The following is a 57671-nucleotide window of genomic DNA, read 5'->3' as shown; positions in this document are numbered from 1 at the left end:
CTTGTCCAGCATTGTAAATTCTGACACGCCATGCTAAATCGACTGCTTTATCGACGTCAGCATCAGATAAGACTACGAAGGCATCTGAACCACCGAGTTCCATTGAGTTCTTCTTGAGATATTTACCAGCCGTTTGAGCAACTGATTGTCCCCCACGTTTTGAACCTGTCAAAGCTACACCTTGAACACGAGGGTCGGCGATGATGTCACTAACTTGGTCATAACTAGCAAAGAGATTCTTGAAAGTACCTTTTGGTGCTTTGGCTTCTTCAACAATCTTCTCAAAAGCAGCAGCTGAAGCTGGAGTATTTGAAGCATGTTTCAAAATCATTGGATTTCCAACCATAAAGTTAGGAGCAAATACACGCATGATTTGATAATAAGGGAAATTCCAAGGTTCAACCATCATCAAAACGCCAGTTGCTTGATGATAAACTTGAGCATCGCCAGTATTACGACTATTGATTGGTGTGGGTTTCAATAAATCGGCTCCGTTGTCAGCGAAGTAGTCAGCAATGATAGCACACAACTCTACTTCACCTTTTGATTCGTTGTAAAGTTTTCCCATGTCGATCGTAGCAATTTTTGCCAATTCATCTTCATGTTCTCTCAATAAATCAGCAATTTTATGCAAGGTAGCTGCCCGACTTGTAACGGGGTCATCGCGCCACTTTTTGTATAACGCATGTCCATTTGCCAAAGCTTCCTCAATTTCTTCAGCGGTTGCGTCAGGATAAGTTTTTACTAATTCGTTGTTATATGGATTGATAGTTTTATATGCCATAAATGCATTCCTCCTGTGGCAAATTTTCTTATGATTATTATTTTAATCAAAATGAAAGGGATTTCAAGGATTTGAACTTTCCAATTTTTAATTTGGTTAGTACCAATTATAAATTTGATGAAAATCAAACAAGTTTTTTCATATTTTATCAAAAAAGTGTAAGATTGATTTTAATATTTAATGAAGGGTGTTTTGTATATGGGTGTCTTTTTTTCTAGTATCTCCGGAATCTTAATAATCATCGGTTTGATTGCCGTCGGCTATGGTTTGAGTGCCTTAGGTTGGTTTGATGACAAGTCTACTCGTTTGATTGCCAAAATCGTTACCCAAGTGGCTCTACCTGCGTACATGATCTCGACTATCACAAAAGACTTTACTGCCAAAAAATTAATTAAATTATTGCCGGACTTAGGTGTTCCGGTACTTTCGATGACAATTTTAATTTTCATTTCTATCTTGTTAATCAAGGTACTTAAAATCGACCCCAAGCACAAAGGTCTTTTCAGTTCGATGTTTTTTAATTCCAACACTGTTTTCGTTGGTTTACCCGTCAACATGGCTTTATTCGGTGAAAAGAGCTTACCTTACGTCTTGGTTTATTACATGGCTAACACGACTTTCTTCTGGACTCTTGGAACTTACTTGATTCAAATGGATGGTGAGGTCAAAGGTCATTTCAAACTCAAGACAACACTGAAAAAAGTTTTTTCTCCACCACTATTAGGATTCATCATCGGATTGATTCTAGTCATGCTTCACATTCAATTACCAAAATTCTTGATATCTGATTTTCAATATTTAGGTGGCCTAACAATTCCGCTGTCAATGATTTTCATTGGGATTTCTATTTATAACGCTGGACTCAAAAATGTTTCCTTCCACAAAGACAATCTGGCTATCCTCTTTGGAAGATTCCTCTGTGCCCCATTGTTAATGGCTGGCTTATTCTTATTCATTCCTGCCACTCCATTAATGAAACAAGTCTTCATCGTTCAAGCAGCAATGCCCGTAATGACTAACGCTCCAGTTGTGGCAAACCTTTATCACGCTGACTCTGATTACGCAGCTATTATGGTTACCGAAACTACTCTATTGAGTTTGATTGTTGTTCCAATCATTATGACAATCATCAAATAAAAAAATAATCCTCGCTAGATTGTAAATTTAATGGTTCTTTCTTAAATTAGGTTACCGCTGAATGCCGTCGTAAGTGAAGCTTTGTGGACGCTGGAACGCACTGGGCATCCACAAAGCTGCCACTACCGACTAGATAACGTCATTTATTGTTTATTTCAAATAATTCAAAGTCAAAAATAGCATCTATTCAGATATAGTCGATTAACGACTGCCATTATCTGAATAGATGCTTATTTGTTTAACTGTATAAAGATATAAAACAACTTTCCAGGCCGGAATATTACTACTAACCTAACTTAAGAAAGAACCAATTTGATCTAAAGAGGATTTTTATTTTAAGCCTTATATTCAGCAATTCCTTTTACCAAACGTTGCATGGCATCTTCGACGTTACTCTTTGGAGTAGCCAAATTCATCCGTAAGAATTGATTCCCATTGCCACGATACTTCGTTCCTTCAGCCAAATATAAACCAGTCTTATCACGTAAGAATTGGTTAAATTCATCTGATTTGTCCGTCAACTTCGAGCAATCGATCCAAGCTAGATAGGTTGCCTGAGCTTGTAAAACTTTGATATCAGGAAGATTTTTCTTAGCAAAATCTTCAACGTATTCACGGTTCTTTTGAATGTATTGGCGAAGTTCAGTCAACCATTCATGTCCTTGTGTGTAGGCAGCAATTGATGCATCCATTGACATAATACCGGGACTATTGATGCCATCAACCGAAATTGCATGTTCAACCTTTTGACGTAATTTTGCATTAGGAATAAACAACGTTGCCGCATGCAAAATCGCCAAATTAAAAGTCTTACTTGGAGAAGCTAATGAAATACTATTCTTAGTAACTTCCGCATCCAAAGAAGCAAACGGTACATAATCATATCCTGGCATCGTGATATCACCATGAATTTCATCAGAGATAATCAAAACGTCGTGTTTATTGGCTAATTTACCAATCTTAGTCAAAGTCTCTTTGTCCCAAATGATTCCAGCTGGATTGTGAGGATTGCAGACAATCATAGCCGTAGTTTGTGGATCAGATAGCTTTTCTTCCAAATCTTTCCAATTAATACTGTATTTACCATATTGATATTCCAGTTCACTGTTGACAATGTGACGACCGTTACTAGTGATAGCGTTATAAAATGAATTGTAATTAGGCTCTTGTAGCAAGACATTATCACCTAAATCAGTCAAATGACGCAAAATTGATCCGATACTAGGCATAACGCCGTTACTAAAGACCAACCAATCTAAATCTGGCTCGAAATTATGTTCTTTTTTGTACCAGCTAGCAATTGCTCGGTAATATTCATCAGGGACGTATTGATAACCAAAAATCCCACGGTCAGCATCTTTGTGCATTGCTTCAATAATAGCTGGCGCTGTTTGAATATCCATGTCAGCTACCCACATAGGTAACTCGTGTTCCTTCACTTGCCATTTACTTGAATTAGCGTTGCGACGATCATTGATCTTATCAAAATTGAATTGCATTAATTCCACCCCTTCTTCTTTATTAATCAAATAGTATCATTATTTTGATAAATGTCGAAAGGTCAAAGGTTTTAATTAAATTTTCTGTAATCAAATTAGACAAAAGACTGTAATTTTAACTTTCAAAATGTCATAATGATACTACTAAATGTTTAGGAAGTGTCTCAATTTATGCCTTCACTCTTTCGGAAAAAAGATATCGTCAACGATTTATTACATGAACAAACTTTAAATCGAACACTTGGTGCTAAAGACCTCATCATCATGGGGGTCGGGGTCATCGTTGGGTCTGGTATCTTTATCACGCCCGGAATCATCGCTGCTAACTATGCTGGTCCTGGGGTTATTTTAACTTATTTACTGGCCGCTTTAGTTTGTATCGGTGCCGCTTTTTGTTACTCTGAATTTTCATCAACAATTCCTTTGGCAGGTAGTGCTTATACCTACTCTTATTCTGTCTATGGTGAAATCGTCGCGTGGATTGTTGGCTGGTCGTTGATTTCTGAATACTTATTTGCGGCTTCTTCTACAGCAGTCAGTTGGTCAGCTTATTTTAGGAATCTCTTAGCAGGTTTTGGTATCACTCTTCCTAAAGCCCTACAATCAGCTCCTGGAACTGCCGGAAACACTGGTGGACGCTTTGACTTAATTGCTTTTATCATCGTTTTAATTGCGACCGTTTTATTGTTACAAGGTCTAAATGAGTCGATGAAAGTAAACACCATCATGGTTTACGTTAAAATTTTCGTTATCTTGTTATTTGTTGCTGTAACGATTTTTTACGTAAAACCTAAGAACTACAATCCATTTCTTCCTTTTGGAGTTGGTGGTATCGGTCGTGGAGCCGCTGTTGCCTTCTATGCTTTTTTAGGATTTGATGTTGTATCTTCGGCAAGTGAAGAAGTTAAAAATCCCAAACGTAACATGCCAATTGGAATCATCGCTTCACTTCTAATCGTTGCTATTTTATATGGTTTGGTGTCATTAGTTCTAGTCGGTGCCGTTAATTACAAACAACTAAACGTCGCCGATCCAGTTTCCCATGCTCTAAACCTATTAAATCTCAATTGGATCTCAGGAATCGTTTCACTAGGTGCCATCATGGGTATGACAACCGTTTTGCTAGTTGTTATCTACGGTGGAACTCGTTTGATTTTTTCACTAAGTCGCGATGGCTTATTGCCTAAAAAATTCAATCATCTGAGCAAACAAGGTGTCCCTGTCAGCAGTACTTTCCTAGTTGGATTAGTCGCTGCAACTGTAGCTGCCGTTGTTCCTATCGATAAAATCACTGAATTAGTCAATATCGGAACATTACTAGCTTTTTCAGTCACCTCAGTCGGCGTTATCTTCTTGCGTCACAGTAAAAACACCAAAGGGTTGAAACCGGCATTTAGAGTACCTTTCTATCCAGTTTTCCCATTGATTTCCTTTGCCGCTTGCGTCTACTTAATGACCCAATTGCAAAGTTTCACATGGAAAATGTACGCCATCTGGACTGTGGTCGGTTTAATAATTTACTTTGGCTATAGTTTTAGACATAGTAATGAAAAGTAAAAAAGCAGGCCTTATTAACGGTCTGCTTTTTTATAATGCTTATTTAACTGAATAGTTAGGAGCTTCTTTAGTAATTGTAACGTCATGTGGATGTGATTCTCTCAATCCGGCGTTAGAAATTTGGATAAATTGAGCATCTTGTAATTCCTTCAAGTTATGAGCACCAACGTAACCCATACCTGAACGTAATCCACCAAGTAGTTGATAAATTACATCACCAACGGCACCTTTAGCTGCAACTCGACCTTCGATACCTTCGGGAACTAACTTGTTAGCTTCGTTAACTCCACTTTGGAAGTAACGATCAGATGAACCGTGTGACATGGCAGCCAAACTACCCATTCCACGATAAGTCTTGAAACGACGACCTTGATAAATTTCAAAGTCACCAGGTGCCTCGTCAGTACCAGCTAACATTGAGCCAAGCATAACGGCGTTACCACCACCAGCTAGAGCTTTGACAATGTCCCCTGAATACTTGATACCACCATCAGCAATAATAGTTTTACCATATTCATGAGCTACACTAGCAGCATCATAAACAGCAGTTAACTGAGGAACACCAACACCGGCAACGATTCTAGTTGTACAAATTGAACCCGGTCCGATACCAACTTTAACAACATCAACACCGGCATCGTAAAGTGCTCTAGTACCTTCGGCAGTAGCAACGTTACCAGCAATCAAAGTAGCTTCTGGGAATTTAGCTCTAATTTCACCGATTTTTCTAAGGACTCCAGCTGAATGACCATGAGCAGTATCGATAATAATCGCATCGGCACCAGCACTTAAAAGAGCTTCGGCACGTTCAAAAGTATCGCTAGTTACACCAACAGCTGCAGCGACTAGTAAACGACCATACTTATCTTTAGCAGCGTTAGGAAATTCCTTAACTTTTTCGATATCTTTAATTGTAACTAAACCACCTAGGCGACCGTTTTTATCGATCAAAGGAAGTTTTTCAATTCTATGTTCTTGAAGGATTTGTTCTGCTTCTTTTAAAGAAGTACCAACTGGGGCAGTAACTAATTCTTCACTAGTCATAACTGTTCCAATTTTTACAGAATAATCAGTAATGAAACGCAAATCTCTGTTAGTAATAATACCAACTAATTTTAAATCATTAGTATTGTTAACGATTGGTACACCACTGATACGATAAGTACTCATTAATTTTTCTGCTTGGGCAACTTCATCATCCGCCGTCAAATAGATTGGATCGATGATAACACCATTTTCTGAGCGCTTAACCTTTGAAACCTCGTCAGCTTGTTGTTCAATACTCATATTCTTGTGAATAACACCTAATCCACCTTGACGTGCCATTGCGATGGCCATTGGTGCTTCGGTAACTGTATCCATACTTGCACTCAAAATTGGAGTGTTTAATTTAATATTCTTAGCTAATTGAACTGATAAATCTACTTCATTTGGTAAAACGTGACTCTCCGCTGGAATTAGTAAGACGTCATCAAACGTGAATCCCTTTTTATCAAATTTTGTATCCCATGCCGACATGATTTTCCTCCTAAGTATTTGTTTTTACCTATTAAGTAGATAAAATTTATAAACATGGTAGCCGATTTTTTTCTGATAGTCAATCAAAGTTTGTGAAAGAAAAAAAGACTTATCGTCATAACGACAAGCCTTTTAATACATTTTTATTGCTATAACTTTATAATTCCATAAATTTTGTTTTCTCAAATAAAAATCAAAACTTCTTTTTTTGAGACATAATTTATATCGAATTATATCGTCCTTTTTAGAAATCATTTCATCGATGCGATGCAGTTCATGATTATTATTCCGTCTCAAATAATCAGCTGTTTCATTATCAACTGAAATCTGTGAAATCTTCTCTCGATCACGTAACGCCGTTTCACAAGCAAAGACCATTCTTTTACGAATAAAATCATTTATGAATAAAACAATAATAATGCCCGCTATAACAAATAATAGTATCCCACCATATATTTCTGTCACCACTACATTTGAAAGATTCATAATCATCAACACTTTTTATATTTTTATTTAATTAAATGATATCATGCCAATAATATGATTATCAATCAAAGCGCTTATGGCTTTTGATTTGGCTGTTTCGTATCTTCATGGTAAGATTTTTTACAAACAAATATAGTTCTTTCTTTAACTAGGTTGTTATCAAATTGCCGTCGTCCGTTCGGCTTTGTGGACGCTGGAACGTACTGGGCACAACTTTAAGCCAATTCCAGAACCGGGAACAGTCTTAAAGCTTGACCTTCACTAAACGATAAAAAAACAGAACCACTATCTAGTCCGGAATAGCAAAGCAAATTGGTTCAGTAGTGAAATTATTCTTAGCAACTTGTTGCTTAGAATAAGGCCGAGCTTGAAGACTTTGCCCGAACTTGGGCTTAGCAAAGGCTCCAAGTCGTGTCCACTACGTTCCAGCCAAATTTTCTTTGCTATGGAGGACGGAATTCTACACCAATCTAAATTAAGAAAGAACTCAAATGTTATAGGGAGATTTTTATTTATGAAGAAATTAGTTAGAGATAAAATACCGGATATTCTCGCCGATAATGCCGAATTTGAAGTTCTTTCCAATGAAGATTATCGTCTGTCTTTGCGACACAAAATCGTTGAAGAAGCTAAAGAAGTCCAAACTGCTCAAACGCGCGCCAACCTTGTTGAAGAATTAGGGGATCTTGAAGAAGTTATTCGTGCTATTTTGACTGATGCCTCAATAAATTATGAAGAAATGGACAGCTTGCGCCAAGCGAAAATCAATCAAAAGGGTAATTTTTCACAAAAATTTGTTATGATAAACAACAATGAAGAATCGTAATGTAATTATGGTTCTTCTTTTTTTATCACTGAAATACAATTTGTACAACGTGAAAAAACAGTATAATATAGTTCTATACCATTAATAGAAAGAAGAAAAAATGCAAATTTTAACTTTATTTATAGTCGCATTGGTGGCTTTGGAACATATCGGCATTGCCGGTATTGAAATGTTTGCCAAACCTGAAGTTCAAGCCAATGCTTTCGATATGCCTGTCGAATTCGTTAAAGACTCACATGCTAAAATAGCTTTAGCTAATCAGGGTATTTATAACGGCCTATTTGGCGTTTTAATGTTATTAATGATCTTATTCTTTACTGGAGCAGTTTTAAGAACCATTCTTATTTTGATGTTGCTTTACGTTATCGGCGTCGCAATTTATGGTGCCTTTACCGCTACGAAAAAAATCTTATTCTTACAAGGTTTACCAGCTTTAATAGCTCTAATTTTAGTAGCTATCTTTTATAAGTAATTTTACGCAGAATGGAAAACAATCATGAAAAAAGATTCATTACTCAAGAGTTCTCTCTGGATTTCCATCAGTGGGATTCTTTCAAGAATACTTTCGGTCGTCTATATCATTCCTTGGAATCTTTGGATCGGCCCTGTGGCTGTTGGTGCAGCGAATGCTTTGTATGGAAAAGTCTACAATATTTATAACCTTTTCTTAATCATTGCTACAGCTGGAATTCCTTCGGCTATTTCTAAAGAAGTTGCTGCTCACAATGCTTTGGGTCGCTTTGACCAAAGTGAAAAGCTCTTCAAAAAATACACTATTTATATGTCTTTAGTCGGAATCGTCTTAGCATTCATTATGTTCTTTGGAGCCAAATATGTGGCAATTGTTCTGGCTGCCGGCGATATGCGAGTTGTAACGCCAATTAAATATTTGAGTATCGCAATGTTAATTATTCCAGCTCTAGGAATTTTGCGTGGTTATATTCAAGGATATGCCTTCATTTCCTACTCAGCTTTTTCACAAGTTATTGAACAAATTGCTCGTGTAGCTTACATGCTTTATGCAACTTATACAATTATGATCTTGCAAAAAGGTAGCTACATGGCAGCTGTTAACCAGTCAACTTTAGCTTCATTTATTGGAGCAACTTTAGCATATGTATTCCTTTTGTGGATTCGTATTCGAGTTAGAAAGACCGTGACTGTTCCTGATATCAAACCAAGCGACAACGTAAAAGACAACGGTCCAGAAATCAGTTTTAGTTCAATGTTGCGTTCAGCTATTCCGTTCTTGCTAGTTGATACGATCATGACAGTTCTGCAATTATTCGACCAAACAACTTTTACTTGGATCTACGAATTGATTTTACATGCTAGTCAAAAGACAATTGATGACTTGTATGCGATGTTTGGATTCCAAGCTAACAAGTTGATCATGGTCTTGGTTTCTTTGGCAATTTCCGTTTCTGCCTCCGTTATACCAGCGTTATCCGCTATGATCACTCGTAAAACTGGTCTAAAAACCGTTCAAAAATTAATGCAAAATATCGTTCAATTCACTTTCTTCATTATTCTGCCCGCTACTTTTGGAATGATGGCTATTAGTCGTCAATTATGGACTGTTTTCGTCTTCTATGACCAAAGTATCCTCGGTTCAAAAGTTTTGATTGTATCTTGTGTTGAAGCTTTCTTCTATTGTTTATTCATGATTTTGGAAAACATTCTCCAAGTTACGCATCATGTCAGAAAATCATTAATTTACTTGGCACTTGCCTACATTATTAAAATGATTTTACAAGTTCCATTAACAGTCAGTTTAGGAGTCTACGGACCAGTTACTGCCACTGCAATTGCCTTTATCTTGATGTCATATTTTGCTTTCAGATTGATCAACAAGCAGTTCCAAATCGTCAATAAAGAATTAGGTAAGAAATTATTCCGAATTCTTCTTGATGGAGTTGTAATGTTACTGGTAGTTGCCGTTGCTAATTTCCTTATCGTCAAAGTAATTTCCGACGCTACTAAGATTGGTGCCATCATCGTTATCATCATTTGTGGCTTGATCGGTGTGGCCGTTTATGGCTTCTTAGCTTATAAAGATGGATCATTGAGTATTCTAAAAGATATTCGTGATACTAAGATTTATTAAAAAACAATTTAAAATATATTATTGGAACTCCGACAAAGCACAACTGTCTTCCGATAATATATTTTTTATTATTAATAATTTTTTACTAATAAACAATCTTATTTGACGTCAAAAATAAAAAATAGTATCGTATTACTTATTGCAAACGATTACTATTAATTGCCAAGGAGATATTTATTTTGCTAGTAGGAAGTATTGAAGCAGGCGGAACAAAATTTGTTTGTGCTGTTGGTGACGAAGACTATCGTATCAAGGATAGCGTTCACTTCCCAACAACAACACCTGAGGAAACATTAAGAAAAACAATCGATTATTTCAAACAATTCGATATCGAAGCTCTCGGTATTGCTTCATTTGGACCAATCGAACAACGTAAGAATTCACCAAAATACGGTTACATCACTTCAACACCTAAACCAGGTTGGTCAAACACTGATTTTGTTGGTGCTTTGAAGAAAGAATTAGATGTACCAATGTTTTGGACAACTGACGTAAACGGTTCTGCTTATGGCGAATACGTAATGTCAACTCTATCTAATGAAAAAATCAATTCATTGGTTTACTACACAATTGGTACTGGTGTGGGAGCTGGTGCAATTGCTGACGGTAAATTTATCGGTAATATCGGTCACCCCGAAATGGGACATACTTTCTTGAAACGTCACCCTGATGATTTAGACTTCAAAGGTATTTGCCCATTCCACGGTGATTGTCTTGAAGGTTTGGTTGCCGGACCAACATTTGATGCTCGTTTAGGTAAACCTGGTAAGGACGTTCCATTGACTGACCATGTTTGGGATATCATGGCCTACTACGTTGCTCAAGCTGCTATTCAAGTTACCTTGATTCTTCGTCCCGACAAGATCGTCTTCGGTGGCGGTGTTGTCAGTGAAACATTCTTAGACAAAGTTCGTGTTCAATTTAAAGAATTACTCAATGACTATGTTGACGTTCCAGAATTAGACAAATACATCACAATGCCAGTAGTTAAGAACAACGGTTCAGCTACACTAGGTGATTTCGCCTTGGCTATTCGTGAATTAAATGCTTTCCAAGATTAGATCATAAAAAAAATTCTCGTTAGATTAAATTTTCTAACGAGAATTTTTTTTGCTTTAATTTCTTTTTCTAAAAATAATAAACTTACTAAAAATATAGTTCAGTAAAACAACCACGACATTGGCGATAATTTTTACGATAAAGCCGTTGCCATGTAATAGAACCATTCCGATAAACATCGTACCTTGGTCAAACACCCAAGATCCACCTCTGAATAAGAAGAAAGATCCCATTTCCTGGAAGAAAGCCTTCCAAGTCTTAGTATGAGAATTAAAGACCCACAATTTATTCGTGACATAAGCAAACAGAACCGAAATTACATATGCAATTGCATTAGCAATTTGGGAATTCATGTTTAAAACGCGCCACAATAAGGCAAAAGCCACGTAATTTACTACAGTTGTTAGGACTCCGAAAAATAAGTAGGGAATCGCATCTTTATATTTACTCCACAATTCTTTTATCATTTATACATATCCTTAATGGTTTAATTTCCAATTTTTGTAGCTCAATCCTAAGAAATAAGCAATAACTTCAAAGCCAGAAATAAAAAACGTCACTGGCCAATTAGTTATAAACGCTAGATACAAGCCTAACCAAACTCCGACTAATGACAATCCGACTGAAACCATAATTAGTTTAGGTACCGTACGGACAACGTATTTAGCTGTTGCTCCCGGTAGAGTTAATAAGACGAAAACTAATAATGATCCTACGATTTGGGCGCCGATACTGACGCTCAGAGCCAAAGTTACTAAAAAGGCTATTGAGAGTAATCGAGTCTTTAAACCGGCTGCACGGGCACCAATATGGTCAAACGAATCAAAAGCGAGCGGTTTATAGAAAATAATAAAGACAAAAATGACAAATAATGCCAAAATCATCAATTGTTGAACTTCTTTAGAACTAATTCCGACTATACTACCAAATAAAATATTCGTTGCATAACTACTCGATTCAGATGATAACGATAAAAATAAAATTCCTAAACCTATAAATAATGATGAAATAGCACTGATCGATGCTTCCCGTCTGGAAGATTCGCTACTTAAACTACCGACAGCAATCGAACTGACCAAAGTAAACAAAATCATTCCTGCCAGTGGTGAAATACCAATAAGTATCCCAAATGAAGCCCCAGCAAAACCAATCTCTGACAGTGTATGCGACAGAAACGACATATTTCTTGATACGACGAAAACCCCAACTAAGCCAGCCGTTATAGCGATAAAAGTACTGGCAATAAAAGCTTCACGCATAAATTCATATTCAAACATTTTTAACTCTCCATCTCAAACATATCTTCAGAAACGTCACTAACTTTGACTTCTTTAAGCGTTTTATTTTCAAAGAATAAAGCTCTAGTTGTATATTTCTTCGTCAATTCATAATCATGCGTAATAAAGATAACCGTCAAATTATATTTTTTATTCAGTTCAGCGACTAAATCCATCAATTGCATCTTCACTTCAACGTCTAGACTGGCCGTTGATTCATCTAAGATGAGAATTTTAGGGTCATTCAATAGAGCTTGGGCCAAATAGGCTTTTTGCTTTTCACCACCAGATGCCAATCCTAAAGGACGATTCTTTAAACGTGTTAACTTGGTCTTAGTCAAAATCGTTTTGATCGATTCATTATCAGCTTTTCGCTGTTTAGGACTGAGTGTAAATTTCAAATTCAAACGAACGAATTGCTCAATATTTAAAGGATAGTCCAAATCGATATTTCTGAATTGAGGCACATAACCAATATGTTTGTGATTAATTTTCAATTCGCCGCTAGTCTTCTTCTCAAGTCCCATCATGATTCTAACTAATGTCGTTTTACCCGAACCGTTAGGACCAATCAAACTGATAAAGTCGCCATCATTAATCTTAAAATTAACATCTTTAAAAACTAATTGCTTACCAAACCGTTTAGTCAGATTCTTCGCTTCAATCACTGTTATCTCTTCACTATCCTTTCGATTTGAGAAAGATTGCCATTCATCCACTCATAATATCCTAAATCACTTGGTAAGGTTTCAGTGAAATAAATAATTGGAACTTTATTCTTTTTAGCAATATTAGTCATTTTAGTGATAATACCACTAGTAACTTGTTTGTTAACAACTAAAAAACTCACTTTATGATGTCTCAGGCCATCTTCCATGTTCTTGATATCCTCAATCGATGGATCGGTATCCTCTTCGATTGCTTTGGCAAAATGAGGATTAGCAATACTTATTCCTAAATCCTTCAATAAGTAGTAGGGCAAAGGTTCAGTTACATAGGCTTTTTTACCAGCAACTTGTTGTTTTAGCTTATTTTCTCTTCTGACTAAGCCATCTAATTTTAATTTATATTTCTTAAAGTTAGCTTGATAATAAGTTTTATTTTTCGGATCCACTTTTCCCATATGTCGAGCCACTGACTGACTTAATTTTTGAACATTTTTGACTCCGAACCAAACGTGTTCATTGTCACCATCTTGTTTATGCAAAACGTCCCGGGAAAAATCAATCAAGTTTTTATCCTGACTATTAGCCGTAACGATTTTTTCAACCCAATCGTCATAACCTAAGCCACTGGCAACAATCAAACGTGAATCGGCTACTTGCTTAGCATCATTACTAGATGGCGAAAAACTATGAGGATCAACATTAACCGATTTAATAATTGATCCCACATGATACTTATCCCCAACGACACTCTTTACCGGTTCTGTGTAAGTATTAACAGTAGTCGTAATAATTTTTTTAGATGCAGTTTTATGACCACATCCCCCTACAAAAATTAGTAGCGAAAACAAAACTAATAATAGTGCATTCCTTTTTCGCATTTATTTTCCTCTATAACTCTTTTTTTAGTTGAATTAGCGTATGGTGCCGTCCTCCATAGCAAAGCAGAACGGACGACGACATCTAACCCCGACAAAAAAGAACCCCTCTATCCAATAATTATCCCACTAAAATAGAGGCCCTAACAAAACATAAGTTTTGATGCGACCTCTTAAGAATATAACTAATTATTATTCTAAAGGCAAGCTAGTCCAATTACCAGATTTGGAAGTATTGGCCATTAGCTGGAACTAAATAACTACCTACAGGTGAATCGGAATACTTACTATAAATATTGATCTGATAACCTGTTACATCATTCCAGGTAACTTTGCCATTAGCAACGTATTGAGTCGTTGACTTGTCATAAGTCGTGCTCAATTTATCAGCCAAAAATTCAACTGCTGCTTGCGAAGTTGTTAAATTAACTGACTCTTGAGTTTGATCTTGTTGTTGGTTATCGGATTGATTCTGTGTTTGATCAGTCGTTGTTTGATTAGTTGTCTGATCTTGTTGATTTTGCGTTTGCTTAGAATCAGATTCATTATTAGTATCTTTTTTTTCTGGTGACACTGTCTCATCAGTTGATTTAGTTGATTTTGTAGTTTTATTTGATTTTGTTGATTTTTTGGGAGTATTGCTTGTTGTTTTTTCAGTTTTATCACCTGTTGTCTTTAAATCAGCTGATTGTTGACTGGTACAACCGGCTAACAAAAGTCCAGATAAGACCACTGTTACGATAGATAATCTCTTAAACATAAAAATACCTCCTTATACATTTGCCATTATAGCGAACGTATAAAGAGGTACGCAATGTTTCTCGTGAAACATTAATAAATCTTATTAAAATCGATTTTTTCACCACGACGAATTTTTTCGCCAAATTCGATTGATTTATCAACGATAACTTCTTGACTATCGATAACTTCATAAGGATGATCAGGAGCCTTTTCTTGAGCTAGAGACAATTCAGTACATCCCAGAACAATTACATCACAGTCAAATTTATCGTGCATCGTTTGTAAAATATGATGGAATTTAGGTGCATTGACTGCGCCTTTGATTTTAATATCATCATAAATCAAACTTTCAACTTCATCTTGCACTGATTGATCACCGAGGCTGTATTCGTAGCCAGCATCTTTAATCTCATTTTCATAAACGTGATCAGCAATCGTACCTTTAGTGGCAATTAGACCAACTCTCTTGGCTTTAGGATACTTTTTCCCAATCATACTGATAGCCATATGTGGCATGTGAATAATTGGAATATCCGTAACAGCTTGTAATTCTTTATAGTAATAATGAGCGGTATTACAAATAATTACCATGAATTCCGGTTTCAATAAACTTTGTTGCTTAATGTCTTCAGCTAGTGGAGGCAAAAAGCTAGGTTTACTGTGATCAAGGATATGTGCTGTTCGATCGGGAACAGTTGAATGATTGACTAAAATATAATCTAAATAATCTTGATCTTTTTTAGTAGGTGTCTTCTCATTCAATAAGTGCACATAACTTTCAGTGGCTAAACTACCCATACCACCGATTACTGTAAAGAACTTTTTCATATTTCTAGCCCTCAATATCCTTCAAAATTTTCTTAGCAACTACTGGATCGCTTGGATAAGGTACATCGACACCCTTTGTCTTTTGATAAGCATCGTTTCCCTTAGCAGCCAAAACAACAATATCATCGCCAGAACTATGTTCGATCATATCTTTAATAGCGCTAGGACGATCTAAGATTGTCTTAACTTTGACCCTAGTATGATCGATTTTTTCATCGATTTCTTTACAAATGGCGGCTGGATCCTCAAACCCAGGGTCATCTGTCGTTAAAATTGCTTCATCAGCTGATTCAGTCAAAACTTGAGCAAAGCCAGCTCTTCTAGAAACTCCCTTATTACCAGGGCTTCCAACGACAACCTTAATTTTTGAACTTGGATACTCACGTTTTAAGAAGCTTAACAAAGCATTCATACTAGCATAATTGTGTGCATAATCTACAAAGATGGTCCCGTGAGACTTGGTATTAATGTGCTCCATTCTCCCCGGGACGAACGCTTTTTTTAGACTGTCGGCGATCACCTCATTGTCAACGCCCATAATCTTTGCGGCAGTAATGGCAGCTCCTGCATTCAATTCGTTGAAATCACCAACAAGTCCTAGTTGATAAGTGTACTCACCGTGTTCTTGTAAATCTTCAGCCTTGTCGCTTTCAGCAGTATAAGTAAAGACTGAGTCATTCAAATTAGATTCTTTGTTACGAATACTGAAGTCAGTATCACCAACTTCATTCTTAGCAAAACGATAAATATCTTTGTCGTCACTAGTTTGTTTAGCAGCCGCATAGACTGTATCGTAATCATTTGTCTGACGATTAATAATATTTACTTTAGAGTTGACTATTAGTTGTTTCTTGCAATTTAAGTAGTCAGCATAAGTTGGATGTTCATTAGGTCCAATGTGATCGGGAGTAATATTCAAGAAACCACCGATATCGAATTTCAATCCATAAACTCGATTCTTCTTATAAGCTTGAGACGATACTTCCATAACTAAATATTTAATACCATTGTCAACGCAAGTTCTCATGTCGTGGAAAAGATCCAATGATTCGGGAGTCGTTAAATCTGACTTGAATTCATCCTTGGGGTTTGGTCCTACAATACGATCTACAGTTGAGAATAGACCAACTTGCTTAGGATAAGCATTCTTCAAAATATCATATGTAAAGTATGATGTTGTCGTCTTTCCTTTAGTTCCTGTGAAAGCAACGATAAAGAGATCATTTTGAGGATTGCCAAAGTACTCTGAACTCAAAAGAGCTAAAGCCTTTGAGGCACTCTTAACGATTAGACGATCAATATCCTTGCTGTATTCTTTTTCTGAAACATAAATTTTGGCACCATTCTTAATGGCTTGGTTTAAGTATTCTGCCTTGAATTTATTACCCTTACAGAAGAAAATCCCATTAGTCTGATCTTCTTTAGAATTGTAGCTAATATTAGTTACTTCAAGGTTATCGTCACTAACTGAACTAGAAACCAGTAAATCATGTTTCTTCAAAATCTCTATAGCTTTACTTATTTTCAAACTCATTTTTTCACACTCCTAAAATAAATGGTTAAAAAATTCTACGATTTGATCCCACCAAGATTTCTGGTTTGTCTCCTTATGTATCTTTTTTCTAACATCTGCCTTTTTAAACGGAAGATAACCACTGTTAGTGTTCGTGGCAATCAATTTTACCGTCTGTTTATTGTGGATTGCAGTAAAACCTAAGTCGTCACTACTTATAGTATAACGTAAATCTGCGATATTAGAATTTTTAGGCAACCAAACATAAACAGGTTCATAAGTTTTATATTTTTTGTTATTTATTTTTATGTTTTTATCTTTTTGGATAACTTCTTTACGCTCAAAATTATCTTTCACATAGTGCACTAATTTTTGTGTTGACCGGAATCGTTTGTCATTATCATTATCTTCACCTTGAGCATCTAAGACGATCGTAACTAATCTAGTATTGTCTAATGGCAAAGTTCCTACAAAAGATTCACCAGCTTGTTCAGTCGTACCAGTCTTTAAACCATCGAATTCAAAACCCTCTTGATAGTCACGTTGACCTTTTAGTAAGAAATTCAAAGTATCATAAGTTTTGATTTCATTATCGATTGGAAATGATAGTTTTGTTTGCGAAGTTGTTTTAAGTATCTCTGGATACTGATCTAAGACGTGTTTCACAATAACACCGATATCGTTAGCAGATAGTTTATTTTCACCATCTGTTGGGCCGATGTACATATCAGTCTTCAAATCGGAATTATTCAATCCTGAAGCGTTATACAGTTCGGCATCTTTGATACCCCAATTTTTTACTGTTTTTCGCATCATTTTGACAAACTTAGCTTGAGTACCAGCGACCTTTCCAGCTAACATCATCGCTGCCGAGTTGGACGAAACTATCCAAGCAGCATTATAAAGGTCTTTGACTGAATAAGATTTGTCAGCGTCAAGTCGCACGTTGGCCAATTCATTATCTTGAGTCATGTCGGCTTCTTCTTGCGTCGGCGTTACTAAATCTGATTCAGAAATTTTGCCATCCTTGATAGCTTTGGTTACTAAATACAATGTAACGATTTTAGTAATTGAACCTATAGCTAATTTCTCTGCCGGATTTTTAGAATAGACAATTTGTCCAGTGTTCTCATCAAAAATCATCCCTGCACTAGCATTCAATTCTAGTTCTGGTTGAGTAAATGTTGCGGCAGTAGCCTCTGATGTAAAAATTGGCAACGTCAAAATAAAAACTGACATTACCAACATGAATTTCTTTGCGAAACCTTTCATTATAAAACCTCTCAAATCAATCTTTCGATTTCGAAATTGGAAAATGACTAATAAACGAAGTCTTTTCCTTATCGGAAGTAACTGCTATTGTACCACCGTGTAGTTGAACCATGCTTTGAGCAATCGCTAAACCTAAACCAGTCCCACCAGTTTTCTTAGAGCGAGAATCTTCAACTCGATAAAAACGATCAAAGACGTGTTTCAAAGAATCTTCTGGAATTGGTTGACCGTTATTCGCGACTGTTACAACTACTTCTTTATCTTTTTGTTCAGCATTTAGCCAAATATGCGTTGCCCCTTTACCGTACTTCAAGGCATTCATAATCAAATTATTAAAGACTCGACCTAATTTTTCAGTATCACCTTGCATCATGATCTTATCAGGCGTGGAGTTGACGATAATTTCCATCCCTCGTTTGTTAGCTTCTAATTCAAAATCAGCTGACAATTGATCTAGCATCTGAGCCATGTCAAATTTAGTAGTCTTCAAACGACTCGTTGCATGTTGAACATTGGCAAACTCAAAGAGCGAATTGACTAGATTTTGCATCTCTAGCGATTTCTTATAAGCAATATGCGTATACTTTAAAATTTGGTTCAAATCATTGAAATTCTTACCTTCAATCAATCCTAAATAACCAATTACTGAAGTCAATGGCGTTCGAATATCATGACTGACATTACTGATCAATTCATCCTTGCTCTTTTCAGATTGACGTTGTTCTTCAGCATGTTGGTCCATATTCAAAATCAATAAGTTAAAACTCTCAATGATACCTTGTAAACTAGAATTGACCTTAGTTTGAACTTGTTTTGTTTGATCATCAATAGCTGCTTTGTGCAAAATTTGCTTGATTTGAACTAATTCCATTTTGTGGAAAGTACTCAAAACTATTACGCAAGTTAAACACAATTCTAAAATTAAGACGACTCCGACTGTCCAAATTTTGTTTGCCAATAATGACCAATTATTTTGTAAATTCAACATGAAGTTATTTTTGCCAAGACTACCAATTATGATTGCATTTATTATCTGAAATAAAAGAAAGGTGCCTATTCCTTCAAAAAGGAGGACACCTTTTGCTTTTGCATTCAGTTTGATTCGTTTATCCAAAATCAAACCTCCACTTTATAGCCGACGCCCCAAACAGTTTCGATAACTTTTTCACCATTTGTAGCTTCTTCTAATTTGTCCCGCAAGTGACTGACGTGAACCATAACTGTTTTGGCAGAAACAACACTCTCCTGTTTCCAAACTCGTTCAAAAATTTCATCAGCAGAAAAGACCCGATTTGGATGGCTGGCTAATAAGTAAAGCACTCCAAATTCTAGAGCCGTTAATTGAACTTTTTGTCCTGAATCTGTAACGACTTCGTGTGAATCTTTATAAATAGTAATTGGTCCAACTTCTAGTTTATCTGGAACATTTTTGGTTGCTTGTTGATTACTACGGCGCAATAATGAACGAATTCTGGCCATAATCTCCAAAGGATTGAACGGTTTCGTGACATAATCGTCAGCACCAGTAATAAGACCTTGTATCTTATCCATATCGGTCGTTTTTGCTGAAACAATAATAATTGGAATCTGCGAAGTCTTCCGAACTCTTTTAACAACTTCAATTCCATCGATACCAGGCATCATAATATCCAATACCATCAAGGCAATATCACTGTGTGCTGCCAATTGGTCCAAAGCTTCTTGTCCTGAATTAGCTGCAATAGGTTCATAACCTTCGTTTTTAATATAAATGCTGAGTAGCTCTACAATTTCTTTATCATCATCAACCACTAAGATTTTCATTTTTAAACCTCTCAAGCGTACATATATTTACAAGTCTACAACTAGTTAGTATTATACAATAAGATGTAACTAGATTACTAATCACACTAAGAAAGTGAGCTTCCATGGAATATTTAAAAAAGAGAATGAAGTTCTTATTGATCATTATTTTTTCGATTGCAATTATCGCTTTTGTCCAGTACGAAATCCACTTTGACAAAAATATCAATTTGAGTAAAGTTGGTTTGATCATGACGATTTTACAGGCCGCTGCCGGGGGCTATGGTTTGTATGGTTTAGTGCAATTTTTTAGAGTTAAATAACAAAATAGTCTCACTAGATAACGTTGCCGAAAGGAGATTCACAGCTACGTTCTAGTGAGGCTATTTTTTTCGAGCGTATTTATTTAATGTTATCAAAATAATTTTGGAGGATATCGACAACATTTAACAAAATTTGTTACTAAACTACTTAATTAAACCTTTTAACTTATAAAACAATGATGGAAAATTAGGGATTACTTTTTGACGAATAGTTTGACCATCAATGCCAAAACCCATAATTGATACGAAATTATTAACATCATCAACTGCCGTTTGGCTAACTTCTGAAATACCAACTAAACGGTCATTCTCATCAAAAACTAATGTTAATTTAGCTTCATAATCAGCTATTCCCAAATAGAAAAAGTTCTCTGGAGCCATCTTTGCCAAATCATAATTTTCTATTTTGTATTTAGCATCACTTTTCGCAGTATCCACATCAATTCCTGCCATCGAAATTTGTGGGAAAGTGAATGCTACCGAACTGATAATCGGATAATCTATTGCTTTTAATTTTGGATCGTTGATAAATTTACCTAAATACTCGCCTTCAAATTGAGCTGTAGAAGTCAATTTAGGAACTTTTTTATCTACAATATCACCCATAGCATAAACACCTGGTACATTAGTTTCCAAGTGATTATCTGTGGTGATGCCTCGCGGATTATATTGGATATCAGTATTTTCCAAAGCTAACCTGTCAACCGTTGGAACTCTACCTGTAGCGTTTAATACCATATCAACGGGCAAATCTAAGCCTTGTTGTGTTTTAAGATGTCTGTCTGTAAACTCTTGAACGCCTTGTTCAAAGTAAAATTTAGCCCCATTGTCCTCTAACTCCTTGACTAAAACATCTACATGTTCACTATAAAACTGTTCTAATGGTCGCTTAGTCTGCGTGATAATTGAGACTTCAGATCCTGCTGCTAAAAAGATCGTAGCAAATTCCATTCCAATGTAGCCACTACCTATAATAGCGATTTTCTTAGGCAATTCTTCTAAATTGAAAACATCTGTACTCGTCAAAAATTCATCACTACCCGGAAGTTTCAATTGTCTTGGCTTTTGACCAGTCGCAATGACAATTTTATCTCCGTGGAATCGTTGATCGTCAACTTGAATTGTATGATTATCGACGAAATTAGCCATACCTTGCAAAATATCAGCACCCATTGCTTGATAGCTCTTTTTCACATCTTCTGGAAACGGATCGATAAAATGCTTCTTAGCTTTAATCAAAGCTGGCCAATCTAATTTAGCAGGCTGAGAAATCCCGTTACCCAACAACTTCTTGGCCGTTAAAACAGTTTTAACAGTACCTTCTAAAAATATTTTTGGCTCGCAACCTTCATTCGGGCAAATGCCACCAAAGAGACCGCCATCTACAACTAAAATACTTTTATTTTGAGGTTCAACGCTGCTCAAAAGTGAAGCAACACTTGGACCTGAACCAATAACGATAATGTCATACTTCTTCATAATTATTTTTCCTTTTTGTCTTGATTCTTCTCTCTATCACGATGTTCTTGAATGTTACAACCTTCTGGACCACAAACTGCACTTTCATCACTACCAAAAGTTTCAAATACTGGAGTCTTCTTCTCGTCTTTATCCATTATTTCACTGCTCCTGTCTGGATTTTCTTCAAAGCATCAAGCATTATCTCGTAAGGTTGTGCTCCGGAAATTCCATATTTATTGTTAATTACAAAGAATGGTGCACCATGAATTCCTAATTGTTGAGCTTCCATTTCATCAGCACGGACTTCTTTTAAATACTTGTCACTGTTCAAAATTGAATCAACTTCTGAAGCTTCTAACCCAGCATCTATGGCTGCCTTAGTCAACACATCATGGTCAGCAATCGATTCACCATTGCTAAAGTAAACTTGATAAAAAGCATCGATTACTCTTTCTGTTAGTGCATCATCATTTTTGGAATCAGCTAGTTTGATCAATCGATGAGCATCTTCAGTGTTAGTAGGAATGGCATTTATCAAATCAACCTTCAAACCATCACTGGCACCCATTTGTGAAATCTGTTCAATTTGTGCTTTGGCTTGTTCTTTTGACATCCCATGACCCTTAGAAAAATGATCGAGCATATTTTCTTTAGTAGTCTTAGGTAAAGTTGGATCTAATTGAAATGATTTGAATTCTAAAGGTGTTTCATCATAAATATTCATTTCTTTCAAAGCCCGTTTCATTCTCGTTGAGCCGATGTAACAAAATGGGCATGCGATATCTGACCAGTATTTAATTTCCATAACTTATTTCTCCTTTAGTCTGTTGCTGCATCCTTTAAACTCTCTAAATAATTAAAAGCTTCTTGGGCTGCGATACCACCGTCACCTACGGCAGTAGTAATTTGACGTAAATGTTTTTGTCTCACATCACCTATAGCGTAAACTCCAGCAATATTAGTTTTCATATCTTCGTCAGTTTTGATCCAGCCTTTTTCATCAGTGATTCCTAAATCTCGAAAAGCTTTTGTCATTGGTTCTGTTCCGACATAAATGAAGACTCCATCTGTTGGTACAACTTTATCCTCATTAGTTTCTTTATTGTGAACCTTTACGCCAGTTACTTTTCGGTCGTCTCCCACGATTTCGGTAACTTGACTGTTCCAAGTGAAGTTCATTTTATCATTTTTAAAAGCTCTATTTTGAAGTAACTTTTCTGCTCGTAGTTGATCTCGACGGTGGACCACATTAACATCACCTGTCACATTAGCCAAATACAAGCCTTCTTCAATGGCAGAATTTCCACCACCGACAACTGTTACGTCCTTATTCTTGTAAAAAGCCCCATCACAGACTGCACAGTAGGAAACGCCTCGACCACTAAATTCTTCTTCACCAGCAATACCTAACTTTCTAGGCTGCGAACCGGTCGCTATAATAACTGCCATCGCTGTCAATTCGCCATTGTCTGTATAAAGATGTTTACGACCCTCATCATCGACTACCAATCTTTCTACATCTCCGTACAAAAATTCAACGCCAAATTGTTGTGAACTCTTATACATTTTTTCTGATAAATCTGGTCCTAAGACATTTTCAAAGCCAGGATAATTTTCAATCTCAGCCGTATTGTTCATCTGACCACCATAAATCCCCCGATCAAGCATCGCTACATTTAGATTAGCTCTTGAAGCATATAAAGCAGCGGTCATTCCACTAGGACCAGCACCGATTACGATGACATCATAATTTTGAGACATTTTCTTCCCTCCTGTTCAAATCTATTCAACAAATTAATTGAATAGTTAAATATTAACATGACTTTTTCTTTTGTCAATTCAAAAGCCTAAAAAAAACACCACTTCGAAAAGTGATGTTTATTGTTGAGCGACAAATTCACGCCAGTCATAATAACTTTCATTTAAACTGTATGCATTACGCCCTTGTTCATTTAATAATCTTGTTGCTTGATTAGTCAAAGCGCACAAGTGACCTCGACAATATACAATTATATCTTTTTGCGGATCTATCTTTTCAGCTTGATTCGATAATTGATCGATTGGAATGTTAATGGCGCCTTTAATATGACCAGCTTGAAACTCATCTTTTGGTCTAACATCCAACAATTGGACATCATCTCGACTTAACAATTTAACTGCTGTTGATAAATCTAATGTCTTAACTTGCTCTGAAATATCAAAACTCTGTCGGATTTGTTTCATAGCCAAAAGCTGATTTTCTCCAACGTCACGCAATAAGTAAAATAATTGTTCTACTTGTTTTGTAGCTAATTTATAAACGACGAAGTTGCCATTTTTGGTACTACTAACTAAATTAGCATCGCGTAAAGTCTTCAAATGTCTAGAGGTATTAGCAATACTCATACCTGATTGTCTAGCTAAAGATTCTACTGTTTTAGGACTTTGAGACAATAAATCTAAAATTTCTAGTCTACGATCACTTGATAAACCTTTGCCAATTTTGCTTAATTCAGAATAAAGATTATCTTTATACTCATTTGCTGCTTGATTCATAAAATTCCACCTTTCAAGCACAGTATTTAACTAATTGATTGAATGCTTCAATTTTAAAGGAAGTTTTATTTTTGTCAATTAATTACTACTAAAAAAACTCCAGTCTACACTGAAGTTTTTGAGATAATTTTTACATAAATGAACGATCATGAATACCCATTGTACGACGGAAGAAGAAACGAATTCCGTAAGCTACTACTGCCGCGATGAAGTATCCAATTGCGTTAAGTGCTGGATTAATTGATGTAGGTACAGCTGTCATGGCAGCCAAGAAAATAAACATGAAGGCTAAACCAACGACCAAGTATCCAATCGTAATTCCCCAACCAGGACGTTGCGACTTAGGACGTTTCATTTGGTTGTTGAACCATGTTAATAGCGCACCCCACATAGCAGACAAGACAATCAAAGTGATAATACCAGTTTGATTGTTTGGATCAGGTTTCTTGGTCGTTAAAGCAACGATCCCGTACAAGACACCAAACAGAGCAAAGAATAACAATGATGTGTCGATCCATGAAGCCCAGAATGGTGTTACTTTAGGCTTTTTAGTTGGATGAACAATATCTTTAGCTCTTTGAGTTACTGGACCATAAAGTTGGTTAGCTGGAATCCCTTTGATTTGATTGTCAACAATTTCTGGAAGTAACTTGTCAATAGCTTCTTTAGCTTCATCTTCTTTGAAACCATCTTCCATCAAATATTTATTGAGTTTAAAAATATATTCAGCATTTTTATTACTCAATTTTTTACGCAAATCGTCTGCACTTGCATTATAGATTTCCGTTTTAATTTCTTCTTTTCTTTCATTCTTAGCTGAAGCAACTTTTTGTTTTTCAGCAGCTTGCTTATTCTTCTCTCTTAAATCCTCTGACATTTTTGTCCCCCTGGTTAGACGTTAAAGCGGAATTCGATGATGTCTCCATCTTGAACTTCGTAATCCTTACCTTCAACACGTAATTTACCGGCTTCTTTGACGGCTTTTTCACTACCTAATTCATCTAGATCACTAAATGACATAACTTCGGCACGGATGAATCCACGTTCAAAATCAGAGTGAATAATTCCGGCAACTTGTGGTGCTTTCATTCCTTCGTGGAAAGTCCAAGCACGAGTTTCTTTACCACCAGCAGTGAAGAATGTTCTAAGTCCTAATAGCTTGTAACTAGCTTTGATAAGTTTATCAAGACCTGATTCTGTAACACCTTCGGCTTCAAGGAATTCTTTTCTTTCATCATCATCTAGTTCAGCAATTTCTTCTTCAGTTCTAGCTGAAACACCGATTACTTGGGCGTTATCTTTCTTAGCGTAATCTTCAACGATCTTGTAATACTTAGAACTTTCAGGATCAGCCATGTCTTCTTCCGCGATATTAGCTACGTACAAGACAGGTTTTGAAGTTAGTAGGAATAATCCCTTAACGATCTTTTGTTCATCTTCGTCAAAGTCGATTGATCTCACAGCGCCACCTTCTTCAAGCACTGGTTTGATTTTTTCTAAGACTGCTAATTCTGCTTGAGCTTCTTTATCCTTAGCACTCTTAGCAGCTTTTTCAACACGAGTATAACGCTTGTTGATACTGTCAAGATCAGCGATACTCAATTCCAAATTAATAGTTTCAATATCATCTAGTGGATCAACTTTACCAGTAACACTTGTGATATCATCATCATCGAACGCACGAACAACGTGAACAATGGCATCAACTTGTCTGATATTTTCCAAGAACTTATTACCAAGTCCTTCACCTTTACTAGCACCTTTAACGATACCAGCGATATCAGTAAATTCAAAAGTTGTGTGAATAACCTTTTTAGCAGGGATCAATGAATCGATTCTTGCTAGACGACTATCTGGTACTTCAACCATTCCGACGTTTGGGTCGATTGTAGCGAAAGGATAGTTAGCCATCTCCGCACCAGCTTTTGTAATAGCATTAAATAAAGTTGACTTACCAACGTTTGGTAGTCCGACAATTCCGGCAGTTAGAGCCATTATTTATTCCTCATTTCTTTTAATAAAGTTTGGTGGCATTAATTGAGATTTTTTCAAATAATGTTTTTCATTTTCTGTTTTCACTTGGTCAGCTTGCGTTAAAACTTTTTTGAATTTCTTATTAAATTCAGCCCGTGGGATCATGACAATATGTCCACAACCTAAGCATTTAACTTTAATATCCGCACCTAAACGAATAACTTCCCAGCGATTTTCCCCACAAGCGTGAGGTTTTTTCATTGTGATAATATCTCCAAGTTTAAACATACAATTCCTCTAATCTAAATGGATTCCTAATATGTCTAAAATACGATTTAAATCTTCCGTATTCGAGAAATCAATTTCTAATTTTCCGTGGCCGCTTCTAGTTTCCTTGACGGCAACCGGTGTATCAAATCTTTCAACCAATTTTTCTTCAGTTGCTCTAATAAAAGGTGATTTTTGAACAGCTTTCTTCTTCTTTTTGCTGTTGTGCTTAGATTCAGTAGCCAATTGTTCTAGTTGACGTACAGTCAAGTCTTCTTCAACAGCACGTTTAGCTAGACGATCAATTTGGTCCTGATCTTTTAAACTCAATAAAGTTCTCGCTTGACCCATTGATAATTTGCCACTTTGAACTAATTTCTTCGTTGCTTCAGGTAAATTCAATAGTCGTAAGTAGTTAGCAATGTACGGACGAGACTTGCCTAATCTTTGAGAAACTTGCTCTTGGGTCAAATTCAACTTCGTAATTAAAGTCTGGTATGCATCAGCTTCTTCAAGAGGTGTTAAATCCTCACGTTGAAGGTTTTCCAAGACGGCAATTTCCATCATCCCTGATTCACTTAATGGACGAACGATAGCTGGAATCGTAGTTTTCTTAGCTATTTTACTAGCACGGAAACGTCTCTCACCAGCGATGATTTCAAAACCATTAACACTTTCACGAACGATGATTGGTTGAAAGACCCCATTTTGTTCAATTGAATGTGCTAACTCGTTTAAAGCAGCTTGGTCGAAAGTCTTTCTAGGTTGATAGGGATTGGGACGAATATCATCAATAGAAAGATCAACGACGGTTTCACTATTTTCATCAATAGCTTCGAATTCAGAAAAGATAGCGTCAATTCCTCTTCCTAAGCCTTTTTTATTTTTGCTTGATGCCATTACGCTTTAACACCTCCTCGGCAAGTTCACGATAAGCTTTAGCACCTCTTGACTTGTCGTCAAAGTCGACGATTGGTAAACCGTAACTAGGTGCTTCCGCTAGACGTGTGTTTCTAGGAACGATTGATTTGTAAACTGAGTCGCCAAAATACGATTTCACTTCATCAACTACTTGAGCACCCAAATTAGTTCTGGCATCTAACATAGTAATCAAGACGCCTTCAATGGCCAAGTTAGTATTGAAATGCTTTTGAACTAAACGAATGGTGTTTAGTAACTGACTCAATCCTTCCAAAGCGTAATATTCACTTTGAACTGGAATAATAATTGAGTCGCTAGCCGTAAAGGCATTGGTGGAAAGTTGACCTAATGAAGGTGGACAATCAATCAAAATAATATCGTAATCATTGTCGACTTCTTCGATTCCAGCACGTAAACGTGTTTCACGAGCCATCATTGTCGTCAATTCCATCTCTGCACCAGCTAGTTGAATCGTTGCTGGAACGATATCTAGTTTTGGATGTCTAGTATGAATGATAGTTTTTTTTAACGGATATTCATTTACTAAAACATCATAGACATCTTTTTCCACGTTAGCCTTTTTAATACCTAAACCGCTAGTAGCATTACCTTGAGGATCAGTATCAACAATTAACACTCTTTGACCCAAATCAGTTAAGCATGCTCCCAAATTGATGGTGGTAGTAGTCTTGCCAACACCACCTTTTTGATTTGCAACAGATATTTTTCGTGCCATTTTATTCCCCTATCTTTAGAGCCGTTATAACGGTCTCTCAAAATATTTACTTATGGTTCACTTTTTGCCATATCTATATAATCTTATCATTTTTACAGTAATCTTTAATACTGTCTAGTTATTTCACAAGTGGTTTTTTTGCAGGCGTACCTGGTTTTCTTGGATATTTTTTTGGTGTCTTATTAATCTTTCCTACAAAAATAAAATTACGAATTCCTGCATCATTTGGTAATTCAACCGACTTTTGTTGTTTGATTTCTCCACCCAAAGTTTCGATGGCAAATTTTGCGACTTTGACTTCTTCCGGAGCTTTTTCAGACTTCATAGCGACAAATTGTCCACCAACTTTAACTAATGGCAAACAAAATTCAGTCAAAACATTCATAGCGGCCACTGCACGAGCCGTTACAACGTCAAATTGTTCTCTAAATTGAGCATTCTTGCCAACTTCTTCAGCACGCCCATGAACCAAATTAACATCTTCTAGACCTAATTTAGTAACCAAACCATCTAAAAACTTGATTCGTTTGTTCAATGAATCAACGATAGTAATTTTAAGTTTAGGATTGACGATTTTCAAAGGCAAAGATGGAAAACCTGCCCCTGAACCGACATCACACAACGTTAATTGCTCACTCAAGATTTTTTTATCGACAAATCCTAATTCAATCGAATCGTAAAAATGTTTTAAATAAACTTGATCTTCATCGGTAATCGAAGTTAAGTTCATAACTTTATTAGTCTCAACCAATTCTTTAAAATAAGTTGCAAATTGATTTTTTTGAGTTTCACTTAACTCAATCCCCTGCTTTGCCAAGGATTCAAAAAATTCTTCCGGTTTCATTAAACTACCTCCACTCGTGAAACACATGTTTCACACCCTTTTATCCTATATTATTGTGGCCTTTAATTCAACGTCAGAAAAAAGAGTTTTTCTATAATTTGTAGCAGTTACAATAATATAATTGTATTATTATCAGCAAAAAACCTTGGAGGGATTTATATGATCACTGTCAAACATACTAATGAACTAACATCAAAAGAATTGATCGATATTTTAAAAGAACGTGTCAAAATTTTCGTCATTGAACAAAACTGTCCGTATCAAGAAGTCGATGACGATGATTATGATGACTTACACGTTTGCTTGATTGAAAACGGTCAATTAAAAGCTTATACAAGAATTATTGATAAAGGAGATCACATTACTTTTGGACGCGTCCTAGTTGTCAAAAAATTTCGTAAAAATGGTTTGGGAGAAAAAATCGTTGCGGCAACAATTGATGAAATCAAACAAAGATTCCCTAAACAATCAATTCAAATTCAAGCTCAAGCTTATCTACAAAAATTTTATGAACAATTCGGTTTCAAAGCTATTTCTGAGGTGTATTTAGAAGACAACATCCCTCATCTTGACATGTTGCTTAAATTCTAAAAATATTTACCTAAGATTTACATTTTTTATATTTTCCATACATACTTTTTTGCTACATTATCACTGTTACCAATTTAACAAAAAGAGCCAGAAAAATAGGCCAAACTCAATTTCTCGAGTTCAGCCTACGCCCCTGCCAAGGAACTTAATTTTAGCACATATCGCCACATTCTTCTGGCAAACAATCACAATGAACGTGTTCGGGAGCAGTTTTTTCTTTTTCTTGTAAAGTTTTCTCCAGTTTAGCAATATCAGACTGACTAATTTCTAATGAATTGATCAATTCATTCAATACCGATCCTGCTTTATGAGCACAAAAATCACTGAACAAGCTATTAGCATATTCATTCATCGTATCTTGTTCAGCTACAGTTGAAGAATAAATATAGCGACCTTGTTCTTTTTTACGACTGAGAAATTCTTTTTTAGTTAAGCGCGTAATTAAAGTCTTGATCGTAGAGTCAGACCAAGTTTGTTTCTTTTGCATCAAGTTAATGATTTCTGAACTAGTCACATGTTTCAAAGTCCAGACGATTCGCATGATTTGCCATTCAGCTGAAGAAATTTCTACTTTCTTCTGTTCTTTTTTTGTAACAATATCCATCAAAAACGTCCTCTCTTAATGAGAACATTATATAACATTATTTATTAGTTTTTATAGTCTGTTTCTCATCATAAATTTCTACACAATAATTTTCTTGATGACAGTTAGGACAACGTAACTTTCTGGCACGACTATTGTGTGGTTTCAAAATCACTTCCCAGAATTTAGGTTTAAATTCAAAATTACAATTGGGACAAATGTAATTGGTATTATCGTAGTAAAAATACGAAACGTATCCAGCTAACAGAATGACTAATACGATAGCAAATACAAATGGCATCCATTGACCTTTGAAGATACCCCAAAGTAAGGCAGCAATTTCTATAATATCAATGATAATTCCTATAAATAGCATTTTGAAATGTACTTTACGCAAAGCTTTTTTGTTTTCCATGATTTTGTCTATGTCATCAATTGATTGAAGTGAGGTTTGGCTCATCATTGGTAAATCCCGTTTAATGTTTTCGACCAATTTGAGTTGTTCCTTAGTAGTCTTTAGATTATCCTTGAGTGCTTTCTCTTGTTGATCTAATAACAAATTCAACACTTTTGTAGAGTTGGGACTGTCGATAATTTCTGCGATAGACTTCAGTGTCAAACCAAGATTTTTCAACAGCAATATTAATTTTAGTTTATTGAGATCTTCAGCGGTATAAATACGCTTGCCACCAGTTTGAATTTTACTAGGTATCAATAACTCTTTCTTGTCATAATATTGTAAAGTTCTAACTGAGACACCTGCAATCTTAGCCAACTCTCCAGTTGTGTATTCTGACATAGATAATCACCTCCTTGAACTTAGTTATAAAGTATTACCTTAGGTTACCTGCAAGAATTTTTTAGCATAACGCCGCTATAATATTGAAATAGGAATATTTTATATTCCACAATTAATAACCTGTTTAATTGATATAAATTAAAAAATGGAATAAAATACTCAAGTACAAGAGAATTTTAGGATAGGAGGGAAAATGCCTACGAAGTACAGTTTTTTTGTTCAACCACAAGTTAATCAGAGTACCAATACTCTATTTGGATATGAAGTCCTTTTACGTAAAGAAGATAACGGCAATTGGCATTTACCAGAAGATTTCACAGAACTTTCAATTGAAAAACAAGTAGGTTTGGTTGAAGAGACAGCTCATATATTAGCCAAGCAAAAGAATAAGCACAGATCCTTATCATTTAATCTGAACAAGGAACAAGCAAACGACCCACTTACTCTGGGAGCCATTATTGCTTTAAAGAAACGAATTGAGCCAGTCTCTTTAACGATTGAATTTACTGATGCTATGCCATTAATCAAAGTAAAAGAATACAGCTTGGTATTGCATCAATACGATATCGCCCTAGTGATTGACGACGTCGGGACGGGTTCTAATACTTTTGATAATATCAAACATTCATTGCCATACGTGGATCGAATCAAGTTTGCAATGCAAAATCTTCGCATGAGTGGTAATGCTGACAAAATTCCTGAATACCTATCCTTTTGGGTCCGCCAAGCTAGAAAGTACTGTTTAGATATGGTACTAGAAGGTGTAGAAGACTCCAAAGACCAAATTCTCGCTAAAAAATACGGCATCAATATTCAACAAGGTTACCTTTATGGCAAACCTTCAATGCCTTAAAAAAGACCAATTAGCTTATAAGAAGTTAATCGGCCTTTTTATTTTAGGCTAAAGAATCCCAAGCTGGTAATTCAATAGGATCTTGATTGTATTCAGATAATTCAGCAGCTGTTAAATATTTTTTATTGATAATTACTTCGTAGACGTAATCCTCAAACCACTTCTTATCCATCATGTAGTAGCCATTTTCGCCGTTGTCGCTACCCCAAGAATTTTCAACTTTGTAGCGATTAGCAAATCCATTAACTAAGTTGACCCCAGTAATAGTCATGGCGTGTGAAACTTGAGCTTGTTTGTAATCTAGGCGAAGTCCTTTTTCAATCTTAGAATCAATATTGAACAATTTATCGTATTGATACAAGTCACCCAATAAATAACCTTTCTTACGGTCAGATTCTTCAGAAACATCATTGCCAAACCAAACAGGATCATTGCCCTTTAATTGTTCAATCGTTAACTCTTCTAGGCGTTCAATTGGCAAATTCAAAAACTTATCGATTCGACCGCCAACAATATTACCAGATTCAGCAATTGTGTAGGCTTGATGATATTTCTTACTCTTTTGTGGTGAATTTTCTACGATAACGTAGTCATCCAAATTTATTGTAAAGTAACGTTTTAAGAAATCCTTTGGTGTGATGCTGTCTTCTTCAATTAATTTGTCATTATCCGTATGAAGTGACAACTCAAATTCCTTAGGTGGCATCCCAAATGAGTAAACACAAACTTTATAAACTTCCGAAAGCATTTCTTCAACGCGTTGATCAATTTTACCTTGATCTGTCTTATCTTGGACCATTTGACGCAATTCGATACCATTTTTGCGCAACATTTTATTCAAAACAGCGTTGAATTCAGTCGTATTATCAGAAGCTTGAGTTTCTGGCATTACATAATTAGGAACTACTCCGTATTTTTGAATCAAATTAGCCGCATAAACCCAGTAGCCACCGTCACCACTAGGATAACTGAACAATGTATTGACTTTTCTATCATCTACTGGCGAATCAGCTGTTTCTAAAATATTTTGATAGAAATAATTAGCCTTCTCTAGACGATCATAAAATGAAAGATAGTTCTGTGATAATTCAAAGTCTTTCAGGTTGTTTTTTTGAGCAAACTCAGTCCGCAAAGTATTCAACGCAGCAAATAACCAACAGCGGCCGGAATGCTTTTGATTAGATACCTTTCCTGTATCAACCGTAACATTAAATGATGGATTTAATAACGTCTTGGCTTGTGGATTTTCACTCGCTTGATAAATTCCTACTTGCGCTACAGCGTTTTTAAGCACATTATTAGTTGCATCTTGATTTAAGTTCTCATTAAAATCTGCTAAAATCTTTTTATTGATTTCTTTTGTCAATTCAATCACCTCATTTATTAATATTACAATATTCATACTATTTGGAGATAAATTATGTCTGAACCTATTAAAATTGCTTATTTGTACGAAGATTTAATGAACACATATGGAGACAGTGGCGATGTTAAAATCCTCAGCTTTCTTCTCAAAGAAAAAGGCTATGACACTCAAGTTGACAATATCAGTCTCGGTATGAAATTCAACGCCTTTGATTACGATTTTCTTTTCTTCGGCGGTGGCCAAGATTTTGAACAATCCGTTGTTTCAAAAGACCTCAAGAGACATCGCGAAACTATCAAGGAATATATCGACGATGATAACCCAATGCTTTGTATCTGTGGTGGCTATCAATTCCTAGGTAAATATTATGAAACTAGCAGTGGTCAAACGATCCCTTGTCTAGATATTTTGCCTTTCCACACCGTTTTTAAAGCTGACAGTCGTATGATCGGCGACACTGAATATAAGACCGAATGGGGTACTGTTAGAGCCTTTGAGAACCACAGTGGTCGTACTTATTTTGACGATAAGAGCGAGTTGAAGCCTTTTGGCCAAATGGTCGAAGGCTACGGTAATAATCCTGATGATAAACAAGAAGGCATGCGTTACAGGAACGTTATAGGTAGCTATTCTCACGGTCCTATTTTGAAAAATGAGAATGTTGCCCGAGCAATTGCTGATAAAATTATTGCTGCTCATGAAAAACGTTTGAGTGAAACTAGTAAATAAGTAAAAAAAATAACACAACCGACAAAGTTGTGTTATTTTTTTACAATTCTGCAACTTGACGAACCATTTCTAGCTCTTCATCAGTTGGAATCAACAAAACCTTAATAGCTGAGTCAGGACTACTGATCAATCCTTCCTGACCAGCTTTATTCAAATCCTTATCCAACTTCACATTGAAAATAGCTAATTCATTAATGATCTCTTGACGCAAATCATCATTATGTTCACCAATTCCACCAGCAAAAACTAAGGCATCAGCTCCGTTTAATTCTGTTAGGAAACTTCCTGCATATTTAACGATGCGATTAATAAAAACATCTACCGCTAATTTAGCACGTGGATCATTTTGTTCCTTAGCCTTGATTTCACGCATATCTGGTGAGATTCCTGAAATTCCGAGTAAACCAGACTTTTGGTTCAACATCATCATGATCTCGTTTGGATCATCAACTTTTAACTCTTGCATCAAATAAGGTACTAAAGCTGGATCCACATCACCGGCACGAGTCCCCATTGTGACACCAGTTAGTGGCGTGAAGCCCATTGATGTATCAAAAGCCTTACCGTTCTTAACAGCGGCAAGTGATGCCCCACTACCTAGATGCATAGTTACTAAATCAAGTTCATTCTTAGGCTTATTCAACAATTCTGCGGCACGTTTAGTTAAATAAGTATGTGAAATACCATGTTCGCCATAACGACGGATTTGGTATTTTTGTGTCAATTCATATGGCAAGCTATAAATCGCATTCTTTTCTGGTAAATCAGTGAAGAATTTACTATCGAAAACTGCGTATTGCACAACATTAGGCAAAGTTTTAGCCATCGTTTCAATTCCTTTAGCTTCCATCGGATTGTGCAATGGTGCGAAATTACTGAGTTCTTTGATCTTCTTCAATACTTCAGGTGTCACTTTTACAGCAGATTTGAAGGCTTGTCCACCTGCTACGACACGATGAGCTACTGCTGTGATTTCTGAAAGATCATTGATAATTTTCAAATTTTGCATTTCGTCAAAAACCATCTTAGCAGCAGCTTCTTGACTTAAATTATCGATTGTTCTCTCAAATTTCTGATGATCACCATACTTGATGGTAAAAATTGAACCTGGCATACTGATACGTTCCACTAAACCACTAGCCAAAATCTCTTCTGATGGCATTTCAAATAATTTCCATTTTAGTGATGAACTACCGGCATTGATGATTAATGTTTTTTGCATAATTTCCTCCCGTAACTATTACTAGCATACCTAATTTTCAGAAAATATGCTGGTATTTTTATTCTTTTTTACAACAAATTCTACTAATTGTCCAAAAATTTATTAGTCTTCAAAATAGCTGTTGAAATAGCTGGTGCTAAAATTATTGCTACGATCATTTCTGGTACCCCGTTTGTTCCCACAATGACTAATAGTAATTTATTCAATAAATCGGTTTGCGTTGCATAAGCTTGTGCCATGGTGCTGGCATACATTACTCGCATTAATCCCAATACTAATACGGTATTAGTCAACGATCCCATTGCTGACGCTACTGCCATCCCCAAAACTTTTTTCTGCGTATGCTGCCTGAACCATAAATAAATCCATCCAGCCAACAATCCCACGGCAATTCTAGGCAAAACTGCTACTACTGGATTAGTAAATACTGTCGTATCAATGATTGACGTTGGACTAGTAAATGCCCGGATTATCGTTCCAATGCCCCACACTAAACCGACAATTCCACCAGCCTTTGGTCCCAACACAATCGCTGCTACGATAACAGTGATGTGAATAATCGTAATATTGACGAATCCAGTTGGAATGTAGCCCAACATTGGAACCATCGATTGAACTAATATGATAGCAATCAATATGCCCAAAATTGCTGTCTTATAAGCCTTTCTTCTCTGCAAAATACTCTCCCCCAAATAATTATATTTTCTTAAGTTTACTCGATTATGAGAGAAAGAACAAAAAAAATAAAATCAAACAAAATGTCTGATTTCATCTTCAAATTTTATTCATTTTCAGCAGCATCAACGGCCTTGATAACAGCGTTTCTAAAACCATATTCTTCTAGAGCGGCCACTCCACGAATAGTTGAACCGCCTGGAGAAGTTACTTCGTCTTTTAAAGCAGAAACATTTAGTTGGGATTGCTTAGCTAATTTAGCAGCTCCGATAGCCATCCCAATGGCAGCATCATAGGAAAGTTGACGATTCAAACCATGTTTTACACCTGCATCGCTCAAAGCTTCAATAAAGACATCCAAGAAGGCTGGTGAACAACCGGCTACTGTTCCAAGAATTCCTAGTTGATCTTCGGGTACTTCGACAAGTTGTCCAGTATAACCCATAATTGAAGCAACTTTTTTCTTATCTTCATCAGTGAAGTCATTTGAATAAGTAATACCTGTAAAGCCAGCACCGACTTTAACTGGTGTATTGGGAATAGCGTGAGCAACTTTAACATCACTCCCTAAAGCTTGCTTCAAATGAGTAACCGAAGCACTACCAGTAAAAGCAACGACTAATTTACCAGTTACGATTTCTTTTAGTTCGCTCAAAACATTATCCAAAGCAGTTGCACCAACGGCAATAAAAATCACGTCCGCATCAGCTAATTGCTTAACTTTTTTTACCATTTGGAAACCGAGTTGGTCACACAAAAGTTTTGTTCGATTTGAACGTCCACCTTTTACAACAATCTTATCCTCATCAAAACCATTTTTGATCAAGCCCGTTATAACGGCTCCACCAATACTTCCAGCACCAATAAATCCAATCATGCAATCGACTCCTTTATAAAGAACTTCTTTTATTCATTATATCTTACAGCAAAATAGACGTAATTACGGTCTTTATTTATTATAATAAAAAGTAATTCAAGTATCTTCAAACAGAGGGGGTTTTTATGAAGACATATCGAACAAGATTTCAATTAAAATCTGAAGTCAAATCATTACTCAGGGGAAATTGGTCAAGAGGAGTTTTACTTTTCTTGATTCCATCGTTAGTATTCTGGTTTACTAATGAATACAGTAATTTCAACGAAAAAATTAAAATTAATTATGATACCGCTACAGTAAGCCCTGACCAATTAGTTAGAATGACAGCTAATTCAGGACTTATCAGCCTAATAGTTAGTTTGATTTTTTTAGTGATCACTTTATCTGCTAGTTTTAGGGGATTGGATTGGTTAGAAGATCCAAGTTTGGACTTTGTACCAATTAAAAGTAATTTTACTTACTTTAGAAGTCCTGATTGGTGGAAATTGATGCTAATTTACCTCATTTCCTATATCTTCTTAGCACTTTGGACTATTCTTTTAATCATTCCTGGAATCATAAAATACATGGCCTATTCACAAACTTACTTTGTTTATAAAGATTTGAATGACCGTGGTCTTGCTAATAATTACAAATTAACAGATTACATTACTAAGAGTCGCCAATTAATGATTGGTAATAAATGGCGTTATTTCGTCCTCCAACTTAGTTTCATCGGTTGGTGGCTACTTGGTTTTATAACCTTAGGAATTGGTTTCATCTGGATTTACCCATACTACAAACTAACTATGGCTAACTTTTACAAAGATTTGAAAGAAAATAACGGTGCAATTTTAGAATAGATTGCATCGCTTTTTTGTGTCGCTATAACGATTAAATTCATTTAGTATACTCGTAAACCACATCATGTAATAACTGAATAATTGGCATATTTGCTTTTTGATTGTAGTAATCGCCAAATCTAGTATCACTGATGTACATATCAACCAATCCTCGATGTGCTACTTTGGTATATTTAGGCCAAGTATACTCAAGCCATTGTTTATGTTCTTGATAAATACTTTTTGCTAGTGGAGATTTCATATCTGGATTTTTATTGAATTCAATCAAACTTTTAATTAAACTCTCTTCAATTTCTTGCATTTGGTGATAACTTTCCTCACTTAATTGAGAATACTTCTGATTCGATTCTTTTATAGTTTCTGAACCATATCTTTGACGAATTTCTGTACCATATTTAGTTTCATTTTCTGAAATCTTAGTCTTTTTAAAAGCTTCAAACTTTTCTGTATCTGTCATTTCAATTTCTCCTTGATAGTCTTTGATCGTCAAATCAATATTTGTTAGTAGAGTATTTATCTTTGCCTGTTCTTTAAGCAAGAGTTGCTTTTGTTTTTTTAAAGCAGCAATTCTCGAAAAATCTGGATCATCCATAATCTTTTTGATTTCCTGTAATGGAAAATTCAGTGACCGATAAAAAAGAATTTGCTGCAATTTATTTACGTTTTTTTCATCATAAATTCGATAATTATTTTCATTAATTTCACTTGGTTTCAACAAATTTATATCATCGTAATAACGCAATGTACGTGTTGTAATACCGGCCATTTCAGCTAATTTTTTAATTGTATATTTCATAAATATCTCTCCTAACAAAATGAATTCTATCGGTTGACGTTACGTTAAGGTCAAGTAAATTATGATAAAAATCGACCACTTTTTTCAGCTTTCCTGTTAATATAGGGGTTAACAATAATTAGGTGGGTGACTATATTGAATGAATTTACACAAGTTTTAACTATCGCAGGTTCCGACTCTGACGGAAGTGCCGGCGCTCAAGCAGATCTCAAAACATTCATGGCTCGTGGTGTTTACGGAATGTCCGTTCTCACTGCTGCTGTTGCTGGAAATTCATATGGAATTCACGACAGTGTAAATATGCCAGTTAGTTTTATTGAGAATCAAATCAAAGACATCAAAGATGATTTCAAAGTCTCAGCTTTTAAAACTGGTATGTTGTCTGATTCAGAAATTATTCACACAGTTACTGAAGCTATCAAGGATAAACCTTTTGGATATTTCATTTTAGATCCAGTTATCATCACTAAACATGGTGCTATGCTTTTAGAAACAGAAGCTTACCAAACTTTAATCGATGAATTATTCCCATTAGCTGATCTAATTACACCAAATTTCTATGAAGCTAAGAAATTATCTGGACTAGAATTAGAAAATAAAGAAGAAATTATTAAGGCTGCACATAAATTACGCAAATTAGGTCCAAAAAATATTATGATAAAGGGTGAACATAGCGACGACTCAATTGATGAAGTTGAAGATTATGTTCTACTAGAAGATGGTCAATCATTCTGGATCTCTGAACCATATGTCAAAACAGACCACATCAATGGTACTGGTGACACCTTGTCATCATGTATTGTGGCTGAATTGGCTAAGGGTCAAAGCATGGAAGATGCCATTAAGACTGCAAAAACATTTACTTATAATGCTATTAAACATGAAATCGCTGTAGGACATAAATATGGACCTATTAACCATTTTGTAAAGGATGATATACAATAGTATTGGTAAGTAAAATTGGAGGTTAACTATGGTAAGAATAACAAAAATTTCTGCCGGGATTTTATTGCTTATACTATCAATTGTATTAATGATCAAAGCTGGTTTTGAAGGTTTCATTGCCGCCTTGGTCGGTACTGGTGCTATCGGTGGTGCCGCCGGAATTTTAATGGCAATCACTTATATCATTTCAGCTGCAATCTACATTTTAACTAACCGAACGTACAGTATCGTTCCTGATATTGTTGGATTTGTCATCCTGATCCTCGGTGGTTTAATGGGCTTGTTCAATGCCAATATGCCTGGGGCTGGCTTCTTAAAGATTTGGGCTTGGGTTGGTATCATCATTGGTGCAATTGACTTGATTGTCGTCATCGTAGATATGATAATTCATCCAGTTTCTGACGAAGAACCTGAAGACGATTCGGATAATAATCAAAAACAGTTCGACAATCAAAATCAAAACTTTGGTCAATTTTATAATCAAAATCAACCAAATGGGCAATTTAATCAACCTAACAATTTTAATCAAGCAAATTACGGATATAATCCTTATCAAAATAACAACCAAAATCAATTTGGTAACAACAATCAAGGATACAATCAACAGTTCAATCCTAATCAAGCTCCAAATAATATGAATCAACAACAATTCCCTAACAATGGGAATTACAGCAATAACCGTTCAAACCAATTCAACAACCAAAATGGTGGCTATAACAATCAACAGTTCAATCAGCCAATGAATGGTAGTAATAACAATATGAACGGCAATATGAATAATAATATGAATCGCCCTAACCCTCGTGGGAATTACCAACAACCAAATAATCAATTTGGCAACAGCAATCAAGGACAATTCAATAATCAATCATATAATCCAAATTCAAATTACAATAATCAAAACTACGGACAAAACCAAAATTATGCACCTAACAACCAAAATCAAAATATGAATCCGTCAAACTTTGGTAATCAGAACAATCAACAATTCAATCCAAACAATGGCAATCCTCGTTTAGGTGCACCGCAACAAAATAATAATTTTGGAACAAGAAGTCGTAGCAGTAGACATTAGTCTCAAAAAGGACAAACGCGAATGCGTTTGTCCTTTTATTTTTTCATCAAATATCCAACTATCATTGAGCCAACAAATAAGACTACAAATAATAAGAAGCCTCGTACTTACTCATTAGGTTGTGTAGATACCTCAGTCGTTTGTTCTTCTTGTTTAACTTCTCTATTAAAATAAATCAATATTCCCGAATTCAAGGCAATACTTACCAAAATCAAGCCTGTACCAATATTTGATAATTTTCCCAAAAGCCTTTGCTGAGAAACAACTAATATCAAAATCAAATTTAAAATACTAGGTAACCACATGTACCTTTTTAAAGTCATCAAGCGTGTTTTCTTATCAATATCTCTCACAATATCAGATCCCTCCACCAATAAATTATCTAAAGAAATGTGATAGAGCTTCGATAAACGAATCAGACTATTAATATCAGGAAAAGTTTTACCAGTTTCCCAATTTGAGACAGTTTTCGACGAAACATACAACTTTTCCGCCAACTGCTCTTGGGTCAAATGATATTCCTGACGTTTCTTTCTTAAAATCTGATTCAATTCCATTTTTCTTGCTCACTTTCACATTGCTTAGTTTATTTATATTAGATTTGGAGAAAATTAACCATCCAATCCGTTTCTAATTACCTATTTTTGGGTCTATAACGCCGTTATAAGTAAATTGTTCCTAAATTAAAGATACCACTTACCTTTTGTAAATTTTCTTTTTCAAATCTGACAAGCAGAAGATTCTGAAAGCGGTATATTTAAGTATAAGTAATATAGAATTATCATTTTATGTATTGATGATTAATTAATTGTTATTCATAATATTTTTTATTTTGTGAAGTTTTATGCAATTCAGTTATATCAAGGCTGTTACCGCTTTTTTAAGTCAAATTTATTGATTAAGCAAGTAATTAATCATATGATAAATTCATATATTGGGTTTAAATTTATGTTTTTAAGGAGGTTATTGACCATGCTTGGTGTTGGTTTAAGTATTGTCTCTTTGGCACGTTTCCAATTTGCAATGACGACCGTCTTCCATTTCTTCTTTGTTCCATTTTCAATCGGAATGGGATTTTTAGTCGCTATCATGGAAACTATCTACGCCGTCAAAAAAGACAAAGTTTACCTAGATATGGCAAAGTTCTGGGGGAAAATCTTTCTTTTGAGTTTTGCTGTAGGTATTGTTACAGGTATTATTCAAGAATTCCAGTTCGGTATGAATTGGTCTGAGTACTCACGTTTCATGGGTGATGTATTCGGTGCTCCACTTGCTATTGAGGCTTTATTAGCATTCTTCATTGAATCCGTCTTTATCGGGATTTGGATGTTCACTTGGGATCGTTTCAAACCAGGTGTTCACGCCTTTATGATTTGGATGACTTCAATTGGTACAATGCTATCCGCTATTTGGATTTTAGCTGCCAATAGTTTCATGCAACATCCCACAGGTTTCAAGATCAACAACACAACTGGAAGAATCCAATTGACTGATTTTGGCGCAGTTGTTGCCAATCCTCAATTATGGAAAGTCTTCCCTCACGTTATCCTCGCCGCCTTTATGACAGCTGCAGTTGTCATTGCTGGTATGAGTGCTTGGGGATTGTTACGTAAAAAGAAAGACGAAAATCACTTCTTCAAAACTTCTCTACGTTTTGGACTTTGGGCAAGTTTGATTTTTGCCATTGCTTCAGCTGGTGCCGGAGATTTACAGACACAACAAATTATCAAAGATCAACCAATGAAATTTGCTGCAACTGAAGGTATTTATGAGGACACTAAAGATCCCGCTCCTTGGACAGTTGTTGAATTAATTGATGCTAAAGATCACAAGGCTAGCGGTAAAATTGAAGTTCCAGGTGTCTTGAGTATTTTGGCTTATCACAAACTTAGTGGTTCTGTTAAAGGTATGAATACCATCAATAAAGAACTTCATGCTAAGTATGATAATAAGTTTGGAAAAGATATGAACTACTACGTTCCACCTAAGACTCTATTCTGGAGTTTCAGAGTGATGACTGGAATCGATGCTCTAGTTATGCTGGTTGCTCTAGTCGGTTTGATTTTCTCTAGAAAGAAAAAAGATACTATTGAAAATCACAAGTGGATGCTAGTTGTTTTAGGACTCAGTATCTGGCTTCCATTTATCGGTAATTCTGCCGGTTGGTTCATTACTGAATTCGGTCGTTATCCTTGGATCGTTTATGGACTATTCACAATTGCTCAAGCTGTTTCACCTACTTCAACCGTTGCTAGTCTATTATTCAGTAATATTATTTACTTCTTGCTCTTTACTCTATTGGGTGGCGTCATGGTTTGGTATTGCAGACAAACACTTCATCACGGTCCATACTTTGAAGAAGCTGACTCCAAACAAAACGTCGATCCATTTGCAAAGGAGGCCTTCGGACAATGACACTCAGCACACTGTGGTTTATCTTAATCGGATTATTATTTGCCATTTTCCTATTTCTTGAAGGTTTCGACTTCGGTGTTGGAATGGCAACGAGGTTTCTCGCTAAAGATGACTTAGAAAGAACTGCCATCATGTCAACTATCGGTCCTCACTGGGACGGTAACGAAACTTGGTTAGTTACAGCTGGTGGTGCAATGTTTGCTTCCTTACCAATGTGGTACGCATCATTGTTCTCTGGTTATTACATTTTATTCTTGTTAGTTTTAGTCGGTTTGATTCTTCGTGGAGTTTCCTTCGAGTTCCACAAACACGCTGAAACTAGAACTGGGAAAAATCTTTGGATGTGGGCATTTTTTGCCGGTAGTATCATTCCACCGTTTTTCCTTTGTATGATTCTTTTGAGTATGGTTCAAGGTATCCCAATGGATGCTGCAGGTAATGCGTTCCCTAAATTCTTTGATGTCGTCAACTTATTGTCGATTGTCGGAGGAGTTGCCGGAGTATTACTTTCGTTAGTCCATGGTTTAAACTTCATTCGCTTAAGAATTGAAGGTCCATTACGCGATCGTGCTCGTAAATTAAATCAAATCCTTTATCCAATTTTGTTCCTCGGTGAAGTTGTCTTTGCTGTTTTAGTATTCTTGCAAACTGACTTCTTTACTAAGAGATTCTTCTCATCTCTAATCATCACTCTACTAATTGTTTTGTTCTCCTTATTAGGTTACTATGGAGTCCTAAAGAACAGAGAGGGATGGAGCTTTGCTGGTAGTGGTTTAGCACTAAGTATGGTCATCGTTTTATTGTTCAACGGACTATTCCCACGTGTTATGATTGCTACTAATCCAGCTCACAGTATTTTGATCAAAGATGCTGCTAATTCACCATATACTTTGACGATTATGACGATTGTTGCATGTATCTTGGTACCAATTGTAGCTATTTACTTCATTTGGTCATACTCTCTATTCACAAAGAGAATAAATCCAAGAGAGAATACGGTGAAATACTAATGATAGATAAGCGTTTATTTCGCTTACCTGGAACAAAAAAACTTCTTCAAATGCTTGCAGGATTAACTCTCTTGCAAGCATTTGTTGTTTTATTCCAAGGTAAGTATTTAGCAGAAGCACTCGTAAATTCGTGGGAACAAAAGCCTCTTCAATCAATCATCAATCCGATGCTCTTGTTTGCAGCATCTTTTGTTCTACGACATTTATTCAATTTAATTAATACTAAAATCGTTGAAAAATTTGCCAGTAAAACGTCCGAAGATATTCGTAGACGTTTATTAGACAAGGTTTACAATGCTGGTCCTGAGATGATCTCTGAAGAAGGAACTGGTAATTTAGTCACTTCTTCTCTTGACGGTATCGACTTGGTAGAAAATTATTTCAAATTAATTTTTACTAAGTTAATGAACATGTCGATCATTCCACCAGTTTTATTGATTTACATTTACACGCAAAATATTGCTTCAGGAATAACTTTGACCATCATCGTGCCATTAGTTATCTTATTTATGATAATTTTAGGGCTCGCTGCTCAGGCTAAGGCTGATGCCCAATACAAACAGTATACGATTCTTTCCAATCACTTCTTAGATGCTTTAAGAGGCTTACCGACGTTAAAAATGTTGGGTCTAAGTAAGCGCTATGCTAAAAATATCTATACTGTCAGTGACGAGTATCGCAGAAGAACTATGAATACGCTTAGAATTGCCATCTTATCGACTTTTGCTCTCGACTGGCTGACTACATTAGGAATCGCTATTTTGGCCGTATTCCTAGGTTTAGGGCTCATTAACAACAGTTTTCCGCTCTTCCCTGCCTTGGTCACTTTGATCTTAGCTCCTGAATACTTTTTACCTTTGAGAGATTTCTCTAACGATTATCATGCTACTTTGAATGGTAAGAATGCTCTAAATTCTATTTTTGATATCTTGGAACGTCCAGATACTAAGGAAGCCAATCAACTAGAAGACTTCACTTGGGATAAAGATTCCAACGTTACGATCAACAACTTACAATTCACTTATCAAGGCGTTGGTAACGATGCAGTTAGTCTTGATATTGATAATTTGAAATTAAATGGTTATCAAAAAGTTGGTGTCATTGGCAAATCCGGCTCTGGTAAAACAACTTTAATTAGAACTATCGGTGGTTTCTTAGTTCCTAACCAAGCTGACATCCAAATTAATCACCAAAAAGTTCCTAACTTTAAACAAGAAAATTGGCAAAAAAAGCTTACTTTCTTACCACAATCACCTTATCTATTCGCTGGTTCAATTGCTGAAAACATCGCCTTTTACCGTCCTAAAGCTTCAATGGATGAAATTAAAGATGCCGCTAAACAAGCTGGTTTACAAGAATTCATCGATACTTTAACTGACGGTTATCAAACGAAGATCGGTGAAGGTGGCCGTGGAATCTCTGGTGGTCAACAGCAACGTATCATGCTTGCTCGTGCTTTCTTGGCTGATGATCGTCACGTTTTAATCTTTGATGAACCAACAGCTCATTTGGATATTGAAACTGAATATGCTTTGAAAAAGCCAATGGAAAAGCTATTCCAAAATCATTTAGTTATTTTCGCTACCCACAGATTGCATTGGATCAAAGAAATGGATTATGTCATCGTTATGGATAATGGCACTATCGTTGAACAAGGCACGCCAGATCAACTTCAAGACCATAACGGTGCTTTCACCCAATTAATCAAAAATATGCGAGGTGATCAACTATGAATTTCTTCAAAACATTCAAACATGATACCTGGGTCAAACCATATATCAAACAATATAAAGGTTTGTTGATCACTGCTTTGACTTTAGGATTATTGACGTCATTTTGTGCCGGAGCTTTGATGTTTACTTCCGGTTATACAATTGATAAAGCCGCCACTCATCCAGTCAATATCTTACTGATTTACGTTCCTATCCTTCTAACTAGAGCCTTTGGTATCGGTCGTCCAGTCTTCAAATATATCGAACGTCTAAAGAGTCACAATTGGGTCTTACGTGTTACTTCTGATTTAAGAACCCGTCTTTATAAAACTTTGGAAAGCGACGCTTCATTTTTCAATGAACATCATAAAACTGGTGACATCATGGGATTGTTATCTGAAGATATTTCTCATTTACAAAATCTTTATTTAAGGACTATTTTCCCAGCCGTTATTGGTTACTTATTAACCATTATTGGTTCACTTGCCTTAGGGATCTTCAATCCTGCTTTTGGATTTTTCGTCTTCTTATTGCTATTCATTGAAGTTTTCTTAGTACCATTATTTTCAGTCTCAATTGAAAGTGCTCGGCGAGCTTATCAAAAAGAAGTCAAAAGTAATCTCTACATCCAATTGACCGACAATATTTTAGGTGTTGACGATTGGGTCATTTCCGGTCGTAAAAACGATTTTCAAAACTTGACTTCTAATAATATTCAAAATCTTGATCAATCGAAATTAAAATCAAAAGCTTTTCGCCGCAATCGTGATTTCGGGTTACAATTGATTTTCGCTGCTTTAGCAATTTGTTTTTTGATTTTCACTAACTTAACTATGACTAATGGTCAAGAACAAGCTAACTTTGTCTCTGCAGTAGTTTTGGCTATTTTTCCACTTTCGGATGCTATTATTCCTGTCAGTCAAGGCTTTGAAGAATGGCCACTCTATAAGGATTCAATTCAACGTTTAAACACCATTAAACCGGTCGAAAGTAATTTACCATCACAAGTCGATTTAGCTCCTAATGCCTTTAAGAGCTTGACTCTAGACAAAGTTTCTTTTGAATATGACACCGACTCACCGATTTTAATTAAGAATTTCTCACAGACAATTCATAAAGGTGAAAAATTAGCACTATTGGGCCCTAGTGGAATTGGTAAAACAACTATTTTGCAATTGATTTTAGGAGATCTCACACCAACTGCTGGACAAATTAAGATCAACGATTATGATATCGCCCAAATTCAAGAACATCGTCAAAAGCTCTTCTCCGTCTTGAATCAAAAGCCATTTCTTTTTAATACTACTTTGATGAATAACGTCAGATTAGGAAACGAAGGCAAGTCTGACGTTGAGGTTAAACAAGCCCTAGAACGTGTCGGTTTAAAAGATTTAGTAGAATCCTTGCCTGACAAGTACAACACCTTAGTCGGCGAAAATGGTTCTAGATTCTCTGGTGGCGAACAGGAAAGAATTGCTCTAGCTAGAATTCTTTTGCAGGATGCTCCTATTGTCCTACTAGATGAACCAACTGTTGGACTTGATCCAATTACTGAAAATGACCTGTTAAAGACTTTCTTCTCTGTATTAAAAGATAAAACTATCATCTGGGTAACCCACCACTTACAAGGGGTTAACCATGTTGATAAAGTCGTCTTCATGAATAGTGAAAGAGTTGAAATGCAAGGTGCCCCTAAAGACCTTTATCAATCGAATGAGCATTTTAAAGAACTATATCAGATGGACCAAGGATTATAATCGTTATAACGTTACAATAAAAAGGATATGTCGGGTCTTTCTTAAGTTAGTAGTAGCAGCTTAAGAAAGACCCACATATCCTTTTTTACTTGATTCGGTTATTTAATTTCTTAACAACGTTTTTTAAAATAGTCTGATTATGACACTTAGGCAGTTTTTCGATTTCTGCAACAGCACGATCAGTAAACTCACGAGCAACTTGTTTAGCTTGATCTAAATAGCCATCATCTAAGACGATCTGTGTAGCAATTCGATCATCTTTATCATTCAATTTATCTTTGGATAAAACTTCAATTAAGCGCTGATTTTTGGCTTCTAAACCTAAAATATAGGGTAATGAATAAACCCCATTTTTTAAATCCTCGTGAACCGGTTTGCCAGTTTGAGAAGTTGCGCTAAAATCCAAAATATCATCAATAATTTGAAAGGCCATGCCAATATCGTGACCAATGTTTTGACAACGTTCAACGATTTCTTGACTACTATCGCTAACAATAGCACCCATTTTGGCACTCAGACTGAATAATTCAGCCGTTTTTCCAGAAATTTCTTTGAAATACATATCGGTATTTGCATCGACGTTGAAATTAATCAACATTTGATCCAACTCTCCAACTAAAATCTTCTTCATACTCAAGGCATTCAATAAAATATCTGTATTATGACGCAAATTTTTTGAAATCAATTCAAAATATAACGTAAACAAATAATCCCCTGCATAAATAGCATTTCTACGACCATATTTAGTATGAATCGTAGGACGATTACGACGTAACGGCGAGTCATCAATTACATCATCATGAATCAAAGTTGCCACATGCAAAATTTCAATTGAAGCTGCTAAAGGAATCAATTCCTTTGTCGTCCTCTTAGTCGTACCAAAATCACTGAACAGCAAGAAAAATGCCGGACGTAACATCTTCCCGCCTGAGGTTAAATCGACAATCATTTTACTAATATCTAGATTTTGAATCTTAACTTCTTGATGAATGAAATCAGTCGTTAGATCCAATTTCTCCCCTAATTTAGGGTAATTTTTCCAAATTGAGTTCGCCATATAATTTCTCATACCCCTGTATCACTTTGTTGTAATCTAAAATAATTCTATAATAGAACCTATCAAATCCAAAGGACTGATTTTGTTGAAACCATCTGTTTTTTTCGAACTAGTTGAAATCAAAGCAAAAACGGCTAGTGTCTTCCCTTTTTTGATGGGGACGTTGTATTCATATTATCACTGGCACTCAATTAACGCTCTTGATTTGGTCTTATTTTTCATCGCTATGTTTTTATTCAATATGGCCGTCGATATCAATGACAACTATTGGGATTACAAAAACGCTACTGGTGACGACTTCCGTCAAAAAACTAATGTCATCGGTGTTCATAATTTAAATATCCATCTAGTCGGTTGGCTTGATTTCTCTTTCACCGTTATAGCGGCTATTATTGGTCTCTTCATCGTTTACCGAACCGGATTGCCTTTACTTTATTTAGGGTTATTCTCTTTTGTTGTCGGTTTTTGTTATGCTGGTGGACCTTTTCCTATTAACCGCGGACCATTAGGAGAGTTCTTTTCTGGATTCACAATGGGTTACGTCATTTACTTGATTGCTATTTACATTAACGTCGTCAACAATCCTTTCGTAGAACTGAACTTTAAATTCTACGGAGATGCCTTATTGTCTTCATTACTGACGGTTTTTGCAATTTCTAATTTATTATTAGCCAATAATATTGCTGACCAAAAAGAAGATATCGGACTAGGCAGAAAAACTCTAGTCTATTATCTTGGCAAAAACAATTCGATTTTTATTCTAAAATGGCTCTATATCTTAGGTTATTTAGCATTATTCTGCTCTGTAATACTAGGCTTATTGCCCAAATTAATGTTATTGACCTTCTTAATAACTCCAATAGTATACAAAAATGTCAAAGCTTTCAGCGAGAACCCAATCAAAAAGAAGACCTTCCCCTTGATCATCAAAAATCTCTTACTGATAACTTTGACACAGACAGTTACCTTTATTTTAGGTGTTATTTTTAAGATCTAAATCCATCCAATAATCTGGCAAAACTATAAGTATCTTGCGCAATCATTAATTCTTCATTAGTTGGAATCGTGTAAGCAGTAATCTTAGAATCGTCAGTTGTAATTTTGATTTCTTTACCTCGGACGTGATTGTTTTCATCATCGATCTTCAAGCCCATGAATTCTAATCCACTCATAATATCTTCACGAACTTCACTAGAATTCTCACCGACCCCGGCAGTAAAGGCCAAAACGTCTACTCCACCCATTTCAGCAATATAAGAACCGATGAATTTCAAAATGCGATTACGATACATTTCCAAAGCTAATTTGGCACGTTGATTAGTGTCTTCATTGGCTTCAATATCACGCATATCCGGTGAAATACCAGAGATACCTAACAATCCAGACTTGTTATTTAGGATATCGATCATATCGTTAATATCCGTCAAACCAAGTTTTCTCATCAAATATGGCAAAATTGAAAAGTCAATATCACCACTTCTAGAACTCATCATAATTCCAGCTAATGGCGTGAAGCCCATCGAAATATCAAAAGCTTTGCCTTGTTTAATAGCACTGATCGAAGCACCACTACCTAAGTGGAGAACGATAACATTTTTATCCTGAATGCCACCGTCAACAATTTTATCCAAACGTTGAGCGATATAACGGTGACTAGTTCCGTGTGCACCATAGCGACGAGTGTGATACTTCTTATAATCGTCCATATCGATACTGTAAAGATAATTCATTGCTGGAATATCAACAAAGAACGAGGTATCAAAAACAGCCACTTGAATAGCCCTAGGAACCAATTTCTTGAAGACATCAATGTAATAAGCTTCGATTTTGTTGTGCAATGGAGCATATTCTGATAAATCCATAATTTTTTGTAGATTTTCATCAGTCACAATAGCTGACTTTTTAAATTCTTCCCCTCCAGCAACTACACGATGACCAAAAGCTACAATATCTTCGTATCTTTGGATAATGTCCATATCTTTCAAAGCATCAAGAACTGCTAATACAGCAACATCATTAGATTCGATAGCTTTTTCTTCTTCTATTTTTTTACCATTATATTTCAATTTAAAGATAGCTTTAGGACTGCCCAGACGGTCGATCATACCTGAAGCTATTGTTACTTTTTCAGGCATTTCAAAAAGTTTCCACTTTAAAGTTGAACTACCTGCATTTATAGCCATAATCTTCATACAAAAACTCTCCTTTTTTTGGTCTAGGTTTACTCTTCAAATAGCTTTATATCAAACTTTACACTAATATAAAAAAATGCTACTCTTTAGTAACTATTATAAGTCTTTTTATGGGGGAATTCATTCGTGAAATTTTTAGACATGTTACGCAAAATTGATGAGAAACCAGAGCAGTCTCAAACACCTACTCCTGATACTCCTAAAAAGGATGAAAATCCTGAACAAAGTACTGAACAAAAGGCTTCTACACCAGTAGCTGAGCCTGAAAAGAAAGAAGAAAACCTTCCTGTGTCAGTTCATGATAAACGTATCAATATCGAAGAACAAATGAACGACCTTTCTCATCAGTATGCTAAATTAAGAAACGATCTCAAGACTAATCTTTTCACAGAAAAAGATGAATTTGAAGCCAAGAAAGCTACTTTAGATAAATATTTAAAAACTCTCAAACGTGATGAAAAAGAATCTAACGAAAAGCTTGCTAATACGAAAGCTCAAAACGACGACGCTGCTAAAGAACATCTTGCAAGTGTAAATGCTGATCGTAAAGAACAAACTGAGAAGCTCCAAAAACTTCAATCTGAATTAAGTGACTTAAATTCTGAAATCAACACTAAAACTGCTAAGTTGGAGTCATTACAAACTGATCTAGCCAAGAATGAACAATCAGAAACTGACATGTCCGATTCCATCAAAGAAGAAAAAGACTTACAAAAAATGATGGTTTTGATGGAGAAACAAAAGAACTCTATCAATACTCTCTATGATGAAAGAAAAGACCTCAAGGGTCAAATAAATAATGCCCAAGAAAATATTACTCAACTAAATGGTCAAGCAAATGACTTAAACAGCAACATTAATCAGGTTAAATCCCAAATCGATGATCTTAAGCAAAAGGCTAATGAAATTGACGATAAAATGAAGAGCGACCACAATTATCGTGTTGAAACTATCGGTGGTTTGGAGCGTCATCTTCAAAGTCTAGATGAAGAGCATCAAAAAATTGATGGTGAACTTGCTGAAGTCAATGACAACATCGACTACATTACTAAATATATCAAGGACGTTTTCCATTCAGCTTATTTAGTACGCGATGTTTACTTAGACAAAGACAAAGAATACTACGTGGCTGCCAATGATTTTGAAGCTGATGCATCAAAAAACGACTTGTTCGGTATGATTGACTACCTAGAAACTAAATTGCAAAAACCTGTTACTGTTGTTTCTACTTTCTATAACAATCATATTCACGACATCATTGATGCTAAAGCAAAAGCTAGTCACTTACCTATTCCAAATGTCGTCAATATTTTTGACCAACTTCAAGCTAGTTCTAATCCTACCGACAAAAAAGTCGCAATCCCAGAAAATACTGATTGGGTAACAAGAACTGACGTTGAATCTCAAGATACTTTCATTTACGACCAAAAACAAACGTTGCTCATGACGGTGGAATATTTTGACAAACTAATCGATCGAATTAATTACTACAAGAACGATCAAGTAGTTAAAACTAATATTTATAATGGTGACGGTCAATTATCATCTACACAAAACTTCAACAAGAACAAAGAACTTTCCGAACAAAATTTCTACCGTACTGATGGTTCAATTGTCTTAACAGTTATTTTTGAAAAGAATCAAGCTGTAAGTTTCCAATTATTTGATAAAAACGGCTTATTAGAACATGATTTCAATGAAAAATCTGAATTGATCACTTGGTGGCTGAAGAACATTGCTCCAAACACTGAAAATTCCGTTTTTGTTGGTAATAATTCTGACTTACTTTATCAACTAATCTTGAACATCAACAGTATTTCAAGCGACAATACAATTCGTCTACTTCAAGATGTCGTCAAAAACATCGACGCTGTGATCAATTTGCTAGATAAACACAATGACATCAAGGATATCTTCGTACAAACCGACGATGATCTCCACGAAATCGAGAATAAGACAAACCGTGACATTAGTGTTAGTGTTATTAATACATCAAGTAATGGTATGTTGTCTCTTCCCGAATCATTAAAAATATAATTTAGTTTTAAACGCTCATTAATGGGTGTTTTTTTATAATTTCTGCGAAAGTGAAAATAATATTTATGAAAACTATATCTGTTATCGTTCCGTGTTTTAACGAACAAGAAACTATTAATATTTATTATGACGCCATGACCAAGCTCAAGGAACAAACCAATAAATTCAAATTGGAATATTGGTTTATCGATGATGGATCAAAAGACCGAACTTACTCAATTTTAAAAGATTTACAAAAAGCTCACAGCGACGAAGTTCACTTCATTTCCTTCTCACGTAACTTCGGTAAAGAATCGGCGTTATACGCTGGATTAAATCAAGTAACTGGCGACTATACTGCCGTTATGGATGTCGATCTTCAAGACCCACCAGAAATGTTGCCTGAAATGTTTGATCTGCTAGAAGATGGCGAATATGATTGTGTCGGAACAGCTAGAATGGACCGCGAAGGTGAGAATAAAATCATTTCTTTCTTCTCTGATGGTTTTTACAAGGTCATTAATAAAATGTCCCAAACCAAAATCATACCTGGAGCTAGAGATTATCGCTTGATGACTCGTCAAATGGTCGAAGCTATCAAATCGATGACTGAATATAATCGGTTCTCAAAGGGAATATTTAGTTGGGTGGGATTCAAAACTAAATATTTACCTTATAAAAATCGTGAACGTTCAGCTGGTTCAACTTCTTGGAATTTCTGGAAATTATTCAAATACGCTATCACTGGGATCGTTGATTTCTCTGAAGGACCTTTGATGTTTGCCACTTGGATGGGAACATTCTTCTCAATCGTTTCAGTTATTGGTATCATTGCAGTATTTATTCGGAAATTAATCTATCCACTAAGCAGCGTTAGTGGCTGGGCCTCAATGGTCTCAATTATTTTGTTCATTGGTGGGATTCAACTTCTCAGTATCGGTATCTTAGGTGAATATATCGGTAAGATTTTCTTAGAAGTTAAAAAACGTCCTATCTACGTCATTAAAGACAAAAAATAACAGCAGGATATCATCGGAACAATTCGATAGATACCCTGCTTTTTCTTATCTTGTGATAAACAAGTTATATTAATATATAATGTATAGGAATAGATCAAGGGATGGATAAGAAAATGAACGTACGGGATCAACAAGCTGAAAATACTAAGAGTGCAATTTTAAAAGTTGCCGCTGAAATGTTTCTTTCTCAAGGCTATCAAGCGACCTCTACACGCAAGATTGCCCAAGAATTAAACATCACGCAACCCAACATGTATCACTACTATAAGAATAAAAAGATTCTTTATATTAAAGCGCTTGAGCACGTTATCAGCGGTTTTAGCAATAATTTATTAGAAGAATATAAAAAGAATCAAGATTTACCTTTTGAAGAGCTACTCTTAAAAATTTCACAATTCATGATTGGTAATTTTAAAATAAATTATTTTATTATGAGAAATGATATCGAAACCTTCTTCACCCCTGAAGAACGCAAAGAGATCATGCAAAATTGGGACGGTGGATATTATAAAGTTTTATTCAATGTTTTCCAATCTCACAAAGATGAACTACGTTCTGACCTAGCTATTCCGGTTCAAGTTGGAACTTTTTTAACAATGTTACTCCCTTACATTGAATATAACGATGCTAAAAGGAAGCGCAATATTGCTAATCTTAAAACGGTTATCAATATTTTTATCAATGGCATCACGAAAAATTAGGAGTTTGCCATGGAATTTATAACCCTTTTGGCCTTAATGCTTTTTCTAACACTAGTTGTTAGCCATATCTTTAACAAAATCAATATCCCAGCGGTTGTAGGACAACTTATCTTAGGAGTTATCTTAGGAAAAGGTGTCCTTAATATTGTCAAGTCAACGCATGAAGTAGAACTATTTGCCGACATCGGAGTTGTTTTATTAATGTTTCTAGCCGGACTAGAAAGTGACTTAAAACTGCTTAGAAAACATCTATTGCCTAGTATTAATGTCGCAATCTTTGGTGTCATCTTGCCAGTCGCATTAACTTTGGTTACTGCTTTACTTTTTGACATCAACCTTAAAGAAAGTATCTTCATGTCAGTCGTTTTTGCTGCCACTTCTGTTTCTATTTCAGTCGAAGTTTTGAAGAGTTTAAACTATCTTTCCAGCACATCTGGAACGGTTATTTTAGGTGCTGCGGTTGCCGATGATATTTTAGCTATCTCAATTTTGAGTGTTATGTCAGGAACTTTGACCGGTGACTTTTCAGCTCAAAAGATATTAACCTTATTAGGTCTTTGGTTAGTTTTTGCTATTCTGGTTGTGGTCTTCTACAAATGGGTCATTCCAGAATTGATGAAGTTATCAGAATACCTAGATGCCACTCATGCACCAACAATTTTTGCCCTAGTCATTTGTTTACTTATGGCTTATCTAGCTGATGCTGTTCAGTTGGATTCAGTATTAGGTGCTTTTATTGCTGGTATCGCGGTTTCCAATGCTAAAGATTACAACCCTAAAATCAATCAAAATATTGAAATGATCGGCTATGCCATCTTTATTCCAATTTTCTTCATCAGTATCGGTCTCAACTTAGAATTCGACAATTTCTTGCGTGATTTTTGGTTGATTGCTCTTTTTACCATCACTGGTGTTATCGGAAAACTTTTCGGTGCTGGATTTGGTGCCAAAATTTCCGGATTCAATTTAAAAGACTCTTACGTCATCGGTTCTGGAATGATTTCTCGTGGGGAAATGGCTTTGATTGTTGCTCAAGTTGGCTACAGCGTTCATTTATTATCCGAAGAGTATTATTCTACTGTCATTATTAGCATCATTTTAATCACTATCATAGCTCCGTTCTTTTTGAAACACTCAATTAGTAAAAATCCTTTATAGCAAATGGTTTCTCCTATTGCCTAGAACGATATATAATAATTAGGTAAACGTTTTAATTTCAAAATAGAAGGAGAAAGGTAATTATGGCACATATTTTAGTACTAGGCGCTGGATATGGTGGCTTGAGAGCTGCTCGTGACTTAGCTAAGAGTACTCCAGCTGGAACACAAATTGATTTAATTGATAAAAATGAAAAACACGTTGAAAAAACTGCTTTGCATACTATTGCAGCAGGAACTAATCGTGCTGATGCAGTTAGCTTTGATGTTCGTTCAGTTCTACCTTCAAACGTTAACTTTATCAAGGCAACTGTTTCAAAACTTGATTTAGACAACAAGACAGTCGAGTTCTCTGACCATGAGGACATTACCTATGATTACATCGTTGTTTCATTAGGATTCCGTTCCGAGGACTTTGGACTAGAAGGCGCTAGTGAGAATGCCTTGATTCTTCAAGATCTTGAAACTGCTCAAAATATCTATAAGACTATCAATCAAAATATCGCTAATTACAAGAAATCAAACGATCCAGCTGATTTGAACATCATCGTTTGTGGTGCTGGATTTACTGGTGTCGAAATTCTTGGTGAACTAGTCGATACAGTCAAAATCCTAAAGGCTAAATATGAAGTACCAGAAATTAAAGTAACTTGCTTGGAAATGGCTACGAGAATCCTTCCAATGTTCGATGAGAACCTCGCAACTTATGCCGTCGACTATTTAGATAAGAATGGCATTAAATTGCTTACAGGCGCTAAGATTAAGAAAATCGAACCTAAATCTGTTATTTATATGGATGGCGACGTTGAAAAGAGCGTTGAAGGAAGTACTATCATTTGGACCGTTGGTGTCAGTGGCTCAGATGTCATTAAAGATTCCGGTATCGATGCTAGAAGAAATCGTGTTATGACAACTGAATTTCTAAATCTTGAAGCACATCCCGAAGCTTACTTTATCGGTGATGATTCAGCCATTATTCCTAAGGGACAAGAACGTCCTTACCCTACAACTGGTCAATTGGCAACTGCTGAAGGTAGTGGTGCTGCCTTTAATATCGCTGCTGCATTGAATGGCAAAGACTTGAAACCATTCGTCTACCATTCAATGGGAACAGTTGCTTCTCTAGGTCAAAATCACGGTATTGCAGAAATCACTGACAAGAATTTGAAGTTCAAAGGACCATTTGCTTCCCTACTCAAGCACTTATCAGCTGATCGTGGAATTATGGAGATTGCTGGTATTAAGACAGCTATTAAAAAAGGTACAATTTAATCTATAAAAATATTTAAGAGTCCTCATTAGAGGGCTCTTTTTTGCTTTACAAACATCCTAATAATATACTGGCACTGAATAACTCCAAGGGGTGTTAATTATGGCAATTAAAAAGAATCAAATCTGTGCAATTTGTGGTAATCGTTTTACTATCATGGAGGGTCTGTTTTTAAGGGACCTCAGTGACTTATTGAAAGAACAAGTCATCCATACTAACAGTTATGCTAAAGAATCATCATTTATCTGTTTGAAGGATTTACAAAAGTTACGTATTTCCAAAATGCAAGATGTTATCGATAACGATTTAAAAATCGATCATGAAATGAGTGACAAACTGAAAAAAGAGCTAGCTAAAGAGACTTACGTCATCAAAAACATCAACGATACCGTCTATGGAAAACGTACTAGAGGTCAAAAATTAGCTGATGGTGTAGCTAAATTCGGTGGTAGCTGGGGATTTATTATTGCCTTCACTATAATTTTGATAGTTTGGATGACTATTAATGTCATTCATCTCTTCGGAGTCAATTTTGATCCATATCCATTTATTTTATTGAATTTATTCTTAAGTTGTGTGGCCGCTATTCAAGCACCCATCATCATGATGAGCCAAAATCGTCAAGCCGAACGTGACCGTTTTGATTCTGAAAATGACTACAAAACTAATACCAAATCAGAAATGGAAATTCGTATCCTCCATGAAAAAATCGACCAACTAAACGAAGTACAATGGCCTCATATTTTAGACATCCAAAAAATGCAAATTGAGGTCCTCAGTGAAATTGAAAATGAAATTCAATCCTTACGAGCTGAAAATAAGCCTAAAAAAGAACGTAATACTAGACACCCTCATCGGGACTAGATATAGCAAAAATTCTACTAAAAATAGCATCTATCAGATATAGTCGTTTGCGATAATCCTTGTTTGACCATGATCTGAATAGATGCTTTTTTTCGTTTGATTATATAAAACAACTCTCTAGTCCGGAATAGCAAAGAAAATTGGCTCAGTAGTGAAAT

The 57671-nt window shown here is 35.7% G+C and carries 59 protein-coding genes (1 of these 59 running past the window's edge); 24 read left to right on the top strand and 35 right to left on the bottom strand.

Annotated features, from left to right (window positions below):
• Window positions 1–784: the 5' portion of an NAD-dependent succinate-semialdehyde dehydrogenase gene (locus tag FC88_RS11645; RefSeq protein ID WP_057815847.1), read on the bottom strand. 635 nt of this gene lie to the left of the window's left edge; 784 of the gene's 1419 nt are visible here — the first part of the coding sequence; its start codon is at window positions 782–784; its stop codon lies beyond the left edge, outside the window.
• 198 nt (window positions 785–982) lie between these two features.
• Between FC88_RS11645 and FC88_RS11640 the strand changes: the two genes are divergently transcribed.
• Window positions 983–1921: an AEC family transporter gene (locus tag FC88_RS11640; RefSeq protein ID WP_057815845.1), complete on the top strand. Its 939-nt coding sequence runs from the start codon at window positions 983–985 to the stop codon at window positions 1919–1921.
• A gap of 335 nt (window positions 1922–2256) precedes the next feature.
• Here the strand turns inward: FC88_RS11640 and FC88_RS11635 are convergent, their stop codons facing one another.
• Entirely contained in the window at window positions 2257–3420 is a 1164-nt protein-coding gene (locus FC88_RS11635) for a MalY/PatB family protein (RefSeq protein WP_057815843.1), read from the bottom strand.
• A 171-nt stretch (window positions 3421–3591) separates the two neighbouring features.
• Here FC88_RS11635 and FC88_RS11630 point away from each other — a divergent pair, with 171 nt between their 5' ends.
• The gene (locus FC88_RS11630; protein WP_057815841.1) at window positions 3592–4977 is read left to right on the top strand and encodes an amino acid permease; all 1386 of its coding nucleotides are present in this window, start codon (window positions 3592–3594) and stop codon (window positions 4975–4977) included.
• A 39-nt stretch (window positions 4978–5016) separates the two neighbouring features.
• Here the strand turns inward: FC88_RS11630 and guaB are convergent, their stop codons facing one another.
• Together guaB and FC88_RS11620 are read right to left on the bottom strand one after the other, a co-directional pair.
• A complete protein-coding gene (gene guaB, locus FC88_RS11625) occupies window positions 5017–6495 on the bottom strand; it encodes an IMP dehydrogenase (RefSeq protein ID WP_057815839.1) in 1479 nt (492 codons plus the stop codon).
• A gap of 132 nt (window positions 6496–6627) precedes the next feature.
• Window positions 6628–6990: a hypothetical protein gene (locus FC88_RS11620; RefSeq protein ID WP_162256555.1), complete on the bottom strand. Its 363-nt coding sequence runs from the start codon at window positions 6988–6990 to the stop codon at window positions 6628–6630.
• A 505-nt stretch (window positions 6991–7495) separates the two neighbouring features.
• Here FC88_RS11620 and FC88_RS11615 point away from each other — a divergent pair.
• From FC88_RS11615 to scrK, 4 genes are all read left to right on the top strand, one after another.
• Window positions 7496–7807, top strand: a complete 312-nt coding sequence (locus FC88_RS11615; protein WP_057815835.1) for a nucleoside triphosphate pyrophosphohydrolase — start codon at window positions 7496–7498, stop codon at window positions 7805–7807.
• Window positions 7808–7907: 100 nt separating this feature from the next.
• A complete protein-coding gene (locus FC88_RS11610) occupies window positions 7908–8279 on the top strand; it encodes a DUF1304 domain-containing protein (RefSeq protein WP_057815834.1) in 372 nt (123 codons plus the stop codon).
• Between the two features lie 24 nt (window positions 8280–8303).
• Window positions 8304–9914: a putative polysaccharide biosynthesis protein gene (locus FC88_RS11605; protein ID WP_057815832.1), complete on the top strand. Its 1611-nt coding sequence runs from the start codon at window positions 8304–8306 to the stop codon at window positions 9912–9914.
• Between the two features lie 179 nt (window positions 9915–10093).
• A complete protein-coding gene (scrK, locus tag FC88_RS11600) occupies window positions 10094–10975 on the top strand; it encodes a fructokinase ScrK (RefSeq protein WP_057815830.1) in 882 nt (293 codons plus the stop codon).
• 54 nt (window positions 10976–11029) lie between these two features.
• Here the strand turns inward: scrK and FC88_RS11595 are convergent, their stop codons facing one another.
• The 10 genes from FC88_RS11595 to FC88_RS11550 all read right to left on the bottom strand — a co-directional run bounded on the left by FC88_RS11595 (window position 11030) and on the right by FC88_RS11550 (window position 19950).
• A complete protein-coding gene (locus tag FC88_RS11595; RefSeq protein ID WP_010018018.1) occupies window positions 11030–11440 on the bottom strand; it encodes a GtrA family protein in 411 nt (136 codons plus the stop codon).
• A gap of 12 nt (window positions 11441–11452) precedes the next feature.
• Window positions 11453–12250, bottom strand: a complete 798-nt coding sequence (locus FC88_RS11590) for a metal ABC transporter permease (RefSeq protein ID WP_057815828.1) — start codon at window positions 12248–12250, stop codon at window positions 11453–11455.
• 2 nt (window positions 12251–12252) lie between these two features.
• Window positions 12253–12918 carry an ATP-binding cassette domain-containing protein gene (locus FC88_RS11585; RefSeq protein WP_083484645.1) on the bottom strand — a complete coding sequence of 222 codons (666 nt, stop codon included), beginning with the start codon at window positions 12916–12918 and terminating at the stop codon, window positions 12253–12255.
• Between the two features lie 2 nt (window positions 12919–12920).
• Window positions 12921–13796: a metal ABC transporter solute-binding protein, Zn/Mn family gene (locus FC88_RS11580; protein WP_057815826.1), complete on the bottom strand. Its 876-nt coding sequence runs from the start codon at window positions 13794–13796 to the stop codon at window positions 12921–12923.
• Window positions 13797–14010: 214 nt separating this feature from the next.
• Entirely contained in the window at window positions 14011–14553 is a 543-nt protein-coding gene (locus FC88_RS11575) for a hypothetical protein (RefSeq protein WP_057815824.1), read from the bottom strand.
• Window positions 14554–14624: 71 nt separating this feature from the next.
• On the bottom strand, window positions 14625–15362 hold the full coding sequence (locus FC88_RS11570) for an aspartate/glutamate racemase family protein (RefSeq protein ID WP_057815822.1): 738 nt from the start codon (window positions 15360–15362) through the stop codon (window positions 14625–14627).
• A gap of 4 nt (window positions 15363–15366) precedes the next feature.
• Window positions 15367–16896, bottom strand: coding sequence for a UDP-N-acetylmuramoyl-L-alanyl-D-glutamate--2,6-diaminopimelate ligase (locus FC88_RS11565; RefSeq protein WP_057815820.1), 1530 nt, complete (start codon window positions 16894–16896; stop codon window positions 15367–15369).
• A 12-nt stretch (window positions 16897–16908) separates the two neighbouring features.
• The gene (locus tag FC88_RS11560) at window positions 16909–18147 is read right to left on the bottom strand and encodes a D-alanyl-D-alanine carboxypeptidase family protein (RefSeq protein ID WP_057815818.1); all 1239 of its coding nucleotides are present in this window, start codon (window positions 18145–18147) and stop codon (window positions 16909–16911) included.
• 16 nt (window positions 18148–18163) lie between these two features.
• Complete coding sequence (locus tag FC88_RS11555; protein ID WP_083484644.1) at window positions 18164–19261, bottom strand: sensor histidine kinase; 1098 nt, start codon at window positions 19259–19261, stop codon at window positions 18164–18166.
• 2 nt (window positions 19262–19263) lie between these two features.
• On the bottom strand, window positions 19264–19950 hold the full coding sequence (locus FC88_RS11550) for a response regulator transcription factor (RefSeq protein WP_057815813.1): 687 nt from the start codon (window positions 19948–19950) through the stop codon (window positions 19264–19266).
• Between the two features lie 104 nt (window positions 19951–20054).
• Here FC88_RS11550 and FC88_RS11545 point away from each other — a divergent pair, with 104 nt between their 5' ends.
• On the top strand, window positions 20055–20252 hold the full coding sequence (locus tag FC88_RS11545) for a hypothetical protein (RefSeq protein ID WP_057815811.1): 198 nt from the start codon (window positions 20055–20057) through the stop codon (window positions 20250–20252).
• Window positions 20253–20396: 144 nt separating this feature from the next.
• Here FC88_RS11545 and FC88_RS11540 read toward each other — a convergent pair whose 3' ends face one another.
• The 11 genes from FC88_RS11540 to rsmG form a co-directional block, all read right to left on the bottom strand.
• Complete coding sequence (locus FC88_RS11540) at window positions 20397–21731, bottom strand: dihydrolipoyl dehydrogenase family protein (protein WP_057815810.1); 1335 nt, start codon at window positions 21729–21731, stop codon at window positions 20397–20399.
• A gap of 2 nt (window positions 21732–21733) precedes the next feature.
• The gene (locus tag FC88_RS13280) at window positions 21734–21868 is read right to left on the bottom strand and encodes a hypothetical protein (protein WP_267490144.1); all 135 of its coding nucleotides are present in this window, start codon (window positions 21866–21868) and stop codon (window positions 21734–21736) included.
• Complete coding sequence (locus FC88_RS11535) at window positions 21868–22518, bottom strand: DsbA family oxidoreductase (RefSeq protein WP_057815808.1); 651 nt, start codon at window positions 22516–22518, stop codon at window positions 21868–21870. Before FC88_RS11535 ends, FC88_RS13280 begins: the two co-directional genes overlap by 1 nt.
• Window positions 22519–22532: 14 nt before the next feature.
• On the bottom strand, window positions 22533–23474 hold the full coding sequence (gene trxB / locus FC88_RS11530) for a thioredoxin-disulfide reductase (protein ID WP_057815806.1): 942 nt from the start codon (window positions 23472–23474) through the stop codon (window positions 22533–22535).
• A 117-nt stretch (window positions 23475–23591) separates the two neighbouring features.
• Window positions 23592–24248, bottom strand: coding sequence for an ArsR/SmtB family transcription factor (locus FC88_RS11525; RefSeq protein ID WP_057815804.1), 657 nt, complete (start codon window positions 24246–24248; stop codon window positions 23592–23594).
• A gap of 130 nt (window positions 24249–24378) precedes the next feature.
• Complete coding sequence (locus FC88_RS11520) at window positions 24379–25125, bottom strand: DUF1129 domain-containing protein (RefSeq protein WP_057815802.1); 747 nt, start codon at window positions 25123–25125, stop codon at window positions 24379–24381.
• A 14-nt stretch (window positions 25126–25139) separates the two neighbouring features.
• Window positions 25140–26243, bottom strand: a complete 1104-nt coding sequence (gene ychF, locus FC88_RS11515; RefSeq protein WP_057815800.1) for a redox-regulated ATPase YchF — start codon at window positions 26241–26243, stop codon at window positions 25140–25142.
• 3 nt (window positions 26244–26246) lie between these two features.
• On the bottom strand, window positions 26247–26510 hold the full coding sequence (locus FC88_RS11510) for a DUF951 domain-containing protein (RefSeq protein WP_057815798.1): 264 nt from the start codon (window positions 26508–26510) through the stop codon (window positions 26247–26249).
• Between the two features lie 9 nt (window positions 26511–26519).
• Window positions 26520–27389 (bottom strand): ParB/RepB/Spo0J family partition protein, encoded by an 870-nt coding sequence (locus FC88_RS11505; protein ID WP_057815796.1) that lies wholly within the window; start codon window positions 27387–27389, stop codon window positions 26520–26522.
• Entirely contained in the window at window positions 27370–28146 is a 777-nt protein-coding gene (locus FC88_RS11500; RefSeq protein ID WP_057815794.1) for a ParA family protein, read from the bottom strand. The genes FC88_RS11505 and FC88_RS11500 overlap by 20 nt, the downstream gene beginning before the upstream one ends.
• Before the next feature lie 118 nt (window positions 28147–28264).
• On the bottom strand, window positions 28265–28990 hold the full coding sequence (gene rsmG, locus FC88_RS11495) for a 16S rRNA (guanine(527)-N(7))-methyltransferase RsmG (RefSeq protein ID WP_057815792.1): 726 nt from the start codon (window positions 28988–28990) through the stop codon (window positions 28265–28267).
• A gap of 159 nt (window positions 28991–29149) precedes the next feature.
• Between rsmG and FC88_RS11490 the strand changes: the two genes are divergently transcribed.
• On the top strand, window positions 29150–29581 hold the full coding sequence (locus FC88_RS11490) for a GNAT family N-acetyltransferase (RefSeq protein ID WP_057815790.1): 432 nt from the start codon (window positions 29150–29152) through the stop codon (window positions 29579–29581).
• A 151-nt stretch (window positions 29582–29732) separates the two neighbouring features.
• Here the strand turns inward: FC88_RS11490 and FC88_RS11485 are convergent, their stop codons facing one another.
• Both FC88_RS11485 and FC88_RS11480 read right to left on the bottom strand, forming a co-directional pair.
• Window positions 29733–30185, bottom strand: a complete 453-nt coding sequence (locus FC88_RS11485; RefSeq protein ID WP_057815788.1) for a CopY/TcrY family copper transport repressor — start codon at window positions 30183–30185, stop codon at window positions 29733–29735.
• Window positions 30186–30222: 37 nt separating this feature from the next.
• A complete protein-coding gene (locus FC88_RS11480; RefSeq protein ID WP_057815786.1) occupies window positions 30223–30963 on the bottom strand; it encodes a MerR family transcriptional regulator in 741 nt (246 codons plus the stop codon).
• 193 nt (window positions 30964–31156) lie between these two features.
• Between FC88_RS11480 and FC88_RS11475 the strand changes: the two genes are divergently transcribed.
• Window positions 31157–31816 (top strand): EAL domain-containing protein, encoded by a 660-nt coding sequence (locus tag FC88_RS11475; RefSeq protein WP_057815784.1) that lies wholly within the window; start codon window positions 31157–31159, stop codon window positions 31814–31816.
• 43 nt (window positions 31817–31859) lie between these two features.
• On the opposite strand, the gene FC88_RS11470 is transcribed toward FC88_RS11475, so the two are convergent.
• Window positions 31860–33191 carry a C1 family peptidase gene (locus tag FC88_RS11470; RefSeq protein ID WP_235526936.1) on the bottom strand — a complete coding sequence of 444 codons (1332 nt, stop codon included), beginning with the start codon at window positions 33189–33191 and terminating at the stop codon, window positions 31860–31862.
• Window positions 33192–33236: 45 nt separating this feature from the next.
• On the opposite strand from FC88_RS11470, the gene FC88_RS11465 reads away from it, so the two are divergent.
• Entirely contained in the window at window positions 33237–33911 is a 675-nt protein-coding gene (locus FC88_RS11465; RefSeq protein WP_057815780.1) for a type 1 glutamine amidotransferase, read from the top strand.
• A 40-nt stretch (window positions 33912–33951) separates the two neighbouring features.
• Here FC88_RS11465 and FC88_RS11460 read toward each other — a convergent pair whose 3' ends face one another.
• From FC88_RS11460 to proC, 3 genes are all read right to left on the bottom strand, one after another.
• Window positions 33952–35133 carry an acetate/propionate family kinase gene (locus FC88_RS11460; protein WP_057815778.1) on the bottom strand — a complete coding sequence of 394 codons (1182 nt, stop codon included), beginning with the start codon at window positions 35131–35133 and terminating at the stop codon, window positions 33952–33954.
• Window positions 35134–35216: 83 nt separating this feature from the next.
• Window positions 35217–35813 (bottom strand): ECF transporter S component, encoded by a 597-nt coding sequence (locus tag FC88_RS11455; RefSeq protein WP_420838812.1) that lies wholly within the window; start codon window positions 35811–35813, stop codon window positions 35217–35219.
• Between the two features lie 101 nt (window positions 35814–35914).
• On the bottom strand, window positions 35915–36685 hold the full coding sequence (gene proC / locus FC88_RS11450; RefSeq protein ID WP_057815774.1) for a pyrroline-5-carboxylate reductase: 771 nt from the start codon (window positions 36683–36685) through the stop codon (window positions 35915–35917).
• Between the two features lie 125 nt (window positions 36686–36810).
• Here proC and FC88_RS11445 point away from each other — a divergent pair, with 125 nt between their 5' ends.
• Window positions 36811–37527 carry a DUF975 family protein gene (locus FC88_RS11445; protein WP_057815772.1) on the top strand — a complete coding sequence of 239 codons (717 nt, stop codon included), beginning with the start codon at window positions 36811–36813 and terminating at the stop codon, window positions 37525–37527.
• Window positions 37528–37564: 37 nt separating this feature from the next.
• On the opposite strand, the gene FC88_RS11440 is transcribed toward FC88_RS11445, so the two are convergent.
• Window positions 37565–38323 (bottom strand): MerR family transcriptional regulator, encoded by a 759-nt coding sequence (locus FC88_RS11440; protein ID WP_057815770.1) that lies wholly within the window; start codon window positions 38321–38323, stop codon window positions 37565–37567.
• Between the two features lie 132 nt (window positions 38324–38455).
• On the opposite strand from FC88_RS11440, the gene thiD reads away from it, so the two are divergent.
• Both thiD and FC88_RS11430 read left to right on the top strand, forming a co-directional pair.
• Window positions 38456–39268, top strand: coding sequence for a bifunctional hydroxymethylpyrimidine kinase/phosphomethylpyrimidine kinase (thiD, locus tag FC88_RS11435; protein ID WP_057815871.1), 813 nt, complete (start codon window positions 38456–38458; stop codon window positions 39266–39268).
• Between the two features lie 28 nt (window positions 39269–39296).
• Window positions 39297–40343 (top strand): hypothetical protein, encoded by a 1047-nt coding sequence (locus tag FC88_RS11430; RefSeq protein ID WP_057815768.1) that lies wholly within the window; start codon window positions 39297–39299, stop codon window positions 40341–40343.
• Between the two features lie 107 nt (window positions 40344–40450).
• Here FC88_RS11430 and FC88_RS11425 read toward each other — a convergent pair whose 3' ends face one another.
• Window positions 40451–40900, bottom strand: coding sequence for a helix-turn-helix transcriptional regulator (locus FC88_RS11425; RefSeq protein ID WP_235526934.1), 450 nt, complete (start codon window positions 40898–40900; stop codon window positions 40451–40453).
• Window positions 40901–41315: 415 nt separating this feature from the next.
• Here FC88_RS11425 and FC88_RS11420 point away from each other — a divergent pair, with 415 nt between their 5' ends.
• From FC88_RS11420 to cydC, 4 genes are read left to right on the top strand one after another with little or no spacing between them, the layout of a single operon-like run.
• Window positions 41316–42758: a cytochrome ubiquinol oxidase subunit I gene (locus tag FC88_RS11420; RefSeq protein ID WP_057815766.1), complete on the top strand. Its 1443-nt coding sequence runs from the start codon at window positions 41316–41318 to the stop codon at window positions 42756–42758.
• Complete coding sequence (gene cydB, locus FC88_RS11415) at window positions 42755–43768, top strand: cytochrome d ubiquinol oxidase subunit II (RefSeq protein WP_057815764.1); 1014 nt, start codon at window positions 42755–42757, stop codon at window positions 43766–43768. The genes FC88_RS11420 and cydB overlap by 4 nt, the downstream gene beginning before the upstream one ends.
• Window positions 43768–45501 (top strand): thiol reductant ABC exporter subunit CydD, encoded by a 1734-nt coding sequence (cydD, locus tag FC88_RS11410; protein WP_057815762.1) that lies wholly within the window; start codon window positions 43768–43770, stop codon window positions 45499–45501. Before cydB ends, cydD begins: the two co-directional genes overlap by 1 nt.
• A complete protein-coding gene (gene cydC, locus FC88_RS11405) occupies window positions 45498–47237 on the top strand; it encodes a thiol reductant ABC exporter subunit CydC (protein WP_057815760.1) in 1740 nt (579 codons plus the stop codon). The genes cydD and cydC overlap by 4 nt, the downstream gene beginning before the upstream one ends.
• 85 nt (window positions 47238–47322) lie before the next feature.
• On the opposite strand, the gene FC88_RS11400 is transcribed toward cydC, so the two are convergent.
• On the bottom strand, window positions 47323–48294 hold the full coding sequence (locus FC88_RS11400; RefSeq protein WP_057815758.1) for a polyprenyl synthetase family protein: 972 nt from the start codon (window positions 48292–48294) through the stop codon (window positions 47323–47325).
• A gap of 85 nt (window positions 48295–48379) precedes the next feature.
• On the opposite strand from FC88_RS11400, the gene FC88_RS11395 reads away from it, so the two are divergent.
• Window positions 48380–49291, top strand: a complete 912-nt coding sequence (locus tag FC88_RS11395) for a 1,4-dihydroxy-2-naphthoate polyprenyltransferase (protein ID WP_057815869.1) — start codon at window positions 48380–48382, stop codon at window positions 49289–49291.
• Here the strand turns inward: FC88_RS11395 and FC88_RS11390 are convergent.
• Entirely contained in the window at window positions 49281–50486 is a 1206-nt protein-coding gene (locus FC88_RS11390) for an acetate/propionate family kinase (protein ID WP_057815755.1), read from the bottom strand. The two genes, FC88_RS11395 and FC88_RS11390, sit on opposite strands and share 11 nt — an antisense overlap.
• A gap of 126 nt (window positions 50487–50612) precedes the next feature.
• Between FC88_RS11390 and FC88_RS11385 the strand changes: the two genes are divergently transcribed.
• From FC88_RS11385 to FC88_RS11360, 6 genes are all read left to right on the top strand, one after another.
• On the top strand, window positions 50613–52523 hold the full coding sequence (locus tag FC88_RS11385; protein WP_057815753.1) for a coiled-coil domain-containing protein: 1911 nt from the start codon (window positions 50613–50615) through the stop codon (window positions 52521–52523).
• Window positions 52524–52588: 65 nt separating this feature from the next.
• Window positions 52589–53521, top strand: coding sequence for a glycosyltransferase family 2 protein (locus FC88_RS11380; protein WP_057815750.1), 933 nt, complete (start codon window positions 52589–52591; stop codon window positions 53519–53521).
• A 113-nt stretch (window positions 53522–53634) separates the two neighbouring features.
• Window positions 53635–54222, top strand: a complete 588-nt coding sequence (locus tag FC88_RS11375; RefSeq protein WP_057815868.1) for a TetR/AcrR family transcriptional regulator — start codon at window positions 53635–53637, stop codon at window positions 54220–54222.
• Between the two features lie 9 nt (window positions 54223–54231).
• Window positions 54232–55380 (top strand): cation:proton antiporter, encoded by a 1149-nt coding sequence (locus FC88_RS11370; protein WP_057815747.1) that lies wholly within the window; start codon window positions 54232–54234, stop codon window positions 55378–55380.
• An 83-nt stretch (window positions 55381–55463) separates the two neighbouring features.
• Complete coding sequence (locus FC88_RS11365) at window positions 55464–56651, top strand: NAD(P)/FAD-dependent oxidoreductase (RefSeq protein ID WP_057815743.1); 1188 nt, start codon at window positions 55464–55466, stop codon at window positions 56649–56651.
• Window positions 56652–56751: 100 nt separating this feature from the next.
• Entirely contained in the window at window positions 56752–57513 is a 762-nt protein-coding gene (locus FC88_RS11360; RefSeq protein ID WP_057815737.1) for a DUF1003 domain-containing protein, read from the top strand.
• Window positions 57514–57671 lie beyond the last annotated feature (158 nt).

The organism is Companilactobacillus futsaii JCM 17355 (assembly GCF_001435505.1).
Taxonomy (GTDB): Bacteria; Bacillota; Bacilli; order Lactobacillales; family Lactobacillaceae; genus Companilactobacillus; species Companilactobacillus futsaii.
Note: the sequence above shows the minus strand (reverse complement) of the source record. Positions and strands in the feature narration are given on the sequence as shown.

What these genes read in the sequence shown, in the direction of transcription:
- FC88_RS11640 (WP_057815845.1), top strand. Translation starts at nt 983, where the DNA reads ATGGGTGTCTTTTTTTCTAGTATCTCCGGAATCTTAATAATCATCGGT.
- FC88_RS11635 (WP_057815843.1), bottom strand. Translation starts at nt 3,420, where the DNA reads ATGCAATTCAATTTTGATAAGATCAATGATCGTCGCAACGCTAATTCA.
- FC88_RS11630 (WP_057815841.1), top strand. Translation starts at nt 3,592, where the DNA reads ATGCCTTCACTCTTTCGGAAAAAAGATATCGTCAACGATTTATTACAT.
- guaB (WP_057815839.1), bottom strand. Translation starts at nt 6,495, where the DNA reads ATGTCGGCATGGGATACAAAATTTGATAAAAAGGGATTCACGTTTGAT.
- FC88_RS11615 (WP_057815835.1), top strand. Translation starts at nt 7,496, where the DNA reads ATGAAGAAATTAGTTAGAGATAAAATACCGGATATTCTCGCCGATAAT.
- FC88_RS11610 (WP_057815834.1), top strand. Translation starts at nt 7,908, where the DNA reads ATGCAAATTTTAACTTTATTTATAGTCGCATTGGTGGCTTTGGAACAT.
- FC88_RS11605 (WP_057815832.1), top strand. Translation starts at nt 8,304, where the DNA reads ATGAAAAAAGATTCATTACTCAAGAGTTCTCTCTGGATTTCCATCAGT.
- FC88_RS11595 (WP_010018018.1), bottom strand. Translation starts at nt 11,440, where the DNA reads ATGATAAAAGAATTGTGGAGTAAATATAAAGATGCGATTCCCTACTTA.
- FC88_RS11590 (WP_057815828.1), bottom strand. Translation starts at nt 12,250, where the DNA reads ATGTTTGAATATGAATTTATGCGTGAAGCTTTTATTGCCAGTACTTTT.
- FC88_RS11580 (WP_057815826.1), bottom strand. Translation starts at nt 13,796, where the DNA reads ATGCGAAAAAGGAATGCACTATTATTAGTTTTGTTTTCGCTACTAATT.
- FC88_RS11575 (WP_057815824.1), bottom strand. Translation starts at nt 14,553, where the DNA reads ATGTTTAAGAGATTATCTATCGTAACAGTGGTCTTATCTGGACTTTTG.
- FC88_RS11570 (WP_057815822.1), bottom strand. Translation starts at nt 15,362, where the DNA reads ATGAAAAAGTTCTTTACAGTAATCGGTGGTATGGGTAGTTTAGCCACT.
- FC88_RS11565 (WP_057815820.1), bottom strand. Translation starts at nt 16,896, where the DNA reads ATGAGTTTGAAAATAAGTAAAGCTATAGAGATTTTGAAGAAACATGAT.
- FC88_RS11560 (WP_057815818.1), bottom strand. Translation starts at nt 18,147, where the DNA reads ATGAAAGGTTTCGCAAAGAAATTCATGTTGGTAATGTCAGTTTTTATT.
- FC88_RS11550 (WP_057815813.1), bottom strand. Translation starts at nt 19,950, where the DNA reads ATGAAAATCTTAGTGGTTGATGATGATAAAGAAATTGTAGAGCTACTC.
- FC88_RS11545 (WP_057815811.1), top strand. Translation starts at nt 20,055, where the DNA reads ATGGAATATTTAAAAAAGAGAATGAAGTTCTTATTGATCATTATTTTT.
- FC88_RS11540 (WP_057815810.1), bottom strand. Translation starts at nt 21,731, where the DNA reads ATGAAGAAGTATGACATTATCGTTATTGGTTCAGGTCCAAGTGTTGCT.
- FC88_RS13280 (WP_267490144.1), bottom strand. Translation starts at nt 21,868, where the DNA reads ATGGATAAAGACGAGAAGAAGACTCCAGTATTTGAAACTTTTGGTAGT.
- FC88_RS11535 (WP_057815808.1), bottom strand. Translation starts at nt 22,518, where the DNA reads ATGGAAATTAAATACTGGTCAGATATCGCATGCCCATTTTGTTACATC.
- trxB (WP_057815806.1), bottom strand. Translation starts at nt 23,474, where the DNA reads ATGTCTCAAAATTATGATGTCATCGTAATCGGTGCTGGTCCTAGTGGA.
- FC88_RS11525 (WP_057815804.1), bottom strand. Translation starts at nt 24,248, where the DNA reads ATGAATCAAGCAGCAAATGAGTATAAAGATAATCTTTATTCTGAATTA.
- FC88_RS11520 (WP_057815802.1), bottom strand. Translation starts at nt 25,125, where the DNA reads ATGTCAGAGGATTTAAGAGAGAAGAATAAGCAAGCTGCTGAAAAACAA.
- ychF (WP_057815800.1), bottom strand. Translation starts at nt 26,243, where the DNA reads ATGGCTCTAACTGCCGGAATTGTCGGACTACCAAACGTTGGTAAGTCA.
- FC88_RS11510 (WP_057815798.1), bottom strand. Translation starts at nt 26,510, where the DNA reads ATGTTTAAACTTGGAGATATTATCACAATGAAAAAACCTCACGCTTGT.
- FC88_RS11505 (WP_057815796.1), bottom strand. Translation starts at nt 27,389, where the DNA reads ATGGCATCAAGCAAAAATAAAAAAGGCTTAGGAAGAGGAATTGACGCT.
- FC88_RS11500 (WP_057815794.1), bottom strand. Translation starts at nt 28,146, where the DNA reads ATGGCACGAAAAATATCTGTTGCAAATCAAAAAGGTGGTGTTGGCAAG.
- rsmG (WP_057815792.1), bottom strand. Translation starts at nt 28,990, where the DNA reads ATGAAACCGGAAGAATTTTTTGAATCCTTGGCAAAGCAGGGGATTGAG.
- FC88_RS11490 (WP_057815790.1), top strand. Translation starts at nt 29,150, where the DNA reads ATGATCACTGTCAAACATACTAATGAACTAACATCAAAAGAATTGATC.
- FC88_RS11485 (WP_057815788.1), bottom strand. Translation starts at nt 30,185, where the DNA reads ATGGATATTGTTACAAAAAAAGAACAGAAGAAAGTAGAAATTTCTTCA.
- FC88_RS11480 (WP_057815786.1), bottom strand. Translation starts at nt 30,963, where the DNA reads ATGTCAGAATACACAACTGGAGAGTTGGCTAAGATTGCAGGTGTCTCA.
- FC88_RS11475 (WP_057815784.1), top strand. Translation starts at nt 31,157, where the DNA reads ATGCCTACGAAGTACAGTTTTTTTGTTCAACCACAAGTTAATCAGAGT.
- FC88_RS11465 (WP_057815780.1), top strand. Translation starts at nt 33,237, where the DNA reads ATGTCTGAACCTATTAAAATTGCTTATTTGTACGAAGATTTAATGAAC.
- FC88_RS11460 (WP_057815778.1), bottom strand. Translation starts at nt 35,133, where the DNA reads ATGCAAAAAACATTAATCATCAATGCCGGTAGTTCATCACTAAAATGG.
- proC (WP_057815774.1), bottom strand. Translation starts at nt 36,685, where the DNA reads ATGATTGGATTTATTGGTGCTGGAAGTATTGGTGGAGCCGTTATAACG.
- FC88_RS11445 (WP_057815772.1), top strand. Translation starts at nt 36,811, where the DNA reads ATGAAGACATATCGAACAAGATTTCAATTAAAATCTGAAGTCAAATCA.
- FC88_RS11440 (WP_057815770.1), bottom strand. Translation starts at nt 38,323, where the DNA reads ATGAAATATACAATTAAAAAATTAGCTGAAATGGCCGGTATTACAACA.
- FC88_RS11430 (WP_057815768.1), top strand. Translation starts at nt 39,297, where the DNA reads ATGGTAAGAATAACAAAAATTTCTGCCGGGATTTTATTGCTTATACTA.
- FC88_RS11425 (WP_235526934.1), bottom strand. Translation starts at nt 40,900, where the DNA reads ATGGAATTGAATCAGATTTTAAGAAAGAAACGTCAGGAATATCATTTG.
- FC88_RS11420 (WP_057815766.1), top strand. Translation starts at nt 41,316, where the DNA reads ATGCTTGGTGTTGGTTTAAGTATTGTCTCTTTGGCACGTTTCCAATTT.
- cydB (WP_057815764.1), top strand. Translation starts at nt 42,755, where the DNA reads ATGACACTCAGCACACTGTGGTTTATCTTAATCGGATTATTATTTGCC.
- cydD (WP_057815762.1), top strand. Translation starts at nt 43,768, where the DNA reads ATGATAGATAAGCGTTTATTTCGCTTACCTGGAACAAAAAAACTTCTT.
- cydC (WP_057815760.1), top strand. Translation starts at nt 45,498, where the DNA reads ATGAATTTCTTCAAAACATTCAAACATGATACCTGGGTCAAACCATAT.
- FC88_RS11400 (WP_057815758.1), bottom strand. Translation starts at nt 48,294, where the DNA reads ATGGCGAACTCAATTTGGAAAAATTACCCTAAATTAGGGGAGAAATTG.
- FC88_RS11390 (WP_057815755.1), bottom strand. Translation starts at nt 50,486, where the DNA reads ATGAAGATTATGGCTATAAATGCAGGTAGTTCAACTTTAAAGTGGAAA.
- FC88_RS11380 (WP_057815750.1), top strand. Translation starts at nt 52,589, where the DNA reads ATGAAAACTATATCTGTTATCGTTCCGTGTTTTAACGAACAAGAAACT.
- FC88_RS11375 (WP_057815868.1), top strand. Translation starts at nt 53,635, where the DNA reads ATGAACGTACGGGATCAACAAGCTGAAAATACTAAGAGTGCAATTTTA.
- FC88_RS11370 (WP_057815747.1), top strand. Translation starts at nt 54,232, where the DNA reads ATGGAATTTATAACCCTTTTGGCCTTAATGCTTTTTCTAACACTAGTT.
- FC88_RS11365 (WP_057815743.1), top strand. Translation starts at nt 55,464, where the DNA reads ATGGCACATATTTTAGTACTAGGCGCTGGATATGGTGGCTTGAGAGCT.
- FC88_RS11360 (WP_057815737.1), top strand. Translation starts at nt 56,752, where the DNA reads ATGGCAATTAAAAAGAATCAAATCTGTGCAATTTGTGGTAATCGTTTT.